General features: G+C 50.1%; 62 protein-coding genes (2 of these 62 running past the window's edge). 35 read left to right on the top strand and 27 right to left on the bottom strand.

Annotation, left to right across the window (positions count from 1 at the left end; genetic code table 11):
• Positions 1-214 carry the final stretch of a hemolysin family protein gene (locus tag NOM72_RS06835; RefSeq protein ID WP_255998354.1) on the top strand. The gene continues 1,088 nt to the left of window position 1, outside the view, so only the last 214 of its 1,302 coding nucleotides appear in the window; the start codon falls outside the window, past its left edge; the stop codon is at positions 212-214.
• A 53-nt stretch (positions 215-267) separates the two neighbouring features.
• Here the strand turns inward: NOM72_RS06835 and NOM72_RS06830 are convergent, their stop codons facing one another.
• Complete coding sequence (locus NOM72_RS06830; RefSeq protein WP_255998352.1) at positions 268-2,526, bottom strand: putative bifunctional diguanylate cyclase/phosphodiesterase; 2,259 nt, start codon at positions 2,524-2,526, stop codon at positions 268-270.
• Between the two features lie 250 nt (positions 2,527-2,776).
• On the opposite strand from NOM72_RS06830, the gene NOM72_RS06825 reads away from it, so the two are divergent.
• Positions 2,777-4,069, top strand: coding sequence for a globin-coupled sensor protein (locus NOM72_RS06825; RefSeq protein WP_255998350.1), 1,293 nt, complete (start codon positions 2,777-2,779; stop codon positions 4,067-4,069).
• 77 nt (positions 4,070-4,146) lie between these two features.
• Complete coding sequence (locus NOM72_RS06820) at positions 4,147-4,842, top strand: hypothetical protein (protein ID WP_255998348.1); 696 nt, start codon at positions 4,147-4,149, stop codon at positions 4,840-4,842.
• A 141-nt stretch (positions 4,843-4,983) separates the two neighbouring features.
• Here the strand turns inward: NOM72_RS06820 and NOM72_RS06815 are convergent, their stop codons facing one another.
• The gene (locus tag NOM72_RS06815; protein WP_023468282.1) at positions 4,984-5,613 is read right to left on the bottom strand and encodes a Lipopolysaccharide core heptose (II) kinase; all 630 of its coding nucleotides are present in this window, start codon (positions 5,611-5,613) and stop codon (positions 4,984-4,986) included.
• A 145-nt stretch (positions 5,614-5,758) separates the two neighbouring features.
• On the opposite strand from NOM72_RS06815, the gene NOM72_RS06810 reads away from it, so the two are divergent.
• The 5 genes from NOM72_RS06810 to NOM72_RS06790 are packed head-to-tail and all read left to right on the top strand — an operon-like array spanning position 5,759 to position 9,916.
• A complete protein-coding gene (locus NOM72_RS06810; RefSeq protein WP_023468283.1) occupies positions 5,759-7,237 on the top strand; it encodes a carboxypeptidase M32 in 1,479 nt (492 codons plus the stop codon).
• Positions 7,237-7,959 (top strand): glycerophosphodiester phosphodiesterase, encoded by a 723-nt coding sequence (locus tag NOM72_RS06805; RefSeq protein ID WP_023468284.1) that lies wholly within the window; start codon positions 7,237-7,239, stop codon positions 7,957-7,959. The genes NOM72_RS06810 and NOM72_RS06805 overlap by 1 nt, the downstream gene beginning before the upstream one ends.
• Positions 7,960-7,972: 13 nt before the next feature.
• Positions 7,973-8,443 (top strand): hypothetical protein, encoded by a 471-nt coding sequence (locus NOM72_RS06800; protein WP_023468285.1) that lies wholly within the window; start codon positions 7,973-7,975, stop codon positions 8,441-8,443.
• A complete protein-coding gene (locus NOM72_RS06795; protein ID WP_029341679.1) occupies positions 8,433-8,990 on the top strand; it encodes a guanylate kinase in 558 nt (185 codons plus the stop codon). Before NOM72_RS06800 ends, NOM72_RS06795 begins: the two co-directional genes overlap by 11 nt.
• Before the next feature lie 50 nt (positions 8,991-9,040).
• Positions 9,041-9,916 carry a phosphotransferase family protein gene (locus NOM72_RS06790; RefSeq protein WP_255998347.1) on the top strand — a complete coding sequence of 292 codons (876 nt, stop codon included), beginning with the start codon at positions 9,041-9,043 and terminating at the stop codon, positions 9,914-9,916.
• A 94-nt stretch (positions 9,917-10,010) separates the two neighbouring features.
• On the opposite strand, the gene NOM72_RS06785 is transcribed toward NOM72_RS06790, so the two are convergent.
• The 4 genes from NOM72_RS06785 to NOM72_RS06770 form a co-directional block, all read right to left on the bottom strand.
• Positions 10,011-10,256, bottom strand: coding sequence for a hypothetical protein (locus NOM72_RS06785; RefSeq protein WP_023468288.1), 246 nt, complete (start codon positions 10,254-10,256; stop codon positions 10,011-10,013).
• 85 nt (positions 10,257-10,341) lie between these two features.
• A complete protein-coding gene (locus tag NOM72_RS06780) occupies positions 10,342-10,827 on the bottom strand; it encodes a tetratricopeptide repeat protein (RefSeq protein WP_255998346.1) in 486 nt (161 codons plus the stop codon).
• Between the two features lie 72 nt (positions 10,828-10,899).
• Positions 10,900-11,343, bottom strand: a complete 444-nt coding sequence (locus tag NOM72_RS06775; protein WP_023468290.1) for a MarR family winged helix-turn-helix transcriptional regulator — start codon at positions 11,341-11,343, stop codon at positions 10,900-10,902.
• A 71-nt stretch (positions 11,344-11,414) separates the two neighbouring features.
• Complete coding sequence (locus tag NOM72_RS06770) at positions 11,415-12,491, bottom strand: GTP pyrophosphokinase (RefSeq protein ID WP_231681756.1); 1,077 nt, start codon at positions 12,489-12,491, stop codon at positions 11,415-11,417.
• Positions 12,492-12,631: 140 nt separating this feature from the next.
• On the opposite strand from NOM72_RS06770, the gene NOM72_RS06765 reads away from it, so the two are divergent.
• Positions 12,632-13,768, top strand: coding sequence for a Six-bladed beta-propeller, TolB-like protein (locus tag NOM72_RS06765; protein ID WP_255998345.1), 1,137 nt, complete (start codon positions 12,632-12,634; stop codon positions 13,766-13,768).
• Positions 13,769-13,899: 131 nt separating this feature from the next.
• Here the strand turns inward: NOM72_RS06765 and NOM72_RS06760 are convergent, their stop codons facing one another.
• Positions 13,900-14,322, bottom strand: a complete 423-nt coding sequence (locus tag NOM72_RS06760; RefSeq protein ID WP_023468292.1) for an organic hydroperoxide resistance protein — start codon at positions 14,320-14,322, stop codon at positions 13,900-13,902.
• Positions 14,323-14,430: 108 nt separating this feature from the next.
• Here NOM72_RS06760 and NOM72_RS06755 point away from each other — a divergent pair, with 108 nt between their 5' ends.
• Positions 14,431-14,862 carry a MarR family winged helix-turn-helix transcriptional regulator gene (locus tag NOM72_RS06755; RefSeq protein WP_023468293.1) on the top strand — a complete coding sequence of 144 codons (432 nt, stop codon included), beginning with the start codon at positions 14,431-14,433 and terminating at the stop codon, positions 14,860-14,862.
• 17 nt (positions 14,863-14,879) lie between these two features.
• Here the strand turns inward: NOM72_RS06755 and NOM72_RS06750 are convergent, their stop codons facing one another.
• Positions 14,880-15,335, bottom strand: a complete 456-nt coding sequence (locus tag NOM72_RS06750; protein WP_023468294.1) for a hypothetical protein — start codon at positions 15,333-15,335, stop codon at positions 14,880-14,882.
• Between the two features lie 127 nt (positions 15,336-15,462).
• Between NOM72_RS06750 and NOM72_RS06745 the strand changes: the two genes are divergently transcribed.
• The 4 genes from NOM72_RS06745 to NOM72_RS06730 are packed head-to-tail and all read left to right on the top strand — an operon-like array spanning position 15,463 to position 19,164.
• A complete protein-coding gene (locus NOM72_RS06745) occupies positions 15,463-15,954 on the top strand; it encodes a PH domain-containing protein (protein WP_023468295.1) in 492 nt (163 codons plus the stop codon).
• Positions 15,951-17,399, top strand: a complete 1,449-nt coding sequence (locus NOM72_RS06740; RefSeq protein ID WP_255998344.1) for a PH domain-containing protein — start codon at positions 15,951-15,953, stop codon at positions 17,397-17,399. Before NOM72_RS06745 ends, NOM72_RS06740 begins: the two co-directional genes overlap by 4 nt.
• A 34-nt stretch (positions 17,400-17,433) precedes the next feature.
• Positions 17,434-18,354 (top strand): alpha/beta hydrolase, encoded by a 921-nt coding sequence (locus NOM72_RS06735; protein ID WP_255998343.1) that lies wholly within the window; start codon positions 17,434-17,436, stop codon positions 18,352-18,354.
• An 18-nt stretch (positions 18,355-18,372) separates the two neighbouring features.
• Positions 18,373-19,164: a PP2C family serine/threonine-protein phosphatase gene (locus NOM72_RS06730; RefSeq protein WP_055968101.1), complete on the top strand. Its 792-nt coding sequence runs from the start codon at positions 18,373-18,375 to the stop codon at positions 19,162-19,164.
• A gap of 35 nt (positions 19,165-19,199) precedes the next feature.
• Here NOM72_RS06730 and NOM72_RS06725 read toward each other — a convergent pair whose 3' ends face one another.
• Positions 19,200-19,346 (bottom strand): hypothetical protein, encoded by a 147-nt coding sequence (locus NOM72_RS06725; protein ID WP_255998340.1) that lies wholly within the window; start codon positions 19,344-19,346, stop codon positions 19,200-19,202.
• A gap of 148 nt (positions 19,347-19,494) precedes the next feature.
• Here NOM72_RS06725 and NOM72_RS06720 point away from each other — a divergent pair, with 148 nt between their 5' ends.
• Positions 19,495-20,091 carry a hypothetical protein gene (locus tag NOM72_RS06720; protein WP_023468300.1) on the top strand — a complete coding sequence of 199 codons (597 nt, stop codon included), beginning with the start codon at positions 19,495-19,497 and terminating at the stop codon, positions 20,089-20,091.
• 21 nt (positions 20,092-20,112) lie between these two features.
• Positions 20,113-21,297, top strand: coding sequence for a hypothetical protein (locus NOM72_RS06715; RefSeq protein ID WP_174316314.1), 1,185 nt, complete (start codon positions 20,113-20,115; stop codon positions 21,295-21,297).
• A gap of 47 nt (positions 21,298-21,344) precedes the next feature.
• Here the strand turns inward: NOM72_RS06715 and NOM72_RS06710 are convergent, their stop codons facing one another.
• Together NOM72_RS06710 and NOM72_RS06705 are read right to left on the bottom strand one after the other, a co-directional pair.
• A complete protein-coding gene (locus NOM72_RS06710; RefSeq protein ID WP_023468302.1) occupies positions 21,345-21,755 on the bottom strand; it encodes a hypothetical protein in 411 nt (136 codons plus the stop codon).
• A gap of 84 nt (positions 21,756-21,839) precedes the next feature.
• Complete coding sequence (locus NOM72_RS06705) at positions 21,840-23,303, bottom strand: potassium/proton antiporter (protein WP_023468303.1); 1,464 nt, start codon at positions 23,301-23,303, stop codon at positions 21,840-21,842.
• Between the two features lie 160 nt (positions 23,304-23,463).
• Here NOM72_RS06705 and NOM72_RS06700 point away from each other — a divergent pair, with 160 nt between their 5' ends.
• From NOM72_RS06700 to NOM72_RS06650, 11 genes are all read left to right on the top strand, one after another.
• A complete protein-coding gene (locus NOM72_RS06700; protein ID WP_058713086.1) occupies positions 23,464-24,336 on the top strand; it encodes an SDR family NAD(P)-dependent oxidoreductase in 873 nt (290 codons plus the stop codon).
• Positions 24,337-24,559: 223 nt separating this feature from the next.
• The gene (locus tag NOM72_RS06695) at positions 24,560-25,045 is read left to right on the top strand and encodes a GNAT family N-acetyltransferase (protein WP_023468305.1); all 486 of its coding nucleotides are present in this window, start codon (positions 24,560-24,562) and stop codon (positions 25,043-25,045) included.
• A 73-nt stretch (positions 25,046-25,118) separates the two neighbouring features.
• Positions 25,119-26,168 (top strand): oxidoreductase, encoded by a 1,050-nt coding sequence (locus tag NOM72_RS06690; RefSeq protein ID WP_023468306.1) that lies wholly within the window; start codon positions 25,119-25,121, stop codon positions 26,166-26,168.
• Between the two features lie 183 nt (positions 26,169-26,351).
• Positions 26,352-27,428 carry a C39 family peptidase gene (locus NOM72_RS06685; RefSeq protein ID WP_035397379.1) on the top strand — a complete coding sequence of 359 codons (1,077 nt, stop codon included), beginning with the start codon at positions 26,352-26,354 and terminating at the stop codon, positions 27,426-27,428.
• A 121-nt stretch (positions 27,429-27,549) separates the two neighbouring features.
• Complete coding sequence (locus NOM72_RS06680) at positions 27,550-29,277, top strand: DUF2339 domain-containing protein (RefSeq protein WP_255998327.1); 1,728 nt, start codon at positions 27,550-27,552, stop codon at positions 29,275-29,277.
• A gap of 134 nt (positions 29,278-29,411) precedes the next feature.
• Positions 29,412-30,230, top strand: a complete 819-nt coding sequence (gene efeO, locus NOM72_RS06675) for an iron uptake system protein EfeO (RefSeq protein WP_023468309.1) — start codon at positions 29,412-29,414, stop codon at positions 30,228-30,230.
• Between the two features lie 2 nt (positions 30,231-30,232).
• Positions 30,233-31,465 carry an iron uptake transporter deferrochelatase/peroxidase subunit gene (gene efeB / locus NOM72_RS06670; protein ID WP_023468310.1) on the top strand — a complete coding sequence of 411 codons (1,233 nt, stop codon included), beginning with the start codon at positions 30,233-30,235 and terminating at the stop codon, positions 31,463-31,465.
• Positions 31,449-33,122, top strand: a complete 1,674-nt coding sequence (locus NOM72_RS06665) for an FTR1 family protein (protein WP_255999188.1) — start codon at positions 31,449-31,451, stop codon at positions 33,120-33,122. The genes efeB and NOM72_RS06665 overlap by 17 nt, the downstream gene beginning before the upstream one ends.
• An 86-nt stretch (positions 33,123-33,208) precedes the next feature.
• Complete coding sequence (locus tag NOM72_RS06660) at positions 33,209-33,670, top strand: YflT domain-containing protein (RefSeq protein WP_023468312.1); 462 nt, start codon at positions 33,209-33,211, stop codon at positions 33,668-33,670.
• Positions 33,671-33,763: 93 nt separating this feature from the next.
• Positions 33,764-34,129, top strand: coding sequence for a YciI family protein (locus NOM72_RS06655; RefSeq protein WP_023468313.1), 366 nt, complete (start codon positions 33,764-33,766; stop codon positions 34,127-34,129).
• On the top strand, positions 34,129-34,428 hold the full coding sequence (locus tag NOM72_RS06650; RefSeq protein ID WP_255998325.1) for a putative quinol monooxygenase: 300 nt from the start codon (positions 34,129-34,131) through the stop codon (positions 34,426-34,428). The genes NOM72_RS06655 and NOM72_RS06650 overlap by 1 nt, the downstream gene beginning before the upstream one ends.
• 41 nt (positions 34,429-34,469) lie before the next feature.
• Here the strand turns inward: NOM72_RS06650 and NOM72_RS06645 are convergent, their stop codons facing one another.
• Both NOM72_RS06645 and NOM72_RS06640 read right to left on the bottom strand, forming a co-directional pair.
• Complete coding sequence (locus NOM72_RS06645; protein WP_023468315.1) at positions 34,470-34,787, bottom strand: hypothetical protein; 318 nt, start codon at positions 34,785-34,787, stop codon at positions 34,470-34,472.
• Positions 34,788-34,866: 79 nt separating this feature from the next.
• Positions 34,867-35,403, bottom strand: coding sequence for a flavodoxin family protein (locus NOM72_RS06640; RefSeq protein ID WP_035397365.1), 537 nt, complete (start codon positions 35,401-35,403; stop codon positions 34,867-34,869).
• A gap of 145 nt (positions 35,404-35,548) precedes the next feature.
• On the opposite strand from NOM72_RS06640, the gene NOM72_RS06635 reads away from it, so the two are divergent.
• Positions 35,549-36,217 (top strand): hypothetical protein, encoded by a 669-nt coding sequence (locus NOM72_RS06635; RefSeq protein ID WP_023468317.1) that lies wholly within the window; start codon positions 35,549-35,551, stop codon positions 36,215-36,217.
• Here the strand turns inward: NOM72_RS06635 and NOM72_RS06630 are convergent.
• Positions 36,205-37,056, bottom strand: a complete 852-nt coding sequence (locus NOM72_RS06630) for an alpha/beta fold hydrolase (protein ID WP_055968118.1) — start codon at positions 37,054-37,056, stop codon at positions 36,205-36,207. The two genes, NOM72_RS06635 and NOM72_RS06630, sit on opposite strands and share 13 nt — an antisense overlap.
• Positions 37,057-37,169: 113 nt before the next feature.
• Between NOM72_RS06630 and NOM72_RS16175 the strand changes: the two genes are divergently transcribed.
• From NOM72_RS16175 to NOM72_RS06615, 3 genes are all read left to right on the top strand, one after another.
• A complete protein-coding gene (locus tag NOM72_RS16175) occupies positions 37,170-38,174 on the top strand; it encodes a helix-turn-helix transcriptional regulator (protein ID WP_035397361.1) in 1,005 nt (334 codons plus the stop codon).
• Between the two features lie 159 nt (positions 38,175-38,333).
• Positions 38,334-38,660 (top strand): hypothetical protein, encoded by a 327-nt coding sequence (locus NOM72_RS06620; RefSeq protein WP_055968121.1) that lies wholly within the window; start codon positions 38,334-38,336, stop codon positions 38,658-38,660.
• A 326-nt stretch (positions 38,661-38,986) separates the two neighbouring features.
• Positions 38,987-39,505: a hypothetical protein gene (locus NOM72_RS06615; protein WP_255998321.1), complete on the top strand. Its 519-nt coding sequence runs from the start codon at positions 38,987-38,989 to the stop codon at positions 39,503-39,505.
• Positions 39,506-39,574: 69 nt separating this feature from the next.
• Here NOM72_RS06615 and NOM72_RS06610 read toward each other — a convergent pair whose 3' ends face one another.
• Positions 39,575-40,297, bottom strand: coding sequence for an SDR family oxidoreductase (locus NOM72_RS06610; protein WP_255998319.1), 723 nt, complete (start codon positions 40,295-40,297; stop codon positions 39,575-39,577).
• A 111-nt stretch (positions 40,298-40,408) separates the two neighbouring features.
• Between NOM72_RS06610 and NOM72_RS06605 the strand changes: the two genes are divergently transcribed.
• Positions 40,409-40,762: a winged helix-turn-helix transcriptional regulator gene (locus NOM72_RS06605; RefSeq protein ID WP_023468323.1), complete on the top strand. Its 354-nt coding sequence runs from the start codon at positions 40,409-40,411 to the stop codon at positions 40,760-40,762.
• Positions 40,763-40,776: 14 nt separating this feature from the next.
• Here NOM72_RS06605 and NOM72_RS06600 read toward each other — a convergent pair whose 3' ends face one another.
• Genes NOM72_RS06600 through NOM72_RS06590 form a run of 3 tightly spaced genes read right to left on the bottom strand, consistent with a single transcriptional unit; the run spans position 40,777 to position 43,705 of the window.
• Complete coding sequence (locus NOM72_RS06600) at positions 40,777-41,751, bottom strand: hypothetical protein (protein ID WP_255998317.1); 975 nt, start codon at positions 41,749-41,751, stop codon at positions 40,777-40,779.
• The gene (locus NOM72_RS06595) at positions 41,748-42,794 is read right to left on the bottom strand and encodes a DUF58 domain-containing protein (RefSeq protein ID WP_055968130.1); all 1,047 of its coding nucleotides are present in this window, start codon (positions 42,792-42,794) and stop codon (positions 41,748-41,750) included. Before NOM72_RS06595 ends, NOM72_RS06600 begins: the two co-directional genes overlap by 4 nt.
• 2 nt (positions 42,795-42,796) lie before the next feature.
• A complete protein-coding gene (locus NOM72_RS06590; RefSeq protein ID WP_058265957.1) occupies positions 42,797-43,705 on the bottom strand; it encodes an AAA family ATPase in 909 nt (302 codons plus the stop codon).
• Positions 43,706-43,927: 222 nt separating this feature from the next.
• On the opposite strand from NOM72_RS06590, the gene NOM72_RS06585 reads away from it, so the two are divergent.
• Positions 43,928-44,155, top strand: a complete 228-nt coding sequence (locus NOM72_RS06585) for a hypothetical protein (protein WP_058703407.1) — start codon at positions 43,928-43,930, stop codon at positions 44,153-44,155.
• A gap of 33 nt (positions 44,156-44,188) precedes the next feature.
• Here NOM72_RS06585 and NOM72_RS06580 read toward each other — a convergent pair whose 3' ends face one another.
• The 9 genes from NOM72_RS06580 to NOM72_RS06540 form a co-directional block, all read right to left on the bottom strand.
• Positions 44,189-44,404 carry a DUF3006 domain-containing protein gene (locus NOM72_RS06580; RefSeq protein WP_023468328.1) on the bottom strand — a complete coding sequence of 72 codons (216 nt, stop codon included), beginning with the start codon at positions 44,402-44,404 and terminating at the stop codon, positions 44,189-44,191.
• 21 nt (positions 44,405-44,425) lie between these two features.
• Positions 44,426-45,289: a ComEC/Rec2 family competence protein gene (locus NOM72_RS06575; RefSeq protein WP_255998314.1), complete on the bottom strand. Its 864-nt coding sequence runs from the start codon at positions 45,287-45,289 to the stop codon at positions 44,426-44,428.
• Positions 45,283-45,834 carry a histidine phosphatase family protein gene (locus tag NOM72_RS06570; RefSeq protein ID WP_035398499.1) on the bottom strand — a complete coding sequence of 184 codons (552 nt, stop codon included), beginning with the start codon at positions 45,832-45,834 and terminating at the stop codon, positions 45,283-45,285. Before NOM72_RS06570 ends, NOM72_RS06575 begins: the two co-directional genes overlap by 7 nt.
• A 46-nt stretch (positions 45,835-45,880) precedes the next feature.
• Positions 45,881-46,675 carry a DUF3307 domain-containing protein gene (locus tag NOM72_RS06565; protein WP_255998312.1) on the bottom strand — a complete coding sequence of 265 codons (795 nt, stop codon included), beginning with the start codon at positions 46,673-46,675 and terminating at the stop codon, positions 45,881-45,883.
• Positions 46,672-47,319, bottom strand: coding sequence for a hypothetical protein (locus NOM72_RS06560; protein WP_255998311.1), 648 nt, complete (start codon positions 47,317-47,319; stop codon positions 46,672-46,674). Before NOM72_RS06560 ends, NOM72_RS06565 begins: the two co-directional genes overlap by 4 nt.
• A 286-nt stretch (positions 47,320-47,605) precedes the next feature.
• Positions 47,606-48,076, bottom strand: a complete 471-nt coding sequence (locus NOM72_RS06555; protein ID WP_231681758.1) for an NUDIX domain-containing protein — start codon at positions 48,074-48,076, stop codon at positions 47,606-47,608.
• Positions 48,077-48,374: 298 nt separating this feature from the next.
• Positions 48,375-50,780 carry a DNA topoisomerase IV subunit A gene (gene parC, locus NOM72_RS06550; RefSeq protein ID WP_058265960.1) on the bottom strand — a complete coding sequence of 802 codons (2,406 nt, stop codon included), beginning with the start codon at positions 50,778-50,780 and terminating at the stop codon, positions 48,375-48,377.
• On the bottom strand, positions 50,773-52,743 hold the full coding sequence (gene parE, locus NOM72_RS06545) for a DNA topoisomerase IV subunit B (protein ID WP_023468335.1): 1,971 nt from the start codon (positions 52,741-52,743) through the stop codon (positions 50,773-50,775). Before parE ends, parC begins: the two co-directional genes overlap by 8 nt.
• Before the next feature lie 178 nt (positions 52,744-52,921).
• Complete coding sequence (locus tag NOM72_RS06540) at positions 52,922-53,323, bottom strand: CoA-binding protein (protein WP_023468336.1); 402 nt, start codon at positions 53,321-53,323, stop codon at positions 52,922-52,924.
• A 429-nt stretch (positions 53,324-53,752) separates the two neighbouring features.
• Between NOM72_RS06540 and NOM72_RS06535 the strand changes: the two genes are divergently transcribed.
• Positions 53,753-54,793 carry a tyrosine-type recombinase/integrase gene (locus NOM72_RS06535; protein ID WP_195865040.1) on the top strand — a complete coding sequence of 347 codons (1,041 nt, stop codon included), beginning with the start codon at positions 53,753-53,755 and terminating at the stop codon, positions 54,791-54,793.
• 30 nt (positions 54,794-54,823) lie between these two features.
• Positions 54,824-56,472, top strand: the 5' portion of a protein-coding gene (locus NOM72_RS06530) for a DEAD/DEAH box helicase (protein ID WP_255998307.1). The gene runs 961 nt beyond the window's last position; 1,649 of the gene's 2,610 nt are visible here — the first part of the coding sequence; the start codon lies at positions 54,824-54,826; the stop codon falls past the right edge of the window.

Below are 56,472 nucleotides of genomic sequence, written 5' to 3'. Positions count from 1 at the left end.
AGCGGGTACTGTCCTATTAGTTGAAATTGAAGAACGATTTGGTCTTCGGTTCACTGAAGCAGAGGCGGTCGACACGATCGGTGGGTATATCCAATCACGTACGGCTGCTTTTGAAGAGGGAACGATCGTCGCAGATGAGGCGTTTACGCTTGAGATCTTGCGTTCTGCCCAATATCAGATTCAGGATGTCAAGTTGACCTTGCCGTCAAGCTAACAGAAAGACCCGTTTTGCTTAGTAGTTCAATCTACTAAACAGGCGGGTCTTGTTTATTGAGCGGAGGGGAGATTGGATTCGGTTGACGGTAACTGTTCCTTCAAATACAGAGAAAAAGCTTCTTCCGATAAAGGACGCGCATAGTAATACCCCTGACCGATGTGACATCCGACGGATTTAAGATACAAGTGCTGCGCCTCGTTTTCGACACCTTCTGCGATCATCGTCAGACCAATCGTTTGTCCCATTGCGATGATATGTGGGAGTAAAGCAGCTCCACCCGTTGTTTCCGGACAATCGTCGACGAATGATTTATCAATCTTCAGCGCATGAACTGGCAGTTGATGCAGGATGGATAAAGAAGAGAAACCGGTTCCGAAGTCATCGATGGCACAGTGAATTCCCTGATCGCGCAACGAATGTAACATCTTGCTGCTATCTGTGACGTCTTGTAAGACGCTCTCGGTAATTTCGAGTTCCAGATAAGCTGGAGATAAGTTCGTCTCAGACAAGGTCTCTTCAATCATGTTTAGGAAATGTTGATCCTTGAACTGGGGAACGGAGATGTTGACGGCGACGATTAGCGGATAGCCTTGCTCATGCCAGTCAAATGTTCTGCGGCATGCCGTCTTTAGAATCCAGCGTCCAAGAGCGATGATATGACCGCTCTCTTCAGCGATCGAGATGAATTCGACGGGAGAAATCAAACCAAAGACTGGATGATGCCAGCGAACGAGTGCTTCCATACCGATCGGACGGTTCGTCATCAAATCGACTTTTGGCTGATAGACCAGTTGGAATTGATCGTTCTCGATTGCTGCCGGCATATCCATTTCTAGCTGGATTTTCCGAATGAACCATTGATGGAGTCGTTCATCATACCGGACGCAGTGCATCGGTCCTTGTTGTTTCGCTTGAAGAAGTGCCGTATCAAGACAAGGAAGAATGTCCTGGTGCACGGAAGTGTCTTCGATGAGACAACTACCAGCATGGATGGTGACTTGAATCGAATATCCGCGAATTCGGAACGGGCGCTCGAATTGGTGTAATAAAGCCTGTTCAAGAGCGGTCAACGAATCATTTGTCGCGTATGGAAGGATGAGCGCGAACTCATCCCCACCGATTCGGTAGATTTCCAGGTCATCGTGACGCAACAGCCGAAGTCGATTCGCGGTCTCGACCAACACACGATCTCCCGTCGCATGCCCCATCGTATCATTGACGATCGTCAAACGATGTAAATCAAGCGAGACGGCCGCAAAAGAACGCGGTAAGTCGTTCGTAAGCCGTTCGATGAAGTGTTGCCGATTCGCGAGCTGTGTCAGCGAATCGTGGTAAGCGATGAATGAGACTTCGTTTAGCAATCGATTGTTGCTACGTAACGTAAAGATTTGCCGACCGAGAACAAGAAAGAATAAGAGCAGCCAACCGCTCGATAGAATATTGAGGTACCAGTCATAAGTCGATAAGACGAACCCTGTTAGTAAACCGATGCTGACATAAGGCAAGATGAAATCGCGTTCCGTTACCGTTCGCTGAGAACGAAAGAGTCGTTCTTGTTGCGGATGCTGTCTTCCTTCTAAATGACCACTCCATCCGATGGACAGAAGCGCGATGACCCAGAAAACATCGACGAGATGTTCAAGAAACGGACTGTTGTTAAACGTAAAGACGGTAAGCATGACATCACCGCACACTTGAAACAAAAAACCAACGACGAGAAAACGGTGATGCGGTTTTCCTTGGTTATAACGAACATGGTAATACAAAATCGCACTGAAAAAGAGGAGTAACACATCAGCAATGAGAAATCCGAAGGTGGAGATCGTTCGCTCGAGCGAGGGATTCAGGATCTCAAAATAGGGTTGCAATAAATAATAGTCGCTCATGACGAAAGCCGTCGTCATGAACACGACTAAATTGAAGATGTAGTTCTTATTCGTGAAGTTCAATCCGATGCTACGCATCTTCGTGATTAGCGCTAAGACATAGCTGAAATAAGACGAACACCAAAGAATGGTCGAGGCAATCGGTGCATCGACCCGTCCGTCTGTCAATTGAAGGAACAGCCATAGACCATTCCCGAGGACGTGTAATAGAAGACCCGCGAACAAGAAACTTAGAAAACGGAGGTGTGGATTGCGCTGTTCAATGCGTGCGCGAATCATCCAATAGGCGGCAATCAGACCCGCCATCATATGAAAGACGTTGATTCCAATCAAGTGTGCCCACTCTTCAGCAGGTCCAAAACGAATCCAACCATAGAAAACCAGGAATACAGGAAAGACGATGAAAGAGAAGTAACGCCACATGAGTTGAACGGACCTCCTTAAGTTAAAAAGCGAGAAGTGTTAAATAGATATCGGTCAAATTTTCCATTTTTTGAATGGTACTTACCTAGAATGCTTGAGGAAATGGGCGAGTGTCGCACATTAAAAGTACCAATCATGACGGGAAATTCCATATGAAAATTTTGGATTTTCGAATGATAGCCATTCAAATGTCAATTATAGGTGACGATAAAGAAAATGAAGTCCATCTATGAATGAGGGAGAGAAGCATATGAAATGGTTCGCGAAATCAGCATCACCGTCCTTCGATGTGCGCATCGAAGGCGAACGCGCTCATGTCGTGTTGAACGTTCCGACATCCTTACATGAACAATTACGTTTAATCGGTCTAGAAGCAGTCGATTTACAAATTGTCCGGGTCATCCGCGAAGATGTATCCCGTTGGATGCCGAGCATGGTCGACGCGTTCTACGAGGAGCTGGTTCGTGTTCCGTCTCTCCGGCATTTGATTGAACAGCATTCGACGCTCGAACGATTGAAAGGTACTCTCGCCCGGCACATCCTACAAATGTTCGATGGTCAGGTGACGATGGACTACATCGAAGCTCGGCGCCGAATCGCTGAGCGGCATGTTCAAATCGGTTTGCATAATAAATGGTATATCGCCGCCTTCCAAAAAGTCTGGAACGTCCTCAGTGAGAAGATTGACGGCAGTGATTGGCCAGAAGTCGAACGTGTCCGGATCATGCGGGCAGCGGGGAAACTCTTCAACCTCGAGCAACAGATCGTCATGACGATGTATGAGGATCAAATCGATGAGGAACGCCAAGCGATCGCGACAGCCAAACGGCACGTCGGAGATGGCGTTCAAAAATCGACCGAAGAGCTTGCCGCGATGAGTGAGGAGTCGTCAGCGAACTTCCAGGAGATTGAACGTCACGCCAAACACGTCTCGACGACGACAGACGCGATTTCGATTCAGTTGACGGAAGCGGTCAGTGAAGCAGAAGCAGGTGTCGTCCTCGTCGAAGAGGAGACACGTCGCTTTGAGCATGTCGTCGCGGATTTATCACGGACGACTGAACAAGTCGCTGAACTGTCTCGTCTGTCGCAGGAAATCGAGCGGATCGCCGGGATGGTGACGACGATTTCCGATCAGACGAACCTACTCAGCTTGAACGCCTCGATCGAAGCGGCGCGTGCCGGGGAGATGGGGCGCGGATTTACCGTCGTGGCGCAAGAAATTCGGAAACTCGCTGAAGAGAGTAAACAGTCGGCAGCCGAGACGTCGCGGATCGCCCAAGAAATCACGCAAAAGATGCTCGTCGTCTCAGAGCGGATGGGAACGACGGAGACAGCGGTTGTCCGAACGACGACGGAGATGCAACAAGTCGTCCGTGCCTTCTCACGGATTTCAGAACAGACGGATGCGGTCTCGCGGCAAATTCATGAACTATCGACCGATACGAAGGATGTCGCCGGAACGATCGAAGGTATGCGTAAGATTGCAGAAGCGATTGCTGAGACAGCGGATGACTTACAAGAAGTCGCAGCAACTCTATAAGTGATCCCTCCTTTCTACGTGAAAGGAGGATTTTTTGTCGCTTTATGGAAAAATGAAAGTGGAGGTGTGAATGGTTTATGGTTCAGAGTATACTACTGATTGTTTTATGCTTTTTCGCTTTGATTGGACATTATTTGATGACAGGGGAACTCGCTCCACGTGAGTTGTACGGATTACTCGGTTTAACGGGCGTCGCTTTCGTTATCGGTGGAGTCGAATGGTGGCAAATCCGTTGCGATTTACGTTATCGAGGAGTAGAAGAGGGAGTATCCGTTCGCTTAGCGGACCGGGCGAGCCGAAAGACGAATACGGTCTTTCTCGCGCATGAACGATGGCTGACGTTCTCACGTCGTTACGCCACGTGGTGGCAGGCAATCCTTGCGCGCTTCGAAAAGTTTGAATCATTTTTCCTCGACGTAACATTCGAAGGAGACGGGGAAAAATTACAAATTAAAGAGACAAGGACGGAGTGGCTACGCAATACGACACATTTTGTGATTCGCAAAGACGGACGCGATGTCGGAACAATCCGCACCGATGCGGCACTGCGACAACAATTACGACTGCAAGAAGTGTTACTTGTCTCGTATGCCGATCAGGCGTATCAGATTCGGTCCTCGACGCTTACGCGAAAAATCGGTGTCTATCAAAACGGGGACTGTATCGCGACGGGGTCACGGCACGGAGCGCGACTCGTCTTTGACTGTGACACGAATGAACGTCTCTTAGCCGTCGCCAGTATGATCGTCTTTCGACTTGTTTATTCGAAGTGAATTTATTTCACTGACCGTATAAATGATTTTAATGTTTACAGACCGAAAATCACTAAGACAGGTCATTTGCCTATTAGATTCTATGGCTACATACAAAAAGCGCGCTGATTCTCTTTTATAGAAATCCAGCGCGCTTTTTCGTTAACCGGTCTTTCGGATCGATTCGAATAATCGTCCCTTATAGACGTCGGCAATCGTATTGAGGAACGTCTCGCTCAACTTTTTCGGGAAGAACGGTTTTGCATACACATAATGATACGCCTTTTTCAAATCATCCCATTGTGTACACGGTTCCGTTTGACGGAACCGAGCGACGTCGATGATTCGTGTTCCGTTAGCGGTCAAAAGGATATTGCGTAAATGGATGTCTGATGGGTTCAAACCGACGGATCGTGCTTGTGCTAAAGCCGTATCGACTGTCGTTAAGACGGATTCTGGGATGAACGTCCCGCTGACGAGACATTCAAATAACGTTTGACCTTCAATGTATTCAAGCACGATATAATCGGCACCGTATTCGTAGACTTGCGCATACGTCGGAAAATCAGTCAACTGTGCGTAGATGCTCCCTTCGAGATCAGCGAGCGTTCGAAACGACGGGTAAAATTTCTTGATGACGCGATCCGTGCCGCGGATGCGAAAGACGAACGCACTTCGTCCTGTCCCGATTAAGTCAAGTTCACTCGGAAGATGCTCGATCGTACAAACGAAGCCTGTTTCTTTCAATTGGATCAATTGCGCTAACTCAGCGTCAGTTTTCAATGGTGTCACTTCCTTTCCTCCTTCATTTCTTATACCCATTATACGCTCATCTGACAGGAAAAGTTTCAAAAATCACTTGTGTGTGAAAGTTTTGAACATTATGTGATATGCTAAAAATGTTACACTGTTACATACTTCAAGGGGGTTTTTAATCATGTCAACGACACAACAATGGCGCGACCATTTCGATGGTCTTCGCGCATACGAAGAAGCCGTCGCATTACTTTACTGGGACATGCGGACATACATGCCGGATCAAGGCGCAGCAAACCGTTCCGCGTCGATCGGATTCCTCTCGACAGAGAGCTTCCGTCGCCGGACAGGCGAAACATACCAACAATTACTAGCAGCAATGGAGCAAGAGACGCTGACGGGCATCGAAGCGATCTCGTTCGCAAAAGCAAAAGAGGCATTCGATCGCGACTCGAAGATTCCAGAAGCCGAGTACCAAACGTTCATCACGTTGATCTCTGAGGCAGAGAGCGTCTGGGAAAAGGCGAAGGACGCAAACGATTGGTCGATGTTCGAACCATACCTCGAGAAAATCGTCGCGATGGAGCGCCAGTTCGTCGAGTACTGGGGCTATGACGCGCACCCATATGACGCATTGCTCCATGATTATGAGCCGGGGATGACGGTCGCGACACTTGATCCGTTGTTCGCAGAACTTCGTCAAGCAATCATTGGTTTGCTCGGTCAGCTCGAAGGAAAAGACTTCCCGACGCTTGATTGGTCAGCGGACCGCGAGACACAGATCGCCTTGAACCAAGAGTGGCTCCGCGATATCGGCTATGATTTCACGTCTGGTCGCTTGGATGAGACGGTCCATCCGTTCCAGACGACGATCAACCGGAAGGACGCACGCATCACGACGAAATACGATGAGAACGACTACCGGAACTCTGTCTTCGGCACGATGCATGAAGCCGGACACGCGACGTATGAGCAAGGGATCGAACCGGAACTCGATTCACTCGGTCTTGGTGACGGGGCTTCGATGGGGATTCACGAATCACAATCACTGTTCTTTGAGAACTTCATCGGACGCAACCAAGGTTTCCTCGACGCACGTTATCATGGCTTACAACAAGCGATTCCGTCACTGGCTGACGTTCCGTTCGAACGCTTCTATGCCGCGGTCAATGAAGTAAAACCGTCACTGATTCGGATCGAAGCCGATGAATTGACGTATGCGCTTCATATCATCATCCGCTATGAGCTGGAAAAACGCTTGATGACGAAAGAGCTCGAAGTCAAGGATCTTCCGCAAGAATGGAACCGCCTCTATAAAGAGTATCTCGGTGTGGATGTGCCGAGTGACGCAAAAGGCGTCTTACAGGACGTCCATTGGTCAGGTGGCTCGTTCGGTTACTTCCCAAGTTACGCGCTCGGTCTCGTCTATGCGGCACAGCTCAACGAAGCGCTTCGTCGTGACGTCGATAACGTCGATGGTCTGATCGCGGCGGGAACACTCGCTCCAATCAAAGGCTGGCTGAAAGAGAACATCCACCGTCACGGGAAATCGAAGACACCGGCTGAACTGATCGAAGCAGCAACGGGGCAATCGATCTCTGTCGCACCACTCGTCAACTACTTGACGAAGAAATACACGCGTGTCGTCGAGGCACTCTGATGTTGTGGTTTGCACACCGCGGCGTCAGTGACCGTTTTCCGGAGAACACGCTCGAAGCCATCGCTGCTGCGATTGAAGACGACGTCGATGGGGTCGAATTCGATGTCCATTTCTCAAAGGACGGTGTCGGTGTCATTATTCACGATGAGACCGTCAACCGGACGACGAACGGGACAGGACGTGTCATCGACATGACGGTTGCTGAACTGCAGGCTCTGGATGCTGGAGCACGATTCAAAGGGGAACCGATCAAGACGAAGATTCCAACGCTTGACGAAGTCCTCGCAATCCTTGCACCAGTGACCCTGCGGCTCAACATCGAGCTGAAAACGGATACGATCCGCTATGACGGGCTTGAAGCGTATGTCCTTGAACGCTGTGCCGCACACGGCATCGCGACCGACCGGCTGTTATTCAGTTCGTTCAACCATTATTCGGTTGCCTTGATCCAAAAGCTCGACCCACGCGTTGAGACAGCGATTCTCTATCCGTATCCGATCTATCATCCGGAAGAACAAGCCCTCCGAATTGGTGCGACCGGTATCCATCCCGATTATCGACGGGTGACGGAAGCGGACGTTGCGTTCGCTCACGCGCAAGACGTCACGGTCCGGGTTTACACTCCGAAGACGGTCGAGGATGTCCGGCAGATGCAACGAATCGGTGTCGACGCCGTCATCGTCAATGATCCAAAAGGGATGCGCGACACATTCGAAGGATGAGGAGGAGGAAGGGATGCGCAAGGAATACGTATTCGTCATCAGTTTGTCGCTCGTCGCTTTATTCGTCGGACTTCAGCTTGGCTTTGCCCGCTTGCCGGAACCAAAACCGAAGCAAGTGACGACGACACCGATGCGCCCTGCGGATTATCAGGCAGGACTTGCGTCAGCGAAACGGGAACTGAAGCAGATTCAGCGCTTCACCTTGAAAAGCACCCTTCCTGCGGATGGAACGACGGTGACCTGGATTTATGAGACCCCATCCGATGAACGAATTGCGGTCGATTGGTATTACGTCGAGAGTTATCCGGAAGAACAAGTCCAGATGACACGAAACGAGACATCCCGGATCATCTCGTATGAACGCTATTTAATCGTCATTCGACCGATTTACGGAACGGTCGTCGATAGTGAACTCGAACAGTTCGCTCTTCGCTTTACAGGTTACTTCACGACACAACAACAGGGGGAAAACGATGTCAGGTAAAATCATTCTCTTGATTGGTGGATCGGGCAGCGGAAAGTCCTCCCTGATCAAACGTCTGCGAACGGAATACGCGCACGTCCGGTTCATCCCGTCGGTGACGACCCGACCGAAACGACCGACAGAGATTGATGGAGCAAGCTATCATTTCGTCGACGTCAAGACGTTCCAACAATTGATCCAAGACGACGGCTTCATCGAATACGCCCACGTCCACCGGGCGTGGTACGGGACACCGCGTCAAGCGTATGTCGATGTCCTCGAACAGGATCAAATCGTCATCAAGGACATTGATCCGAAAGGGGCGGCGAACTTCAAGCGTTTGTTTGGCGACCAAGTGATCACGATTTTCGTCTCGGTCCCACCCGACTTGATGAAGGAACGACTGTTGATGCGCGGGGATACACCGGAGTTTGAAGCGCGACTCGTCGATTACGAGGAAGCGTGGAAAGACCGCGATCATTATGATTATATGATTGAAAACATCGATTTTGAGACAGCGTATGCCGATCTGCTTGAGATCATTGCTGGCTACATTCCACAGGCATGACGATGAGGACGCAAGATGCGTCCTCTTTTTAATGTCAGAAAGGAGTCTTCATGTTACCTTCGCATCCCTTACTCACGCACGTTGTAAGCAAAAGACAGTTATCTGGTCGATCGCGCCAAGCCGTCTGGTCCGTCAAGACGGCAACAGCGCACTACATCGTCAAGGTCGTGACGGATCCGTCTAGTCGTCAATTTGAACGAGAAGCCGCTGTCGCGATCCCAAAACAAGAGGGAATCTCTCATGCCTTACCGCTAGCGACCGGACGGACCGCAACGACCGCTTACGGTATCTATCCCTACCTCCCCGGACAAACCGTTCGAAGCGTACTCAAGGAGACACCGGAATTAGCACCCCGACTCGGTCAGGAGACAGGGCAAGCGTTGAGACGCATTCATGACGTCACTGCACCGAGCGAAATGACGTCTTGGAGCGAACGTTGCCAGACGAAACATGACCGCTACCGCGCAGCGATTGACGGGTTGCTTGAGCCAACGTGGATCGAGCGTCTTCATCGATTCATTAGCGAGCGGATTCCGTTACTTCAGACACGTCCGAACCAGTTGCAACATGATGACGTTCATCTCGATAATCTCCTTGTCGAGGATGGGCATCTTTCCGCATTCCTTGATTACGGGAATCATGATTATGGCGATCCGTGGCATGATTTCGTCAAATGTGGTCTGTTTCAGGTCGAGACGAGTCCGGTATTTGCCCGTCACTTGATCGAGGGGTATTTCGAGACCGAAGTACCATCCGACTTTTGGCGAATGTATAGTCTTTACATGGCGATGGTCGTCTTTTCAGCACTCGTCTGGACGAAGCGGTTCGATGCAGACGGGTTAGAGGCAATGCAACGACGTGTCCAGCGAATCATTCAGGATCATGCTGGTTTTCAGCGAGACATCCCACTTTGGTATGAGACTTGAACAGCAAGGACAATAAAAACATGATGCGTTCGTCTCTCTTGACTGAGAAACGAACGCATCATGTTTGGTCTGAATCATATATTCGAAGCGATACTTACCACTCGAAGCCTTCTTCACTATACTTGCCGTTCGAATTGAAGAATCGTTCTTCTGTTTTACCGTTTACCGTACTCGTATAAATGACGTAGACGTCGAGATGATCATTCTGATCCGCCATCTTTTTAGCAGCTTTCTTAGCATCGGCTTCATTCGTATATGTCTCTGACTTGCTTGCCTTGCCGTGTTTTTCTTGCCCTTGTTCTTCATAACCTTCTACTGTCCATACTTTTTTTGATGACATCCTTAACTTCCTTTCCTGCCAAAAGCGAGTCCGCTTGGCTGTTACATTATGCTGTGCAAAACGAGCACTCGTCAACCGTTGCCGTTCATTCTTTGACGATCTCGTCCAAATGATCGGCATAATAACGGATTGCTCGGTCAAATGTCTGGATCGAGGCGTCCGACGACGTCGTAGCAAGACTCTTCAGCAACCGACCGACTGCCTGATCGGCTTGACCGAGATTGTATTCCGTCATCGCGAGGAAGGCTTGCAGGGCATGGGCGTCCGGAAACTCACGGAGCGCACGATGGAACACGTCTGACGCAACTTCGAACTGACCGATGACACGATATGTACTGCCGAGTCCGATATATGCCTGTAAGCGTTCCTTACCTGTAAGACCGAGCGCTAGTGCTTGTTCATAATAGGGAATTGCAGCCTGCTCCTCACCGAGACTATCATGACACCACGCCATCTGATAGAGAACGGTCGGGTCGTTAGGTGCCGTCTCGACATACTGACGGACGACAGCCTTCGCTGCTTCATATTGCCCTGTCTGTCGCAACTGTTGCACCGATTCGAAATCAAACATCGCGTTTCCTCCTCCTGAATTTACTAAAAAACGGATCCGGTCGTCCTGACCGGATCCGTTCGATTGAACAGCTTAGATTGTTTTTTCAAGCTTCGTCAAGAGCGTCCGGAACAGTTCGAGTTCCTGATCCGAGAAGTCCTCGAAGACGTCTGCGAGGTAATCCATCTTCATCGATTCGAGTTTTTCATAGAGCTCGATGCCTTTTGGAGTGGCGCGGAGTTCGACGACACGACGATCGAGTTCGCTTCGCTCACGCGAGATCAACTCTTTTTTCGTCAATTCGTCTGCTAATGCCGTGATCATGCTCGCTGAGAATTGAAACTCTTGCGAGAGGGCAGAGGCGATTTGCGGACTGTTCGCACAAAGGGACTTCAAGATGAAGAACTCATTGCGTGTCAAGTACGTCGTGAACATGCTACGCACGTCCTTCTTGATCGCGCGGTAGTTCATCCGTAATCCTTTTTCTGTATCAACGATCAACTGATCGCGTTGTGCTACTTCTAGTGTAGTTGCCATGTATCGTTCACTCTTTCTATACCGTAGTTTCTTTCACTCGTGATTTAGTATAGTGAAAAATTTTAGTTTAATCAATATTTTTCTCTTGAATCATCTGTTTCGACGACGCGAGCGACTTGGGCGACGATCTCTTCGACGTTGCGCAGTTCTGGATAGAAGCGGCGGAAGAAGTAGTCGATCCGGTGTGTATCTTCGCCAGCAATTGTCAGCGCCATGCAGATATAGGCGATGCCGATTCCTTGACGAGGCAGGAACGGATTCGGCATGACCTTCGCACAGCGTAAGGCGAGCGGACTGTGCGTCGTCACGGCTTCAATCAACTCTCCGTACGTCCGGATATCGACATAATGGAACATCCGAATCAGTTCGTTGATCAGTTGTTGATCGGAATCGAGCATCATTTGCGATGTAACGAGTCGTTTATCGAGCTCGTTTATGACCGGGGAGTGATCGATGAAGTAGTTCAAGTTATCTGCCGTGATCCGGACTTGATGGGGGTCAGACAAGATTTGTTGAACGGTCTCGTCTTCAAATTGTTTCAACTGTTTCTTGATGTTGACGAACTCCTGATCGGCGATTTCGAGTAATCCTGCCACCCGACTGAAGCTGCGCCGGACTTCTGCTGGGACACTGTTCGGATTTTTATATCCGAGATCATGTTCGATCTCCGCCCACGCGTGTTGCAGGATCGAGCGGATTTGGATCTCAGCCGTGTAATCCTTGAAACGACCATACTCGCTCAGGGCAAGCCGCTGATCGCTCAGTGAAGCGACGAAGTGGACCGAGAGATAACCGAATTCTGTCGTATCGAGCAACGTTGACTTATCGACCGATTGATCGCGATCGATCGCGAACTCATTCTCGATGATGCGTGCCGCTTCCCGGACATCGTCATGGAAATAAGTGACGATCCGAATCCCGGTCAAGTCATGGACGTCCTTAAGTGAACGGTATTTATTCGGCTGCCGTAAGACTTTTTGATACAGACTCTCGGAGTCCTTCGTCCGGGCGACGATCGAGTGGTATTTGATGCCTGCCGCGTCGAGCAACTCGGACAAGAGCATCTTCAACTTGTCGGCGTAGGCATCGTATTCTTCCTTATCGTTGACATATTCGAGCATCATCGTATTTAAATCTTGTGATTGCACCGTTTCGCACCTTCCTCATCCTGTAGTCATCTAGCCATATTGTAGCACTCTGCTTCGTTAAACGCACAGCAAGACCCTGTTTGAAGCAGTACGATTCGTGGGAAAAAGACAAGTAGTACGTGTCCGGGAGGAGATTAATCATGGAAATAGTGGATGCCCGTGCTTTACCCGCCGATCATATGGATGTCTTGCATGTCACACCATCGTCGATCTATTTTCGACGTCGTCTTGATGACGCCCGTTACCACATCAGCCGATATGATCTTGAAGATCAGGAACAGGTCGATCTAACGCCAGAAGCCTTGACGGATCACGGACCAACCCGACCGTTCGTGCGGCACGGAAGAGTCTATTGTTTGAATGAACATACGCAAGAGCAGGGCGGGGAGACGGAAGTGCTCGTCATCGATCTCTTGTCCGGTAAACGGGAGCAGATTGCGTCGTTTTATGTCGAAGGAGATTTGACGCTCTACTGGGTGCTCAATGAGAACTATCTCGTATTCTTACAAACGACCGATACGACGTCTGCGTTTTTGTATGACGTCAAGGATGAATCGCGGCAGACGATTCGCGATCCACGGCTCTACGGGATGACGGAGAATTACCGGGAACTCTATTTCTTTCTCGTCACGCTCGAAGAGAAGGAGTACATCGTCTGTAATGCTCGGCTCGATGAGTTCTCGTTCTATGATGCCCTTGAAAGTGGTGTCATCTCACCAGAAGATCCGATCGACCACTCGGAAAGTCTGTTGATTGCCCCACTACCAACCTTGATCGAGGAGATCGAACGTGGTGTTGAGCACTTATCGTTCGCAACCTTGTTGAAGTTAGAAGGGGAAGGGGATACCGTTCAGTATCTCGGAGAACAGGAAGGGCATCTGATCTTCAGTGCCTATACCGATCGTTTGAACGAAGAAATCTTTTACCGGATTGATACGGAAGCGAGTGTCGAAGAGGTTGCCCGGATTCAGTGGAGTGACTATGAACCGCTCGACTTCACGTACGATGACGTCGAGTCGACGATCTTCATCGTCAATGACCGGTCCGAGCACCATCATGAAGTGATCAACTTACGCAACGGTGCCCGATTCCTCGATAAGGAGCCGTTCGAACGTGTCTTACGTGGACGCTTTTATCTACACGAAGCGATCGGAGACGACGCGGAACCAATGGTCACGGTCTATGACGCAGAACACAATGAACGCTACTGGTTCGAGGATGCCTATTATGTCACCGTATCCGGGGAACTCGTCATCTTATCGGTCCATCAACTATGAAAAAAGAGCGGTTGTTCTTTTTGTAAGAGCAACCGTTCATCATCAAGAATATAATTATTTCAACTACCAAAATTATTATAAAAACAAAAACCAGCTGAGAGTAAACCTCAGGCTGGCTAGAAATGCTACACTTATTCTGCGTCAGTCGTACGTGTGTAGACGTCGACTTGGATGTTTCCAGCAGTCGCACGTGAGTAAGGGCAGACCGTATGCGCGACTTTCGCAAGTTCAGCCGCCGCTTCTTCCGAGATCCCACGGACGAGAACATCGAGTTCGACGGAAAGCATGAATCCGTCAGCTGCTTCATTTAATGTCACGTGTGCTGTGACTTCACTGCCATCGTGTTTGATCCCTTGTTTGCGAGCGACCATGTTCAAGGCAGAGTCGAAGCAAGCAGAATATCCTGCAGCAAAGAGTTGTTCTGGGTTCGTTGCTTGTTTTTTCGATCCTGGTACCGGCATTGCGAGGGCGACGTCAAGAATACCGTCCTCCGATACGACGCGTCCGTCGCGACCTCCGACAGCTGTTGCAGATGATGTGAACATTGGTTTCATGTGTGTAACTCCCTTTCGTTGTTAGATTCAAATAAGTAGCTTACAATTAGATTGTATACAATTTAAATCGAAATGCAACTCGTTTGCTCACGATAGGAGGAATTTTTTATGAACCCGTTAGCTTTAGATGAACAACTCTGTTTTCCGTTTTATGCGATTTCGCGTGAGATCACGCGTCGTTATCGTCCGTTACTTGAACCACTTGGTCTGACGTATCCGCAATATCTCGTCATGCTCGTCGTCTGGGAAGAGGAGGGACAATCGCTGAAAGCCATCGGTGAACGGCTCCATCTTGATTCGGGAACGTTGACGCCGTTACTGAAGAAACTCGAAGCGGCAGATCTGTTGCGACGCGTCCGTAAGCCGGAAGACGAACGGCACATCCAGATCTTTTTAACGGATGCTGGTCGTGCGTTACGGAAACAAGCAGAGACTGTTCCGCTTGATCTCGTCCAGACACTCGACGTCGACGAAGAAGACTTACGCGTCGTCAAAGCGGCACTGAATCGTCTCGTCATGAAAATGAGCGACCCGGATTAACCGGATCGCTCATTGTCTTATTTACGGCGGAAACCTTCTTCTTCAAGATAGTTCGCTGCTTCCTTATACGAGTTGAATGCACCGTCTAAAAGATCACCAGCGTAGACGAGCCACGTGTCGATGTCTTCATTGAGCAACGTTAATTCGAACTGGTTATCGTTGACCCATGTTTCTTCGAGTGTTTCGACCGATTGGACCGTCGAGAGTGCTTTGATTGCATCTTCTAATAAGAGAATTAAAGCAGGCTCTGAAAATTCACGGATATTGACGAATCCTTTTTCGTCCGTTTCATAACCTGGTAGACCAGCGGCATAGACGAAGCCGTTTCCGTTCGGATGCAAATGATAGACGAGATTCTTCTTCTCATACTGACTGTCCGGGAATTGGAAATTGACGCGTTTTAGCGAGACATCTTTGCGGACGAGCTGTGGGAAAGTCTCGATAATTCGTAGTTTTTCTTCAAAAGTTAACATGGTTCCTCCTTGGTGTTACAGTTCTTCACTTCTATATATGCGATGAAATCAAACAAAATGTCAACCGCTGTCTGAAACCAAGCGACGTTTTTAACCGTAAATGGAAACGAAAGGAAGTGTTTTTTTGATGTCTACTGTACAATGGCATACGCTGCCAGAACGATCGATTCGAGCAGAACGGCTCGGATTGTTGCCGTTACACGGCTTGATCGCCGTCATTTTGATCGGAACGACGATTACCCAAGTCATGTGGCTCGACCTGACACCTTGGTGGATGGGTATCGCCGGTCTGCTTTGGCTGATCTATTTCATTCCCCGTATCGTCTACATACCCGTTCTTCGCTTGAAGTATATGCGTTATCGCATCGATGAGGAATTTCTCGTCGTCCGCAACGGCATCTTCTTCCGCCGCGAAGTCACCGTGCCGCTCGTCAAGGTGCAATTGATCGATAGCCAAACGGGACCGATCCTGCGTCGCTATGATTTGATCACACTTGATATTCGAACGGCATCCGGCTTCGTCACGTTGTCACGACTCGATCGTGCGCAAGGAGACGCGCTACGCACACAAGTCGAACGCTTTGCGAAACTCGAGGAACGGGAGGAGGAATCGTTATGACCCGGCGAGTCCACCCGCTGTTCATCGTGATGTCGAGTATCTCGATCATCCGCTCGCTCCTGATTCCGTTCGCCGCCTTGATTTTAAATGCGATCCGCAAAGGCGAGATCAACACCTATACGTGGATCGGGATCAGTGTTGGGATTGTGTTAGTCCTCTTATACGGGATCGCCTCCTGGTATTTCTATACGTTCACGATTGATGCCGAGACGATTCGGGTCCGCAAAGGAATTCTCCAAAAAAGTGAACGGACGACGCAACGTAAACGGATCGAGTCGATCGGCATTCAGCAAAACGTCATCGAACGACTGCTGCGTCTTGCGACGTTGACCGTCGAGACGTCGTCCGAGAGCGGAACACCAGAAGTCGAACTAAAGGGAATCCGTCTTGATTTTGCGAAAGAACTAAAGTCGTCGATCAAAAACGAGGGGCAACTCGTCGTCGAAGAACAACAGGAAGAAGTCGCCTATACGATCCCTGTCCGCGATTTGGCATTAGCCGGTGCCTTGTCAGGACGCGTCGGACTAGCGCTCGTCGGAATCGGAACCGCTTATCAATTCATCGATCAGTTCATTGAACGTTATGTCGATCGACTGTTCTCGGAACTCGCGCATTTATCGTTGTTCGTCTTGACGGGACTTGGCGTACTCGTCTTACTCGTCATCTATATCGGCTCGATCATCGTCTATATCTTGAAATACGGTTCGTACCGTGCCGTCTTGCAACACAACCGATTATTGATCGGGTACGGAATGTTGAACCGGACCGAGGTCGCGTTTCATGCTGATAAGATTCAAGCCCTCGTCATTCAGGAAAGCTGGATTCAGCGGTTGATCGGTCGAGCGAGTCTGTCCTTACACATCATCTCGGCGACTGGAGAAAAGGAGCGACTGTTGCTCCATCCATTCATCCGGACGAACGAAATCGATCCGTTCCTAGCGACATATCTGCCGCGCTTTCGTCAGTTCCACCCGCAGCACGAGGTCGCACCGATCGGCTTTCGCTACCGGGTTCGTTGGCCGTTACTCGGTTATGCGCTGTTATTTACAGCACTAAGCAGTGTCGCCATCATCGTCCTTGATTCTTCCTGGCGATTCTTAATCTTGCTTCTATTCATCTGGTTACCGTTCTATTACTTCGCTGTGCGCAGCGGTTACCGAAAGACCCGTTTCGGAACCGGCCACGATCTCTTGATGTTACGCAAACAATGGGTCCAAAAAGAGACCGTCTATACGCCACGACTGAAAATCGAGGAATTGACCTGGTCCGTTTCTCGCTGGCTCGAAGCAAAGGAGATTGCCCGGATTGAGATTCAACTACGGGGCAATACTGCTTTTAACGCGCTTTATTTTGAACGAACGGATATCGATACCTTACAGCGCTGGTATAAACAATCGTTCCTTTCGACCCCGTTAGCAGGGGAAGTGAAAACCGACGACGAATAAGGAAAGACTCACTGTCGGAAAGGAAGCGAAGCACATGCGCAAATGGGGAATCGGCATCGTGTTGCTCGTCACGTGTCTGCTACTGTTCATCGTCTATGATGGATACCGGATGCAAGAAACATTGATCGGTCAGTCGGACGCTTCTCCGATTCTGAAGACGACGAGAACGGACGGACAGGTGACGAAAGACGAGACATGGTTCAAACAAACGAGCGAGACACAGCAATGGTCGAAGGACGGGCTCGTCCGCTTCGGTCGTTATCTACCGGTTGACGGTAGCAAACAGACAGTCCTCCTCGTCCCGGATGAGATGATGTTTTCACAGACCGGTGTTTATGCACTTGCCCGCTATTACCATGAGGCTAATTTCAATGTCTTACTCATCGAACGGCGTGGGCAGGATCGAAGCGGTGGCGTCCGGAATTACGGTTGGCTCGATCGACTGGATGTCTTGGAATGGACGAAGCGCTTGCTTGCTGAAAACGGAGACGATACACGGATCGTCTATCATGGACTCGGTGTCGGCGCAGCGACCGTCTTACTCGCTTCTGGCGAGACCGTACCAACCCAAGTCCGGGCGATCGTCGCTGAAGGAGCTTACGCCCGACTCGACGACTGGCTCAGTCTACTTGCGGACGAACAGATCCGTTACCCGGCACTTCCGTCTCTGACGATCGCGAGCATGTGGAACAAGGGCGAGCAAGATTTCTTTTATGGTGACGTCTCGGTGACCCGTCAAGCAACGAAGAGTCGGGTTCCGACGATGTTCATTCATGGAATGAAGGACGAACTCGTCCCGGTCCGGATGATGTATGAACTGTATCAAGCAAAAACGGGATTAAAACAATTGTATCCGGTTCGCGATGCCGATCATGACGAGACCTACACGATGGACCCGGATAACTACGAAAAACGATTACGCTTATTCTTGCAACCGTACTTGCGGGAGATGTAAAGAAGGGAAGACTGATGCATGCAGACGACACATCCATCCTACTTCTGGGTCGGATCCGACGAACCATTCGTCGACACGAAGCAGATTGACCAGATTGGTCGGGTGACGCTCGGTCGATTCGGAGGCTGCTCAAGAAGCGGTCAATATAAAAACGAAGACGGGGCTGCCATCTTGATCGGCGACGATTGGGAGATGACCGTCGTCTTAGACGCTCATAAGACAGCGGATAGTGCAACACTTGTCTTACAGCAGTTAGCACAACACGAGTCGCGCATTCGGACTGATCTTGATGCCCCACTTACGGACGCATTCCAACGAATCGAGACGACCGTGCTGGATCTATTTCAAGATCCGGACTTTTTAGCGGCGTGTGCGACGTTGCAAGGAGAAACCGCTTGTTTGATTGCCGTCCGGAAAGGGCGCTTCATCTGGTGGTTCTCGGTCGGTGACGTCGTCTTGTATCTGTTTCACCCGGAGCTGATGAAGATGGGACAAGCCGCCTTGAACCAGCGTCAATTCTATGAATGGATTGGACGCGCGAACACGTTTGCGTTACCGGTCCCGAGTTACGCGCGAGGGATCCGCGAATTGCGCCAAGGCGAGAATCAGTTGTTCGTGACGACGGATGGTTTGCTTGAGTGCCCGGGAACCCCATATGCTGACGCGATGCAGATCGAGGAAACTTTACGATCAGGTGGTGTCAAAGAACTTCTCTCGACAATCGAGGCACAGGGTGTTCGTGACAGTACGACGGTCGTTACATGGACCGTCACGATTGACGAACGCGTCACCCAACCTAGTGATACATGAAATAACCCGCGCTCCTGCTTGAGCGCGGGTTATTGTTATTCTGTTTCAGGCGTTTGTTCCTGTTGCTGATCGAGTTCGATCGGTTCTTGGTCTACGGGTGGCTTCGCTTCAGCCAACGGGAAGGCGATGCCCGCACTTGTCAGCAAGGTGATCAAGGCGGCGCTCGTCAATGTTTGACGCATGATCCGACACGTCCTTTCTGTCTGATTCCGACACTATATTTTAATAATTCTGAACATTCTTCATCGTTTCGTCAAGCAATCTTTTACTTCCACTACGTATTTTTCCCAAAAACCCAGTATACTTAAACATGAAAAAGGGGGAAATCGATTGAAATTAACGAAAGCCAACACACGTCTATTAGAAACCGTTTTACCACGCTTGAACCTGAATGTCGCAGAACCGGACCGGACGGAGATTGAAGACCGTCTGCGGGCAGATATCTATGAAGCCCAGCGGAAACAGCGTCCATTCGAAGAGATTCACGGACTATCGGTCGAAGCACGCCTCGATCAGATGATTGCTGAATTACCACAACGACACCGGATGGAGACACAAAAACGCTGGACGCGAAACTATGTCTCGTCGATCCTGATGTTCATCTTCATCGAAGGGATCGATGGATTGTTCCAATTCGCTTTGATTGACTACTTATTCTTCTCGATCATCGCTCTATTCTTGATCGACGCGATGTCACAAGTCATCACGGCACCGAAGCTTAAACAAGTCAAACCGCGGGTGTGGATTCAATTCGTCATCAGCTTCATTTTATTTTCAACCTACAAGGCACTGCTCGTGACGGTCTTCCCGGCACCAGACGTCTTAATTCAAGTCAGCGGAACGCCGTCTTATCTCATCGGCATCGCGGGACTCGTTGGTCTCTACATCTACTGGTCAAAGAATCCGTTACGAAAGCGCGGCGCATAATTCGCGAGAGGAGAGGATTGCGTGGAGTTCACACATTGGAAACGACGGCTGCAAGATCATTTCGAACGAATGGGCTTTTCCCTACTGACGGAACGATTAGCATCGCAGGACATGGTCAAGCTCGAAGCGACACATGGTGCCTTCCTGTTCTTTCCGGTGACGATCCATCTGTATGAGCGGTCCGGCTGGAAGATGGTCGCCTTCGAGGCAAAGACGGAGGAGGAGCCACAACTCGTCGAGCAGCAGATTGCGTCGTTGTTCCAACTCTTGATGGTGACGTTCCAAGAAGAAGAGCGCGAGTTCCTACTCGGATTTCATGCGAATACCGGTCGTTACCTGACGGACCGTAATGCACCCGTCGGACGGCTCGTCCGTCTGATCGAAGAGTGTTGGTATGACGGTGACGTCCTGCGAGTCGACACATTCGATCCGTTTCCGGGACTGTTCGTCGCACCACCTTTTGCCCATCAAAGTTATGCCTTCATGCCGGAAGAACGAACGTGGCGCTTATCCGTCGGGCGCACTGGACGTCCGGCGAACGATTATCGATTCGACGGAACGATTTTATCCCCACACCGCTTACCGGAATCGGAATTATTCACCGTGACACCAAAGACGGTCCCGTTAGAAGACGATAACGCGATCCGGACTTTACTGGAAACAGAACGACAGACGATCGCTAAGTTCCATGATCGCGCCATGGCGACGATTCGGGCGTACGATCCATCATTTGGTTTTGCTTGGCGCGGGACGCAGACATTTTTCCACGGTGTTCCGGTCAATCCATTCGCACAGCGCTTGTGGCTCGAGAACGGCGTGACGCGATACCGGATTCTACAACAAGGATCGACGCGATTGCTTGCTTCCGGTGAGACGTGTGACGCTGTCATCGAAATGCTCGATGATGCCGTCAGCAGTGAAGAACCGGATGGTCAATCCGTCAGTCCGATTGGTCAACTGATCCTCGGGATTTGGCAACAGATCGAGTCGGACGAAGCAACGTATATCACGAACGTCGATTGCCGCGGCATCTCGCGTACACAAGCCGATAACCGGATCCGCCACGCGCTAGCACGACAAGAGACGATCGAGTGGGTGCACCGGGCACCGAACGAAGATGATATTTGTCGCTTTGCCGGTCTGACGTTGACCTTCCCGCATCGTCCACCGGGTGTCATCACGATTGAACGAACGGAAGCAGAATAACACGAACAGGCACGTCCGCGAGTAAGCAGACGTGCCTGTTCGTTTTTTTAGTGCGCGTGCTGTGACAATCGATTAAAGACGACGGACAGACTGTAATAGATCATTGCTGTCAGAGTAGCGATCGTAAAAGAAAGCGGCAGGTCAAATTCGTCCTTCGTCGTCAAGAGAATCAGGAGACTCGCAATCACGATGCCGTACATCCCATAACCAACGACTGTCGGCACATACGCTAGTGTCGTTGAAGAACGATTAATGATCATGCCGATGATAAAGTCGAGTAAAAAGCCGGACAGCAAGATGATTGGCAAGGCGAATAAGACGTATGACAAAAATGTTGAACCGAATGAATCATACATCGTATTCGCTTCCCTCTCTGTAATCGGTGTATAGGATATGTACGTCAGCACAGTGCAAACGAGACCGGTTGTCATAATAACGGCAAGCAATCGCTTCAACATGAATTTTCCTCCTTTATTTTCCTTATTGAGTATACCAATCTACACCAAAAAACACACCCTACTGGAGGATGTGTAAAGAACGACCTATAACCCGAGCGACACGATTAGCCGTCGAACATCCTGATCCGCTTGTTTAGGTGTCAAAATCAACAGTTGATCGTCTACGAGGACACGTGTCTGACCACGCGGCGTCAGAATTTCATCTTCACGAATGATTGCAACGACGAGCACATCCTGGGGCATCTCGATATCCTGTAGCGTTTTTCCGGCAATCACACTGTTTGTCGAGACCCTGACCTCGATGATCTCCGCTTGTGGATGGGTGACGGTCATGAATTTCAGGAACGGTTCGACCGTCGTGTCGTGCTGTGTCTCAAGCCCCATTCGCCGGACGATCCACGGCAAGGCCGTTCCTTGCAAGAGAGCAGACGTCATGACGGTGAAGAAAACGATATTGAAAAGAAGCGGCGCTTCCGCGAGACCACTGGAAAGTGGATAGGTCGCGAGAATGATCGGAACGGCGCCCCGTAATCCGGCTGCCGTGATGACACTCTGTTCTTTGACCGTGTATCGAAACGGCAGCAACGACAAGACGACGGCAAGTGGACGAGCAAGCAGGATCAAGGTCAGAACGATGACGGCCGAGACGAACAAGGTCCGAGGATCGAGTAATTGTTTTGGAAAGACGAGCAGTCCGAGCATGATGAACATGCCGATCTCTGCTAAATGCGACAAGCTGCCACTGAATCGTTTGAGCGTCTCGCGGTAGATCATGTCATGATTGTTGATCCAGATCCCGGTCAAATAGACGGCGAGAAACCCACTGGCGTGCAAAATCGTCGCGAGACCATACGAGAAGAGCGCCCCACTGAACAGAAGCGTCGGATAAAGGGCGGACGATGGCAACTCGATCCGGTTCAGCAGTTGTGTGACGAGATACCCGATCGCAAGACCAACTAGCGTCCCGAGTCCCATCTCGTAGATGAAGGAAAGAATACCCGCACCGATCGAGAACGATTCCGGCGCTAACGCAAACGATGTGAACAAGATTGTCAGGAAGACGGCCATCGGATCATTCGTTCCGGACTCCGCTTCGAGCGTATGTTTGACTTTGGCATCGACCGGTCGTCCACTGAGCAGGGAAAAAACAGCAGCCGCATCAGTCGAGCCGACGAGCGCGCCGATCAATAGCGCGACCGGCCAAGAAAAATCAAGTAATAGATACGCAACGATGGCAATGATCCCGGTCGTTGCCAGGACCCCGACGGTCGCAAGCGACAGGGCAGCGGGGAGAATTTTCCGGAAGTGTGTCCACTTCGTATGCAAGCCACCGTCAAACAGAATCAGCACGAGCGCCATCGTCCCAAAGAGACGAGCTTGCTCGAAATCACCAAAGTTGATGATTCCTGTGACATCTGACCCTGCCACAATCCCGACGACGACGAACAGGATCAACGTCGGTACATTTAACCGGACGGCAAACTTCGTCGTGATGATCGCAATCAATAGTAACGTTCCTGCGACGAATAAGATCGTCCCTTCTTCCATCCGACCACCTCTTTCGTGATAACATGTTCTCCTTTTAGTATACGTTACTTTTTGAAAATTTCGAAAAATAACGTCAAAACAAGGTGTACAAACGAAAAGAAAAAGGAAAACTAGAAACAGAACTATTTGCGTTCAATACGGAACACAAGGAGGAAAAGGGATGAACATCTGTATCGTCACGGGTGCCAACTCCGGCATGGGGATGGTCACGATTCAAGAATTATTGGAACGAGGAGATCGGGTCATCGCTACCGTCCGTTCGCAGAAAAAAGCGACGGCACTCGTGCAACTACTGCGGGAACATGGTGTATCGCATACGCACCTGGAAATCGAGATCGTCCAACTCGATCAACTGGACTCCGTCCGTCGCTTCGCGGATCGTCTGTTTGATTTAGTGGGTCGCATCGACCGCTTGATTTTAAACGCCGGTGTCATGGTACCGCCGTATCATGTCACGAAGGACGGCTTCGAATCACAATTCCAGGTCAACTACTTGAGTCATTTCTATTTGATTGAGCGCTTATTGCCGTTACTTGAGAAAGGGAACGACCCGCGCGTCATCTCGATTTCGTCGCTCGCAGGTGAAGGTGGCTTGATTCGGACCGACGTCGAACTCGAGGCGATCGCTCACGTCAAAAAAGAACACTATAGTCCGATGCGTTCTTACCGCGAATCAAAGCTCCTGCAAATGATTCATATGCGTGAACTGGCTGAAACACACGGCGACCGGATCACGTTCGTCAGCGTCCACCCGGGGATCGTCAATACGGATTTGTTCTATCGCGGCAAGTACGGCAAAGTGATGAAGACGTTACTCAAACCGGTCGCGCAAGTCGGGTACTGGACCGGAAAACTCTATACGCCGGAATACGGCGCAAAGACGGCACTCTATCTCGCAACGACCGACGATCCGCTTGACAACGGCGGCTACTATGCGGATTCCGCTCCACGACTCAGCAATCCGATCGTCGAAGACGACGAGTACCGGGCACAAGCACGGAATCTGTCGCGCCGCTGGGTCGAACTCGCCTGAATGACAAAAAAAACGACCGGCTCGTGGGAAGCCGGTCGTTTACCGTTGTGACGACTGGGGGTCAGATCACTCCTAAAGGATACGTTACATTGAAATAAAATTGTGGAATATGAAAAAAATCACAAAATAATGGGGAACGATGAAATCTTGAAGCAAAAAGGTTTTCTTCTCGCTGTACATTCGTTAGGATAGAGAAGAATTTTTTTGTAACAGGAGGAATAACATGATACGACAAGCTACATCAAAAGACGTTCGAAACATCGCAACCCTACTTGAGCAAAAAGCGCTCTCCCTCAAAGCCAGTGGCAGTAGCCAGTGGTCTGCTTATCTGGAGCAAGACATCGAACAACTCGTCGCGCGAGATTTAGAAGCCGGCCGCCTGTATGTCTTTGAGGATCAGAACGAGCTGCTTGGTTCCGTTGCCCTGCTTCCTTCGCTCGAATGGGATCAATCCTTGTGGGATGATGTAGAAGGTCTGTATATCCATCGAATCGTCGTCAGCGACCGCGCAAAAGGACGTGGTGTCGGTCGAAAACTACTGGAACACGCGATTGCAGTGACAGAGGATGAAGGAGAAATCCTACGACTCGACTGTGTCGCTTCAAACGAGTTTCTCAACGCGTATTACACGTCTTTCGGATTCGTCCATCAAGGAACACGGGACGGCTTCTCGATTTATGAGTATGAACGCATCGAAGCGACGGCTTGAAGCGGTTCAATCAAGACAACGGTCGTTTCGTTTGGTATGGTAATAGAAAAAGAACGGTTCAAGGAGTGATCGGATGCGATTGAATATCGGCTTCATCGGCTTTGGCAAAAGTACGACCCGTTACCATTTACCGTACGTGATGATCGAGGACAACTATCACGTCACCTGGATTTACAATCGGAAGGAAAAACCGGAGCTGTTCGCCTCCTATCAGGATCGACTGCCGGATGCCCGTTTTACGACGGATCTATCCGAAATGCTCGCTGACCCGGCACTTGATGTCGTCGTCATCAATACACCACCGGCGACCCATTTCGAATACGCGTTGCTCGCGTTGCAACATCAAAAGCACGTGCTCGTCGAAAAGCCATTTACGGTGACGGAAGAGGAGACGAAGCGTCTATTTGCAGAAGCACATGCGCAAGGCGTCAAGATTCTCGCCTATCAAAACCGACGTTACGACAGCGACTTCCAAGTCGTTGCGCAAATCATCCGTTCCGGGAAACTTGGTCGTCTCGTCGAGGTCGTCTCGCAATTTGATCTATTCCGCCCGGAAGCGGCTTCAGCTGATGCGCGTCACGAAAACGGTGCGCTTTACGGACTCGGCGTCCATACGCTCGATCAAATCATCGCTTTGTTCGGAAAACCGGACAAGGTCGCCTTTGACGTGCGCAGTGTTCGACTGCCGCATAATCCAGACGACGCGTTTGCGATTGATCTCTATTATCCGGAGCTTAAGGTCAGCGTTCGGACGAGTCATGTCGCACTTGCCCCGGCACCCCGGTGGATGTTACACGGTACGAACGGCACGTTCATCAAACAACACGTCGATCGGCAAGAGCTCGACCTGAAAGCGAACTACTTCCCGGGAGAAGAGGGGTTCGGTGAGGATTCAGAAGACGATTATGGGCGTTTGATCTATCACGACGAACACGGTCATCTGCAAGACGTCCGGATTCCAAGTCCTGTTGGCGATTACGGTAAAATGTATCGCGCCTTTTACCGTAGTATCGTCGAGGACGCGCCGCTACCAGTCAAGGAAGAGGATACCTTGTTCGTCGCTCATCTGCTCGAACAAGCATTTGCGCAACCATCACCATATATTTTAACGATTAAAAATTAAATTTTATTTTGATTTCAGAAAGATGACAACTCGACTGTGCCCGTAGGCATGATCGAGTTTTTTTGATATAACGAACAAGGACGTTCCTCATTTTTCAGATTTTTCTAAAGAAATGTTGATTATTTTTTCAAAAAGTTGGGAAAAGGGGAACGAGTCACCAAATTACACCATAGGGGGTCTATCATGAAACGTTTTTTCTCCGTACTGCTGATTGCAGTCATTTTCGTTGGCGTACTCAGTCCTTCGCTCATTGCTGAAGCAGCAACGAAATTAACCGTGACGACGGATGTTTTGCGCGTTCGCGAAAAACCGTCGACATCGAGTAAGATTCTCGGAAAGATTTACAAAGGAAACGTCTACAGTTCAAAAGGCACGTCTGGCAGCTGGTACAAAATCAGCTTTAAATCCCGTACCGGCTACATACACAAGGATTTCGTCAAATCGTCTTCGTCGAAGTACACATCGACCGGGACGAAGTATACGACGGTCGGCACACTTAACGTCCGGACGGGTGCTGGAACGAAGTATAAGGTCGTAGGGCAGCTGAATAAAGGGGTTGCCGTCGCGACATACGGCACGTCAGGGAGCTGGACACGGATTCTCTACAAGGGAAGCTACCGCTATATCTCGACGCAATACGTCTCGAAGTCGAAACCATCGACGACGACGAAGAAGCTAAACGTCCCGTACTACAACCAATATTCACTCGGGTATCCATCTGGCTGTGAGTTCGTCTCGTTGAAGATGGCACTCGAATACAAGAAAAAAGCCGTCTCTGCTGCGTCACTCTATAAGCAAATGCCAAAAAGTATGAAGAACGCGACGTATAAGAACGGAAAGTATTACTGGGCAGATCCAGAAAAAATGTTCACGGGGAATCCAGCCGGTACGCTCGACTACTACAAGAACTGGGGCATCTACCCGAAAGGGATCCTACCACTTGCGAAAAAATACCGCAGTGGTGCCGTTGATATCTCGAAACAAGGCGTCTCGAAAATTGAGAGTGAAATCCGTAGCGGTAACCCAGTCATCGTCTGGGCAACGGTCGATTTCAAGAATCCATATGGCTACTTTTCTTGGATCAAACCGGACGGTAAAACATTCACAGGCTACCGGAACTATCACGTCATGCTCGTGACAGGTGTCTCAAGTGGTTCGTTCTACGTCTCGGACCCATACCGCGGCAAGTACAGTGTCAGTCGCTCGCAGTTCACATCCGTTTTCAATCAAACGGGACAATATGCGTTATCTGTTCGTTAAACCCTCATCCGGTCGCTCCGACGCGACCGGATTTTTGTCATTTTCAGGCATATCGATACGAAATCTACTGTAAAATGAAGGAGTTCACCTGCTAGGTGTGTAAAAGAATGACAATGTATTCATGAAAGGAAGTGAAGAGATGGAAGATCCACGGATCACGCGTCTCGAGCAGGAGGTCGCGGCGTTACGACAACGAGTAGCTGCCCTTGAAGGACAGCACACTTCGCCTGTCGCACCTGAACCGAGCGAACCAGAAGTAAGTACAGTCGCTCGCCCAGCTCCGCGCCCTGCTTATACGAAACGAAAACCGGTTGTTCCTCCACCAACATTTAAGGAAAAACGCTCCCGCGAAGAATGGGAACAGGTCATCGCGACCGTCTGGTTACCCCGGATTGGAGCGATATTCGCTGCACTCGGTGCCTTGTTCCTTTTCTCCTATGCCTCCGTTGCCGGTCTGATCAGTCCACCTGTCCGCATCGGAAGTGGGGTCTTAATTGGTTTACTCGTCATCGCTCTCGGAGAATACCAGTATGAGAAGAAACGACGTGAGCTCGGGGTCGGACTCGTCGCGACCGGTACGATCGTCGCGTTGGCGGCACTGTTCGCCGGGATGGCCTTATATCAATTCTATCCACCGTCTTTAGCTTTCTTACTTGAGCTCGTCGTCGTCTTCATCGCGTACGGTTTGATGCTCTGGATGCGATCGCAAGCCTTGCTCGTCCTCGTATCCATCACCGGTTTCTTATTACCGTATCTACAATTATCGGACGAGCCGAACCTACCGCTCTTCTTATTGTACGAAGTCGTCTTGTTCGCAGCGATCTTCTTTGCGGTTGACCGACTAAAGGCAAAAAAGGCGTTCGTCTTCGCTTGGATGATCTTGACGATCGCACTCGCGTTCGGATTGTTGTCATTGACGCTTTCCTGGTACGACTATGACAATGATGCGCGACGACTTGATGAATGGTCGGTCTTACTTGCGGCACTCTTCGGTTACGGCGCGACATCGTTCGTCGGACGACGGATTCAGTTCCAGCAGAATGTTCCAAGCTGGCTTGCTGGAGGTGTCGTGTTACTGACGTTACTGATTCTCGATTGGTCGTTCGGAGTACTTGCCGCAATTCTATTCGCAGGCATTGCTTATGTGCTTGCTGATCGATTAAAGGATCCCGCTCAAAACGGCGTCGGTCACGTTGCCTTACTCGTCGCCGTCCTCTTGATTCCGGCAGATGCCCTCAGCTGGACGTATCAACTACGCTACTTCTTGATTGCCGGATTGATCGCCGCATTTTGGTTCGTTCCGCGGGCGCGCATGCCACATCAACGGTTGTTTAACGTCGGCTTGTATGTCGTCTTTATCTTTTCAGCCGTCATTGATTATGAATCCTATCAAAACATAGGTTTGTCCTACGCTTTGACTGTTCTCGCGATGGTCGTCGCTTCAACGGCATTCGTCTTGCTCCTCGTTCAGACACATCGTGATCCGCTCTGGAAAGGGTCATGGCAACTTGTCCTCGTTTTAGCCGCAATCGGGGTTTTTACGACCTACACGTTGATCATCATGGAGTTACCATTCTACCGCGGTCTTGAAGAGACGGCGCGTAGTACGACGTTGTCCGCTGCCTATATTGTCCTCGCACTCGTCCTTGTCGCGATTGGTCGGATGCGGACGTCGTCGACGTGGCGATTGTCCGGATTGTTGCTACTGACCATCAGTGCCGTCAAGCTCTTACTGTTCGATTTGTCGTTCCTGAGCTTATTCCAAAAAGCGTTCGTCTTCATTGGCTTCGGGATCGTCACGTTCATCATTTCACGGACGTACTTCAAAAAACGCAAAGAACAAGCCTGATAGAGCGCTTGAATCGGTTGAAATAAACCGGTTCAAGCTTTTTTTTATTGCAAAAAATTTTTATTGATAACGATTATCATTGTCGTCTATACTATTTAAGGAACTGACTTAATTAGTAACAGGGGGAACCATATATGAAACAAGCATTATTGATGACAGGGGCGCTCGCCGTCGTTTTAGCAGGTTGCAGTGAAGCGAAACAGGCGGAGACACCAGCACCGAAAAAAGAGAATTTTGACCAGGTCGTTGAGGATTACCGGACGTATGCGATTAACGAAATCGATACGTTCGTCCGCGAGACGGAAAAATTCACCGATGCCGTACAGGCTGGCAAGCTTGAAGAAGCGAAAGCATTGTACGCACCAACACGGATGTATTACGAACGCGCAGAACCAATCGCGGAAGTGTTCGGTGACCTTGATCCGAAGATCGATGCGCGAGCAGGCGACGTGAAAGCGTCGGAATGGGGTGGTTACCACCGGATCGAGCAAGGGTTATTTGAAAAGGGAACGACAAAAGGTTATGAAGCGTACGCGAAACAATTGATGAAGGACGTCCACTTACTTCGGGCAAAGGTCGAGACGGTCGAGGTGACACCAGAATTACTCGTCACGGGGGCGACCGATCTGTTAAACGAGGTCTCGACGTCAAAAGTGACAGGGGAAGAAGACCGTTATTCGCATACTGATTTATATGACTTCGCGGCAAACGTCGAAGGGGCTGAAAAAATTTACGAACTATTGAACCCGGCGCTGAAAAAACAAGATGCGGCGTTATCAAAAGAGATCGCTGCTCGCTTCAAGGATGTCCACGCGTTACTCGACGCGAAGAAAAAGGGCGATGGCTATGTCCTTTATACGAGTCTCTCGAAACAAGATGTCAAACAGATGAGTGTCGCCATCAATGAACTCGCGGAACCGCTCTCGAAGATGGGCATCGTACTGGAGGGATAAGCATGAAACCAATCCAAGAAGGTGTCACGCGGCGTGACGTTCTTAAGGTCGCGGGCTTGACGAGTCTCGGTGCTGCCCTGTATGCCAGTGGTCTTGAAAAGTTTCTTCCGCGGACATTGACTGTTGAAGCCAGTGATCAAGAGCCGTTCTACGGAACGTATCAAGCGGGAATTCTGACTCCACCACAAAATCACGTCCAAGTCGTAGCGTTTGATATCAAGACGGACCGACGCGACGAACTCGTTGATTTACTAAAGCGTTGGACGCGATTATGCGCCAGACTTGCTGCCGGGTTACCATATGGCGACTCTGAGTCCCGTTATGTTCCACCGGAAGATACGGGGGAAGCGGATGGATTATCTGCCGGACACTTGACGTTTACGTTCGGGTGCGGTCCAAGTCTGTTTGACGGTCGCTTCGGCATCCGTCATAAACGACCGGATGCCCTTAAACCGTTGCCGACGTTCGATCTCGATCGTCTGGACGAAAAATGGAGCGGTGGCGACCTCGTCGTCCAAGTGTGTGGTGATGATGCCCAAGTCGTCTTCCATGCGATCCGTAACCTCGTCCGTGTCGGGCGTGGGACGGTCGCGATGCGTTGGTCGCAAGCTGGTTTCCAGCGCAGTAAAGCAGCAGATGCCTCTGGTGGGACGCCGCGTAATCTGTTCGGCTTCAAGGACGGCACGGGGAATCCTGACGTCTCGAAGAAGCAGGTCCGGAAAGACTCTCTCTTTTGTCAGTGGCAAGACGGGACACCATGGTTGACGAACGGCTCTTTCCTTGTCGTCCGTCGCATCCAGATGCATCTTGAAGTCTGGGACCGGACGATTCTAAAAGAGCAAGAACGGACCTTCGGACGCGAACGTGCTTCCGGGGCTCCGCTTGGCTCAACAGACGAGTTCGCTTCCGTCACACCAGCGAAACGACAAGCTCGTGGCGAAGCCGCCTTACCGGTTGACTCGCATACCGCTGTCGCACACGGGGACGGGAAGACAGCGATCTTACGCCGTTCCTACTCGTATCAAGACGGCATCGATGAAAAGACGGGTGCCCTTGATGCCGGACTGCTGTTTTTATCGTATCAGCGTTCACCGAAACAATTCATCGAGATTCAGCGTCGTCTTGCCGCACAGGACCGATTGAATGAATACATCACGCACCGTGGAAGTGCCATCTTCGCTTGCTTCGGTGGAATCTCGAAAGGAGGCTACATCGGTGATGCGTTATTTGCGTAATCTCGTCCTTGTATTTGTACTCCTTATAGCCGGTCAACACGCGGTGCCCGTCCATGCTGCATCGACGGATGATCTCTATGTCGCAATCGGACAAGCCCTGTCTGCCGTCGCAAGTGAAGATCGCGCGGCACTGAATCAAGCGATTGATGAACTGAATCAAGCATCCAAAGACTTACCTGATCAACAAGCGGCAATCACGAAAGCCGTCAAACAGGTCGATGCGAAACGATCGGCAGCGTTTCCGGAAGTCCGCGAGCAACTGACAGCTCTCTCTGCTGCCGTCCGGAAGCAGGAAGAAGCAACGAAACCGAAGACAGACCCAGTTGCGAAGTCAAAAGTAAAACAATTACTTTTGTTGACGAAAGAGATGCGGCAGGTCAAGGCGAGCGACCGTCCGGCAGCGGAGCAACGATTGTTGACCGCATGGGCGACGCACGAGAGTCTTGTTCGCAATGACAGTGTCGGTCACTATGGCAACATCGAGATGGCGCTCGCGTCGATCCGGATCGCGGCGGCGCGTGATTCCGCGGATACGAAGGAATGGCAAGCCGCACTTGATCAGTTCGATACGGCCGTTCAGTCTTTCCTCGACGGAGAGAAAGTCCAGGCGAAGAAAACGGGACTGCAGTCGCTGCTGACGCCACTTGAAGCGGCGCAAACCGCACTTGCGGCAAATGATTTACCACAAGCGAAACAAGCACTCGAAGCGTTTCTCAAGACATGGCCGCGAGCGGAAGGCGAAGTCCGGACACGTAATGAAGGTCTCTATTCCCAGCTTGAATCCGATGTACCACTGTTACTTGCCCGATTGACGCCTGAAACACAGGAAAAGACGGCACAAGAACTCCAGTCGTTTGAGAATGCTATCGCACAATTACAAACGAAGACGCATTATACGTTCGTTGATGCAATGCTCGTCATGCTGCGGGAAGGTCTCGAAGCGTTACTGATCGTCAGTGCGCTCGTTGCTTTCGCACGGAAAAGTCGTTCAAAACAAGAAGGGAAGGTCTGGGCAGGCGCTGGGCTTGGTCTGATCGCAAGCGGTCTGTTAGCGCTCATCCTCCAGACGGTCTTTCAGGCCTCGTTCGCGGCGACGGGTCGGGAACAAATCGAAGGCTATACAGGAATCGTCGCGGTCGTTGTCATGTTGTTCGTCGGCTATTGGTTGCACTCGAAAAGCGCCGTTGCGAAACGAAAACACTTTTTATCAACGCTTTCGACGACGTCCTTGTTCTTCGTCAGCTTCTTGACGATCTTCCGAGAAGGCGCCGAGACGTTGTTATTTTATATCGGAATGGCACCAGCGATGACGAAAACTGCCTTATTATCCGGAATCGGTCTCGCGATCATCATCATCGGTCTCGTCTCGTATGCGGTCATCCAGATTGGTGTCCGTTTACCGATCCATCGTCTGTTCCAAGTCGCGTCGTGGTTAATCTATCTAATGGCGTTCAAGATTCTTGGTACGAGTCTGCACGCGTTGCAGCTGACGAACGTCTTACCGATTCATCCGATCAATGGACTCGGAACTGCCGGGTGGATTGGTTTCTACCCAACGCTCGAGACGCTTATCCCACAAGTCGTCCTGATGATTCTGATTGCCTTGTTTACGATCTGGCAAAAGCGGCGTGCGTCTTCAATCCAGACTGCTGCCTGATCCATTTTTCAATTTCAGGTTTCAACTATTATGTTCCGGGTATAACTTCTTATCAGCAGCTTGCTGCATGAAAGAGAGGGATTTTTATGCTTGAAACACGCATCGTACGAAACATGACCGCTGTCGACGCAGAAGTGACGAGCCTCAAATCAAGTGGCTATTCGAATAAACAAATTTACATCTTTGCCAAAGACGAAGAACTCGCGGAACGGATCGCGAATGACACGCAGACGTTACCATACCGCGTGACGAAGAAGTCGTTCTTTGAGACGTTATTATCAGCCGTCCGGAGTAACCGAAATGACCGGATTGCTCAGTTGTCCGAGCTTGGCATGACGAAGGATGTCGCTGAGGATCTAGAAGATGAAGTCCGACACGGGCGGATCGTCATCGTCGGTTCGAAGTCCGATTTACTGAATCCAGCGTTCGCGGCGTCTTACGTGACGGATGAAGCAACCGATTATGGTGCTGGAGTTCCGAAACTTGAAGACGAGGAAACGACGACGACGTTACCAGCCGATCAAAACGTCAAGTTAAAAGATGAATGATACATAAGCCTCCTGTTTCTCAGCGTAGAGACAGGAGGCTTTTGTTTAGCCTTCTGATGGAAGGGAATGGGAAAATTGAGAGGAGGAAAGACAATGCAATTCTTATACGTTGGTTATTATGATGCAGACCGAATGGATGTTTTATCGAAGGAAGAGATCGATGCTTTGATGTCGCGTTGTGATGCGTTGATGAACACCTTCAATGAACAAGTCGATGTCCTATCAGACTGGCACCCGGGTCTTACGACACAAGCATTTTACTGGCAAGATGGGGTCGTACAGAAGAAAGTAGAGCCGGATCGAGCGCATGGAGAGCAGATTGGCAGTTTGATTGTCTTTGAAGCACGTGATTTGGATCATGCGATGGAACTGGCTTCCCTTCATCCGACGACTCAAGTCGCAGAAGGGGAATCTTACGGTTGGCGCGCAGAAGTCCGTCCATTATCAGGTACCTCTTGATGTATGGATTATGGACGACATTTACGACTCAAACCGGACAACGCGACCACGTCATCGCCCTGTTACTTGAAGCTGCGGCTTCTTTAGAGACTCATCCGAGTTGTCTGCACTACATCATCAGTATTTCTGACGAACCGGATGTGCTACATGTCCGTGAAATCTGGACGGATGCCGCTGCACACCTCGCGTCTTTAGAGTTACCGGTGACGCGGCGTTTGATTATGCAAGCGCGTCCATTGCTCGAGCATGTTGAACGCGTGCTCGAAGACCACCCGCTCGGTGGCAAAGGACTCATGTAAACCAAAAACCCCTCCTCTAGTCGAGAAGGGGTTACATGCTGTTAGGTTGTCGTCCACTGGATATCGATGACGTCCGACGATCGCACCATCCGGCGCATACCTGTCGATGTGACGAGTTCAATCGTTCCGCGGTCATGAAAAATCGCTTGGATCGAACCGGATACCGTATCGAGTTGTTTTAATCGGACGTGGACCGTCTGTCCGGTCCGGACTGCACGTTCCATGATGTGTTGTAAGGAGAGGCGATCACGAACGATCGTCTCTTCGCGTGATTGATACAGATGTTCAAGATGAAGGATATGCTGGCGTGAAGTCAGTTGTTTCCACTTGCGATTCGATCGTTTTTTAGATGCGAACATGGCTGACCACCTCCTGAATTGAGTCGTACGCTAGATAGTCGTGCGCTCTGCTTCAGTTATTTCCCTTCACGAACAGTGCTTAAACACGTGCTCCTGACATTTTTTCACGAAACGCCTCGATTGCGGCAATCGCCTCTTGATCGTGCTCGACCTCACCTGGTGCATTCCCTTCGGCAAGAATCGCTGTCTCAAGCGTTGCGCCAAGGAACGATGCGATATGCTCGAACTGCGTGACGAGTGCTTGTCCTTTGACGCGTGGATTATCTCCTCCGACCGCAATCAAGTGGAATCGTTTCCCTGCCATCCGACGTTTGAATTCAAGTTCTTCATCGCGCAGTGACTCGCTGAATCGGTCAATGAATAATTTCATCTTCGTCGACATCGAGTACCAGTAAATCGGAGTGATGAACAGGATGTCATCGTGTTCAAGCATCTCTTCGACGATCCGGCGATAGTCATCGCCAATCGGCAAAAAGCCTCCGTGATGACGGCGGTCTTCAATCGGCTGAATCGAGACGTTCGCCAAATCGACAGCAACATGAGGGATTCCTTTCAATGCTTGTTCCCCGAGCCATTCACTGTTTCCTTTACGTGAGCTACCAAAAATCGTATACATATCGTGCATCTCCTTTTGAATTCGATTGTTCTATTCTATTCCAAACTGCACTGTCAATACACCGATATGCTCACAATTGGTTTTGAATAAGGGTTTTGCGGAAAAAGACAAGAAGACGAAAAACAAATAGGGGAGGAACAGTCGAATGGAGAGAAGCACGCTCATTGCGCTAGAAAAACACTTATATGCCATCCACCTCGAGATGGATGGACTGGCGCGCCTCATTACTAAACAATTAATTCATTTGAGCCAAGTGGCTGCATCCGTCGAACATTTTCGACGGATGAGCTTTGATATCTATAAAAATCGGACGTCACTCGAGCAGATTCCGTCACAAGTCTTGTATGAGACGGCACTCGACTACGAAGACTGGCTCGAGGAAGAGTTTGATGAGATTCCTGCTAGCTGGCAACTGGCAACGAAAGAAGAAGAGGCACTCGAGCAGCTTTGGTGGTTCGAATTCTCACGAATTCAAGCGGAGCTTGAAGAATGGCTCAGTCTCTATCTGATTCGCCGGATTCGAGAAGACGTTCGTTACATGCCACCGGTGATCGAGAAAAATGCCTATGCTTTATCAGAGGATGCCCGCCATGTCTTTTGGCGCCTCTTACAACGCTCCGTCGCGAAGCCTTCATCAAAGATTAAGGCGAACCAACTGTCATGTCGGATGGGCATCGCTGAGATTGCCCGCTGTGCCCGACTTAATCAAGACCGGACGCGTCGTGCGATTGGTGAACTGACGCGTCGTGGTCTGATTGCGATCGAGGAAGATGATGAGAAGCTAAAAATGCGGCTCCGCCTTCAAGTCATCTGATTGAAGGCGATGAATCGTTCGATCATCCGTTCATCTCGACGTGCGGATGGACCAATCCAAATCAGGTGACCAGGACTTTTCGATTCAATGAACTGCGCGTGAGGAATGCTCCGTCGTGCGTGTTCCGAATGCTCGAACGGAACAGCACGGTCTGACTTCGAATGGACGATCAAGACGGGACACGTGACGGCTTCAAGCCGTTCTCGTTCGATGTCTTGTGTGATATCAAACAAGACACCTCGCCCAGGACCATTTTGAAGACCAACTTCATATAATAACGACGCATCCGTCTCACTAATGTGGGTACGGATCGTTTCGCGTGGTAACAGACTCGTCATCTCGACCATCCGAACTGCTGCTTCTTCAGGAAACTTGCGTATCTTATCCTTCACATACGTCCAAAGCCCCCACTGGATGAACTGTAAAGGACGTTGTAAGACCGGTTGGATCAGAAGACGATGGTACGGCAGGGAAATCCGATGCGTCATCGCACACGCTAAGACAAGGGCATGGACGCCTGGATCCATTCCAGCAAGCGCGATTGCCGTCGGTCCGCCGGCAGAGATGCCATAAACGGTGTACTGTTTAATCTGACGGGAAGCAAGCCACTTAGAATAGAATGTTGCGAGCGCCTCTGGACTATCAGCGAGCTGAAGTGGGGTTTGTCCGTACCCGGGGCGTGACGGTACGATGACGCGATATCCTGCCGCGATTAACTTCTCGACATGGTAGACTTCTCGGTAATCCGATTGTGTACCATGAATTAATAAAATGACGGGACCACTCCCGCTATCCCGGTATTCAAAACGCTGACCGTTCCATTCTGCGATATAATGCATCCCAATTCTCCTATCTCTTAATTTTTACCATTTTATTGTTAATCTCGTGTTTATTTTCATGTATACTGTAAAGTATAACCAAACCATTGTGACTTAGGAAATGAGGATGCGTAGTGTCTAACGAAAAATTAACGAACCGTGACCGCTTACTTGCTGTACGAGAAATCTTCGAACGTCAGTCGGATGAAGACCATACGTTGACGCTTGAGCAATTGAGCACGGAACTCTCGAAACGAGGACTGATCGAGAAGCTATCCCGAAAATCGTTGAAGGATGATATTGCGGCACTTGCCAAATCAGGTTTTGACGTCGTGGCGGAAGAGACGAAGAATGGACTTGCCATTCCGTATCATCTCGTCAGTCGTCCCTTTGAGCATCATCAACTCCGATTGCTGGTCGATGCCATCGCCAGTGCGAAGTTTATCTCGGAAAGTGAGACGACGTCGCTCGTTCAGACGATTCAGTCGTTGACGAGTGATAAGATGGCGGAGTCTCTCCAGCCGGTACTACATACTGTCAAAAAACCAAAAGGAATGACGTCGCGCTCGATCGATACGATCCAGAAAGCTATCAGTGATGAGTTCGTCATCAGTTTCCAGTACCAAGGAAAGTTTAACGAACGGACGCGAAAGTTCGAGTTACGGAAAGATGGCGAGCATTACCTCGTTTCTCCGGCTCACCTGTTGATGGATAACGGAAATTACTATTTGATTGGACGTGATGAGCGGATCAAAGAGATTCGGACGTACCGGGTCGACCGAATCGTCAATTGTAAAGCGTTTGAACCGATGGAAGAACCGGTCCATGTCGAGCCGAGTTACTTAAGTAACATGTTCAACATGTATGGGGGAGAGAACGAGCAATTGACGCTTAAATTTCAGGAAAGTCTAATGCCGACCGTCGTCGACCGGTTCGGAACGGATATCCGCTGCCGTCGTCTCGATGACCTCTGGTTCGAAGTCAAGGTCGATGCGCTCTTTTCCGACGGGTTCATGATGTGGCTGATTCAATTCGGCAATCAGGCGGAAATCATTGCGCCTGTCGAACGCCGGGAGACATTCAAGAACAAGGTGGCAGGTCTTGCGACGATGTATCAAGTCGAAACACCTGCTCTTTAAGAGTTGAAGCAAGGTTCACTTGACCGTGGATCTTGCTTTTTTTAATTGTCGAGAAAAAAACTTTTTGTCGTTTTTTGTCGGATATTCATATTTGAATATTTTAAGCGAATAGTTCCAGTTACTATTAAGGATATCTGATACTTATGTAGGAGGAACGACATGCAACAGATGGAAAAAAGCCAATCAAACGGGATGCGGAAACTAGCTACTTTCCTCTTCTTCGTTTGTCTATCCTATACATCGTGGTACTTATTCTCACTTTTTGTCTTTCATCTCGTGTTTCCAGAAGATGTCGTGACATCCTTAGATATCGTCGTATTCGGATTCAGTCCGCTCGTCGCTCTTGTTGTCACCATCGGCTCGTTACGCTTGATCGAACGACGCATGAAACCTAAATTCACACCGCTTTTATTGATCGGATACATCCTTTCGACAAGTGTGCTGATTTATTACTCACTTGCTAACGAACTTCTGCCACGACTGTGACTTGCAACTCCCTAACAATTGGCATATGCTACGCTTATAGCTTGCTAGGTAAGGGGGGATACGATGAACGCACAGTATATCCTCGACTGGATGCCGCTCGTGATTCCTGTCGGTGCCATCGTCTTTATTGTCGTCATTGCGCGTAAGGCTTCAAAAATCGATGCTGAAAAGTAAGGAGACTCCATTCAGGGAGTCTTTTTTTATTGGATCCTGTTGTTACTTTATTCGCACGATTTCCCTATTGTGAAAAAACATAATGTCATCCATTTCTATGGTATAAAGGAACTAGGCGAAAGACCTAATATTAGGAAATCATGGAGGGACAGATGAGACAAAGAACCGTCATGACTTTACTTGCACTCAGTTTACTGCTTACCGTATGTATGATGAAAAAAACAACGTTGACGCCAAAGGCCAGTACCATCAATCTCACCATCGCTGTCGTCGGAAAGGCTCCAGTACTTACGCAATCCCCGGACTTCCACTCGATTGATCTGCAGGATATCAAAAGGGATTTACGACGTTACGATGCCGTCATGATCATGCCGGAGTACTTACATCAGGCATCGGGACGTGACTATGCCACCGTCTACCGGAAAGCACAGATTCCGTTTTTCTTCATCGGCTCTCAAAAATCCGTCGAACCGTTTCTTGATCCGAGTCTCTCCTATGAGGAAAGCATCTCGGTGCCGAATCCGACGTTTGCGGCTGGTATGCTCTATGACGATACACAAGAGACGACCTGGTTGTTCGGTGAGGGGATCGAACGACCGAATCGTTCAGAGCAACTGAAGATCTATCAATCAATCTTTCAAACGATTGAACAGAGTCACCTAATAAAGTAACGCTTACATGAAAACAGACCGAAGCGCTCGGAAGTACATCCATTTCCGAGCGCTTCGGTCTATTATTCGTCAATCGACTTGTTTCGTCGGGGCTAAGACGATTTCTCGAATATTGACGTGTTGTGGTTGCTCGAAGGCGAATAAGACGGTGTCCGCGACGACTTGCGGATCGAGACCACCGTCAATCGACTGTTTCCATTCGTTGTAGCCGTCCTTGATCGCGTCACTTGTCGTATGACCGAGTAATTCCGTCTCGACGACTCCTGGTGCGATCGTCATGACGCGGACACCGTGAGAGGCGACTTCACCCCGGACGTTCTCACTCATCGCGTGGACGGCGAATTTCGTGCCGACGTATGCGGCGTGGTCGGCGAACGTCTTTTTACCGGCAATCGAACTGATATTGATGATCGTACCGGTCTTCCGCTCTACCATCGAGGGAAGGACGGCTTGCATCCCGTGTAAGACACCGAGCGCATTGACGTCAAACATCTCTTCCCATTCTTCCGCTCCTTGCGTCTCGATTTGACCGAGTAACATCCGTCCTGCATTGTTGATGATCGCTTCGACCGGTCCGAACGCTTCCGTCGCGTTTGCTAAAGCAGCATCGAGGGCAACTCGGTCGGTGGCTGCGACTTGGCGAATCAAGACATCATCTGAAGCAAGGCTCGCCAGACGGTCAATCCGTCGTCCGAGCAATAAGACGCGGTACCCTTTCTGAATGAACGTTCGCGCAATCGCATGCCCGATTCCTGACGTGGCACCTGTGATGGCAATGAATCCTGTTTTCATGATATCGTCTCCTTATTTGATATGATAGATTGAAGATAACAGAGGGAAACCAATCCGAGAAGTACGCACTTTTAGGTCAGTCGGTTACCTTTTGGTAAGGGAGGGGACGGTATGCCGTATCTAAATGAGTTCGATGCGACGATGCGTCAGATTCAAGGCAAGTGGAAAGTTATGATCTTGTACGAGCTGCACGAAGAAGGGACAGTACGTTTTAATACACTGGAGCGTTATATCCAGGACGTCTCACCAAAGACGCTGACGCAACAGTTGAAACAACTCGAACAAGATGGCTTGATTACACGGACCGTTTACCCGGAGATTCCACCCCGCGTCGAATATGCCTTGAGCGAAAAAGGAATCTCTTTGATTCCCTTACTTGATGCGATTTGCGACTGGGGTCTTGCGACGACACCACGCAACCAATTGATGCGCACGTTATGCGACGAGGAAGCCCCCGCTCCATGAGCAGGGGCTTTTTGTTAACGTTCGATTTGTTCCCGTACTTGACGGCGGAACGTCTGGATGTCGTAAGCTGGTTCACTTGGACTGAACTCGATTCCGTCAATCAGACGCGCGTTTGGTGACGCATCCGGGAACTCGATCCGTGTCAGCCATTCAAGCGTCGTCTCTTCATGGCGTCTTGGGAAGGCTTGCTCGAGTTGAGAGGCAATCTTCAGAAGCGGATGATGACTATGCCGCTTTGGCGCATGCGCCCGTACCTGCTTGGAGTGCTTGACGGTTTGTTCTCTTTCGATTGCTATGACTTTTCGCTTCCGGATGACATAAAGCGTAACCGCAACTAAGATCACGGTCAGAAGCGTCGTTGCGATCCAAATCCAATCCGGTGTTCCTGCCTGGACGGCAGCTTGATCCACGTCTTGAACACCTTTGATATTCTTTAGCCCCATTGCCCGGTTCGTCATCGTGTCCGCTTCTCGACCAAGTGGTTCCGTCCAAAGGAATAATGAACCGAATGCTTCAAATAGCGGACGAATCACACTCGTGACGGATCCGACGAGCGCTTCTTTCGTGAGCCGGAAGACGACAGCGATGATCAGCCCCGCGCTGAGGACTAACGCGATCGTCGGTAAGATACGCCGCCATTCTGTCATGTACGTGACGACGAATGGATACGCAATGACGAAGACCAAAATTAAAAATGCGCCAATCGGTGGTGTCACTCCTGGGAACAATACCATCACGACGCCGATGACCATCGCACTCGTAGCGTATCGCCACGGCGAATCGACCGTATCAAGAAACGCGGTCCAGGCGACGAAGACGAGCGCTAAGACGCTAGCTACGGGAGAGAGGAAATATAAGGACCCCGCTACGAGTAGCTGTAATCCGATGCGAAGCGAACGATGCGGCACGAAGGCAAGTGCCGGAAGAGCGAGCGCGAGATAGAACGGAACCGGTAACAGACTCGCAAGGAATATCCACCAGAGAATCATGCGCTCACTCCTTTCTGCCGGTGACCGAGATGGATCTCCGCCGTCGTCGACGGTACACTACGTTGCAATCGTTTCGTGAAGTACCGGCGTTCGAGCGGTAGATCGTATTCGGAAATCCGAGCAAGGCATTCCATCGTCCGTAGGAATTGATGTTTTCCCATACCAGACGGAACATGGTACCACTGCCCGGATCGGTTGACCATCGAAATCCAGAGGCTGTAGGAAGCCCCTTGTTTCTCGAGTTCACGGATGATCGTCGCGGCACGCGATAATAGTTTCTCGAAGTCCGAGCGGAGAGCGAGTCCGTCTGCGGACAAGCCATCGACGATGACGGCATAATCATGGTTACGTTTCCGGTCATATTGATACGAGTACAGTTCATTCGTCTTCGCATAAGCGGACCAGTAGATCGACTTCGCATCTCCGGAGTAGGGAACGACGGAGTGGAAACTCGAGCGATCGGTGAACGGACTCGAGCGATCAATCGTCTCACCGGGAATCATCCGTTCATTCCACTCGACCGACGCTGGTGCAAAGTCAGGGAAGACGTGACCCAGCTCTTGGATATTAAGCGTCACATAGATTGTGATCAAATGAAACGGATCCGAGATCATGACGTCAAACGACTGAATTCGAATCGTTCCCCGGTGAGCGGCAATGACATCGATTGAAAACGGCACGATCGTCTGTTTGCTGACATATAAGTGTTGACGCCAAAATTGACTACTCGCATCAGGAAGCTTGATCTGATCCCCGAGCAACCCAGAGATCGTGATGCGACCGAGTGGTAACTTCGTTGGGTTCGACAATTCGAACGGTATCTGGATCGTTTCCTCTCGAAAAGCGCGAACCGTCTCAAGGAGGCGGACGCGAATTCGCTTCGCAACGTATTCGAGATAATACGGCATCACCCAGCCATATAATGTATAGGCGAGTAATAAAGCCGCAATCCAGACAGGACCATATAGTCCGACGATGACGCCGCTTGCACCTGTCATCGTAAGAATGATGAGGTTAAAGCCTTTTGGTATGATCAATTGCATGATTACACCTCAGTCGGAACAGTGAGTGAATCGAGGACCTGCTCGACGAGACGTTCGTTCGATAGCTTCAGCGTCGCTTCGAGCGTTAAGACGAGACGGTGGGCAAGCAATGGCGTCGCCAAGTGCTTGACGTCCTCTGGTGTGACGTACGTCCGCTCCTGCATCCAGGCCCGTGCTTTTGCTGCTTTTAAGAGTGCGAGCGTCGCTCGTGGACTCGGTCCGATCTCAACGTCACGATGGGCGCGGAGTGCGTCACAGACATCAAGTAAGTAGTTTTCGACGCTATCCTCGATTGAGACGGCAACGACTTCCTCTTTCCAGTCATTGAGTTGTTCGAGCGGAATCTGTAGTTCGGCTGCTGTTAAGTGCGCCCCGCGTAATAATGCTTTTTCCGCTTGACGTGTCAGGGGAGCGAACGATAATTTGAACAAGAAACGGTCGAGTTGGGCATGCGGTAATGGGAATGTACCGTGTCCATCGAACGGATTTTGTGTCGCGATGACAAGAAAGTGTTGCGGTAACGTATAAGATGTATCCCCGATCGTCACTTGCCCTTCCGCCATTGCCTCGAGCAATGCTGACTGTGTCCGTGGAGTCGTCCGGTTGATTTCATCGACGAGGACGATGTTCGCGAACAGCGGACCAAACCGTTGTTCAAACGATCCTGTCAGCGGGTTGAACAGCTCCATCCCAAGTAGGTCGGTCGGTAACGTATCCGCTGTACATTGAACACGTGAGAACTTCGCTTCGAGTGTCTGCGCCAGTGCTTTTGCTAATGTCGTCTTACCGGTCCCCGGACGGTCTTCGAGCAACACATGACCTTCTGCGAGCAAGCCCATCAATAAATGATCAATCACATCGTCCTGACCAAGGACAGATTGTTTGAGTGATGTACGTAACGTTTGAAACATGGATGATTCCCCCTTTAAGATGCATCGTATTTCTAAAGTGTACGAAAATTCAGAAAAAACTGCTAGTGATTTTCCAGGAATCACGCATAAAGAAATACGTCTATCTTTTATACTACCAGTTTCATCCAAAAGTTTCGTAAAATATCAAAAAAATTGAAACAGGATTATGAAGTTACTTAGCGAATAGAAGGATATAGTCATTGGAATAGGGAGGATGGACAGATGAAACCACATACTACCGAATCGAACTCTACTCTAAACCAGCAACAGGATGTTGCTCACAGTCCTATTGACGAGTATCAACGTATTGTTGCCGGAGGACCTCCGAATCGCCGAGCCTTTGCCGCGATTCGTCGGCTCCCATTCGGATTACGTTTGCTGACGTATACGCTCGGTTCCTTATTCACAGCAGGCATCCTCGCTGGACTCGTCATCAGTCTACTCGGTTAAAAAAGACTCCCTCAGCATTCCGAGGGAGTCTCATCATTCTTCAAAGAGATCATCCATCAACTCGGAGATCTCTTTTTTACGTGCGTTCGTCTCATCGCGTAAGATCCGAATCGAACGTCCGGTCCAGTCAAGTCGGTCGCCGATCGTTGCCTGGCGCGGTAAACGACTTTTCGGTAACGTGATTGTCTCGCGTTCGTCGGTTTCGCAAATCGCTAGATCGTCTTCAAAATCTGCTAGGGTCAATCGCATCTGATGCACCTCCACGTCTCGTTATTCCGGTCGTAAATCGGTCCGGTTCGATTCCTTGATGCCGTCACCGGTCGAAATATACTGAATCGTTCCACTTTGATCGGTCCGGTCAATCGTAATCCGTTCTGCTTTCAGTTCCTGTAAAACGGAGGGACGTGGGTGACGATAAGCATTATCCTGCCCGGCTGAGATCAAGGCTCGCTTCGGATCAACGGCTTGTAGGAAGGGCAGGGAGGACGATGTGTCTGCTCCGTGATGCCCAAGCTTCAAGACATCGGCGCTAAGATCGGCATCCGACTCGAGCAATTGTCGTTCCGTCCGGATCGGAGCGTCACCCATGAAGAGGAACCGGTCCTGTCCATGTTCGACCCGCAGAACGGCACTCCAACTGTTGAGATCCTGCGTTCCGTCCGTTAGGGGCGCAAGGAACGTAAAGCGTGCGGCTTCACTCGGTATCTCAAGACCCGCTTTGACGGTTTTAATTGTCACCCCTTCGCGTTTGACGGCTAGAAGGAAATCGCGGTATGTCTCTGTCGTATGCGTGACACGCGGGGCATAGACGCTATCGACTGGAAAGGCATCGAGGACGGTATCGAGTCCACCGATATGATCGGCGTCCGGATGTGTCGCGATGACTGCTGTTAAGCGTTTGACACCCAATTCTTGCAGGTAGCGGACGACATCCTCACCTTTGCCGTTATTCCCACCGTCAATCAAGATTGCGTCTTCCTTCGTCCGGATGAACGTGCTATCTCCTTGACCGACGTCAAAACCGTAGACCTCCATTTGTCCCTCTGTTGGGGCAAGGGGCTCTTCGTCCCGTGTCGTATAGAAGATGACGATCAGGCAGAGTGCTAACAGAATCGTTGATCCCCATTTCAACATGTCGGTTCCTCTTTCTCGAACAGATACAGCATGCCGTTACGCGGATGACCGAACCGTGGCCCCCGGTAACCGCGCCGTTTCAAGGCAGCACGCATCAAAATCATCATACCGCCATGCCCGACGAGTAAGACCCGTTCATCATCCTCGAACATCAGTTGATTCAACAGGACCTCAATCCGTTCATTCGCTTCCTTGATCTCCGCTTGAATCCGTTTGCTGAACGGGGCTGCGAGTCGACCGAGGACCGCCCAGCCAAGAAACGGTAACCGTAGATTCGACTGAATCGTCGGAAACGGTACTTCCCGTAGTAGATCCGTCACGATGATCTCTTTATCGTAGACACTCTTCGCCGTCTGGACGGCGCGTGGCATGCTACTGGCATAACAGACTGTCCAGTCGATCTGACCGAGCTCGACCGGTTGAATATCGATGTCTGACGTATCATAGCGTTCAATCCATTTTTCAATATCGCTGGCGCTGATCCAGCCTTTCGTCGGGTATCCTTCCGTCACCCGGTGATGTCTCACTAATCCAATTTGTTTCATACTTCGTGCGACGGTCCAAACCGTCTCCCTCACTTTCATTCATCGTTTAGAATGCGACGCGAATCGCCAGTCCACATAAAATCGCACCTAAGATACTGAGCAAGCTCCCGATGATGTAATATTCCGCAAAGCGGCGATCTTCAAACTGTTTAAAACGGGCCAGTGCCTTCAAGGCAATGATGAAGCCGATGGCTCCGGTTGCGTTCGTGACGACGAGCAGGGTAATGATTGCCCGTTCGACGAGACCGATATAACGTCCGATCCCGTTTAATTCCGTCGTATAACTGCGGGCAGAATCTTCGACTTCATGTGTGACGGTCCGTGAGACGCCGTCGAGTTGCTCTTTACGTGTCACTTTTCGCTCGAAATGTGCTTCGATCAAGCGCGGAGCAAATGGTGCGAGCATCAAAGCAATCCCGTGACCGAGTAACTCTGTCGTCACTAAACTAAAGCACAGAATCCAGAGGACCTGCTCAGGTCGCGCGAACGACAATGACCAATCAATCGGAACGAACACCCATGTCAAGGCAATGATGGCAGCGATATGTAACGCTTGATCGATCCAGTACGCCGCTGCTTGCTTGACGCGACGTTTGAGCGGGGAAGCATCGAGTAGGGCGTGAAACACGAGAATGCTCCCTCCTAGCCATCCGGCGATGTCGAGGGTCAACTGCCCTCGGATGACGAAGAACGCGAGGACAAGTAGCATCAGAGACGCATGGACGGCAAGATGTTGGAACAAGATGCGTCGGTGTCGATGTTTCAGTTGCGCCATCCGTCTCGTCTGTAATGGAAAATCAGCAAGTAAGTGGACAAGGATAAGGCTAAGTAAGACAGTCACCGAATCGCCTCCCAGACTTGGAATTGCTCCAGTGCCTGTGCCAAGGCAGCTTCAAGTCGCTTGCGTTGCTTACGCTGCGAGCGAGAGACGAGTTTTGCGACATTCGCGCGAGCATCTTGTTCCTTAAAGCCCATCTTTAAACCGATCTCTTCATACGTATCATCCGGATATTGATCCATCAACCGGTGCAACTCAATTTGACGGTCCGTCTTCCCGAAATACGCCGGATAGAGCATCTCAAGATAACCATTCAGCAGGGCGGTCGGTAAGTAGGGCGGTCCAGCAAAGGCGATCTGTGACGGAAGCGTCTTCGCCAATTCCTGTGCTTCAAAGGCATGAATGATCGCACTGCCATTGGCTTCTTCAGCTTGGGTCGTTGAAATCGTCTCATATTGACCAAATCCGATCCCGATGTAACCTGGTAATTCTTGATTCAATAAGTGCAGCATGACCGGATAACTGACCGGATAATCCGCAAATACCGCCAGTAAGCTATCACCGGATTTGATTTGGAACGGAACGATACTCGTAGGAAATTCAGTATTCAGATCGTTCGCGAGTTCTCGGAGCGCTTGAAGTAATGCTTCTTTGCTCGGATAATCGCGGGAGCCTTTGACATCAAACGACAAGGCAACAGCTTGCATGACGATTCCTCCTGTTCATTTGTTGCCACAATCATGGAAACATTTGATTTGTTACCGTTAAAAAGGTAACATTCGCGGTGTTACTGTTATTAGAGTAACAAAGAATGAAGAAGAAGACCAACAGGACGATAGACCGATTTTTAGATGACAGGGGGGATGAATGAATCTGACCAGAAAATCATTTTTTTATTCAAGTTAACATAACATATATTATCAATAGTTATAAAATTTTGTCTCATAATCAGGGTAAACTTAAGATAGTGAGACAAAACAAAAAAACACGGAATTAACCGTGTTTTCGACAATCATACGGACGTGTCCGTTCCAATCGATGAATCAAACGATCCAGGAATATATGATGGCGGCGTTCAAGTTGCGTGATCCGATCAAGTGGCAACCACGCGAAATCAAAGAAATCACCGCAATCCTGACCGTCACCAGCCACACAATGCGTCCAGCGGTTCTCTTGGCATTCGATGTGCGCATGGTAGAAATACGTGTAATGCACGCGCATTCGCTCCGGATAGCGCATCTCTTCTTCGCCGATGTACTGGACGGATGCTAACGAGAGACCACTTTCCTCAAGCGTCTCACGGACAGCCGCTTCCTTAGCGATTTCAGCATCTTCGATCGTACCTGCCGGGATCTGCCAATCACTCTCAGGAGCCGATTGTGGATGAAAAACAAGTAGTTCCCATCCGTTAGGTTTTTCCCGAGTGATATAGATTGCTACTTTTTCGCGACGTCTGAATTTCATCTTCATCACCTCTCCAAGGTCGGCAGATTGCACAACAAGCAGCTAAAGGGACGGTCCCGTAGCTGCTTGATCAATTGACGCTATAAGCAAAGCTGCGGAGACGCGTGACCCGACGCTTGTTCGTGACGAATCGTGACCTGACTATTTCTTCTATTGTAGCCGTTATTGGTCAGTGTTTCAATTTGTAAACGATATTTATAGCGATAAATCTCAAAATTCCGAGCATTCGTCTCAAAATTCCCCTCTCCTGCCCCGCTAAGTCTAAAAAAGCTCCCCCGTTATCCGGAGGAGCCTCATCTTATCGTGTATACCAGTCGAGTAAGGGACCGAATTTCTCTTCATCGTAGGCAAATGAACCGTTCGATAAGCGGTCGAGGAACGATAACGAACCGATTTGGATCGTTTTCTCTTGCTCTTTTCCGCTGAGGACCAATTCTTTCGCTTGTGTGACGTCGATCAATGCTGCGACTTGGTGTGGTTTCGATTTCAAATCACGGAGCAACTGTAAGCCACGGAGCGCACGGCTCGAGACTTGGAACTGATCCGCGAGGCGCATTTTCTTCAAGGCACCCCGTTGCGTCAAGAGAACGATCTGTGGTGCTTCCTTGAAGCCAATTGCACCCGCGACAACATCTTGATCCTTCAGGTTGATCGCTTTAACACCGGCAGCCCGGACACCAACGACAGGAACGTCGTCTTCCGTGAACCAGAGACCGAAACCGTTCTGTGTTGCAAGGAACAGCTCCGTTTGACCCGTTGAGACCTGAGCATACAAAACTTCGTCGTCTGCCTTCAAACGGACACCTTGAAGTGGTTTTGACTTCCGCTGGGCGTTGTAGTCACTCAGTTTCGAGCGTTTGACCATCCCTTGACGAGTCACGAACAAGCAATGCTGTGCTTCGTCGAACGAGCGGACGAGATCCGCTGAGAGAACCCGGTCACCCGGTTCGAGTGGAACGAGGTTCGCGACGTGTTGACCGCCATCTTTCCACTTCGTATCCGGCAATTGATGGACCGGAATCAGCAAGTAATTCCCGCGAACGGTCCAGACGATCAAGTGATCCGTCGTCATCGCTTGGCCTTGGAGCAACGGACGATCCTGTTCCTTCAAGTCCGGTAAGTCGTTCGAAGCACCGAATGAACGGAGCGACGAGCGTTTGACGTACCCGTTTTTCGACAGGAAGACCATCGTTTCTTCGACAGCGATCATGACTTCCGTCTTCAGCTTCAGTTCTTCAACTTCCGCTTCGATCGTCGAGCGACGTTTGTCCGCGACTTGTTCCTTCAAGACTGTCAATTCCTTGATGATGAGACGATTCCGTGTCTTTTCATCGTTAAGGATCTTCTCAAGACGAGCGATTTCCTTCTCGAGTTTCGCTGCTTCTTCCTGCAACTCGACGATATCGGTATTCGTTAACCGGTACAGCTGGAGCATGACGACAGCTTCCGCTTGGCGATCCGTGAAGTTGAAGCGCGCGATCAGCTTCTCCTTTGCGTCCGCTTTGTTCGACGCAGAACGGATCAAGGCAAGCGTCTCATCGAGGACAGAGATTGCTGTCATCAAGGCAGAAACGACTTCCTGACGGCGTTTCGCTTGTTCGAGATCAAACGCTGTCCGGCGGATGACGACTTCCTTGACGTGTGCAAGATACGCATCAAGTAGTGTCAAGACGCCCATTTGCCGCGGTGTCCGTTCATGGATCGCGACCATGTTGTAGTTATAGGCAATTTGTAAGTCAGTCTGTTTGAGGTAGAAGTGTAAGACACCTTCTGCGTCCGCTTCCTTCTTCAACTCGATGACGACCCGTAAGCCGTCGCGGTCGGTCTCATCACGGACTTCAGCGACACCTTCGACCTTTTTATCAAGACGGAGTTCTTCCATCCGTTTAACGAGATTGGCTTTATTGACCTCATACGGGAGCTCCGTGATGACGATTTGCTGACGACCACCCCGCAGTGTCTCAATCGTTGAGCGCGAGCGGATGATGACTTTCCCGCGTCCTGTCTCGAACGCCTTCTTGATGCCGTCAAGCCCTTGGACAACACCACCAGTCGGGAAATCAGGACCTTGCATGTGCGTCAACAAGTCATCGACGTTCTGGACCGTACCGGAAATCCGACCAATCGCAGCATCGAGGACTTCTCCCGCGTGGTGCGGTGGAATCTCGGTTGCATAACCAGCGGAAATCCCCGTCGAACCGTTCATCAGCAAGTTCGGCAGGAGTGACGGTAAGACGAGCGGTTCTTCCGTCGTATCATCGAAGTTGAGCGTGTAATCGACGGTTTGTTTGTTGATCCCGTCGAGAATCAGACTCGAAACTTTTGATAAACGGGCTTCCGTATACCGCATCGCTGCCGCGCTATCGCCGTCGATTGATCCATTATTCCCTTGCATATCGATCAACGGGTAACGCAGTTTCCACTCTTGGCTCAAGCGGACCATTGCTTCATAGACCGATGAATCACCGTGCGGGTGGTAGTTACCGATGACGACACCGACCGTCTTCGCCGATTTCCGGTAAGCACGGTCAAACAGGTTGCCTTCCGTATGCATCGCATACAAGATACGGCGTTGAACCGGTTTCAGACCATCCCGGGCATCCGGTAAGGCACGATCTTGGATGATATATTTCGAATAACGACCAAACCGGTCGCCGACGACTTGCTCGAGCGACAGGTTCAGGATGTTTTGTAGATTAGACATGTTCGTTCACACTCTCTTTCGTCACGTGCTCATTCTCGATGATCGAGAGGTCTTCCGCGAGACCGAAGGCGACATTGTCCTCGATCCACGTCCGGCGGTGACCAACGTTATCGCCCATTAAGACCGAGACACGTTTTTCCGCAACAGCAGCATCGTCGATCGTGACCCGAATCAATGTCCGTGTCTCGGGATCCATCGTTGTTTCCCAGAGCTGTGGTGCATTCATCTCCCCAAGTCCTTTGTAACGCTGGATCATATAACCTTTACCGAATTTCTTCGTCGTTTTCTTGAGTGTCTCTTCGTCCCAGACGTATTCAAATTTCTCCGATTTGCCTTTTCCTTTTGAGACACGATAGAGCGGTGGTAAGGCAACGAAAACCTTCCCAGCGTCGATCAACGGACGCATGTAGCGGAAGAAGAACGTCAATAGCAAGACTTGGATATGCGCGCCATCGGTATCGGCATCGGTCATGATGATGACTTTGTCGAAATTACAATCCGACAAGTCAAAATCGGCTCCGACACCACCACCAATCGCGTGAATGATCGTGTTGATTTCTTCATTCTTCATGATGTCAGCGAGTTTCGCTTTTTCCGTATTCAAGACCTTACCACGGAGAGGAAGGATCGCTTGGAACGTCCGGTTCCGTCCTTGTTTCGCAGAACCACCGGCAGAATCACCCTCGACGAGGAACAATTCATTCTTGTCTGCGTTTTTCGAAGCAGCAGGTGTCAGTTTTCCGTTCAAGATGCTCGAGCGTTTCTTCTTTTTCCCGTTTCGTGCTTCTTCGCGGGCTTTGCGTGCTGCTTCACGAGCTTGCGCTGCGCGGATCGCTTTTTTGATCAACAGCGTCGCCGTTTGCGGGTTCTCTTCCAAGTACGTCGAGAGACGACGACTGATGACAGCGTCACAGCTCGTCCGTGCTTCCGGTGAACCGAGTTTCGACTTCGTTTGTCCTTCGAACTGAAGGAATTCTTCCGGAATTCGGATCGAGACGATCATCGTCAACCCTTCGCGAATATCATTTCCGTCAAGGTTCTTATCCTTTTCCTTCAAGAGCGTGTTCTTTCGGGCATATTCATTCATGACCCGCGTCATCGCCGTCTTCGCACCGACTTCGTGTGTTCCACCGTCGCGTGTCCGGACGTTGTTGACGAACGACAGGACGTTTTCCGAGTACGCATCCGTGAACTGGAAGGCGATATCGACTTCGATCTCGTTTTCCGTACCTTCGAACGCGACCGTCGGATGAAGCGTATCTTTATCATCATTCAAGTACTGGACGAATTCGCTGACACCGTCTTGGTACTGGAAGATGTCCTGTTTATCGGACCGTTCGTCCGTCAGCGTAATCTTCAGACCTTTCAGCAAGAAAGCGGATTCGCGTAAGCGTTCCGCGAGCGTATCGTAGTTGTATGTCAACGTACTGAAGATCGAGCCATCTGGTTTAAAGTAAACGCTCGTTCCTTTTTGACGCGTCGTACCCGTTTCAAGCAACGTCGTCTTCGGCATCCCACCGTTTTCAAACGTTTGCTCATATTGTTTCCCGTCACGGAAGATCGTCACTTTCAGATCCGTTGACAAGGCGTTAACGACCGACGCCCCGACGCCGTGTAAGCCACCAGACGTCTTATATCCACCTTGACCGAACTTACCACCAGCGTGAAGGACCGTGAAGATGACTTCAGCAGTCGGTTTTCCAGACGCATGCATCCCCGTTGGCATCCCACGTCCATGGTCACGGACCGTGATTGCATTATCTTTATGGATCGTAACGTCAATTTGTTCCCCGAACCCTGCGAGTGCCTCATCGATCGCATTATCGACGATTTCGTAGACGAGATGGTGAAGTCCACGGTGATCGGTTGAACCGATATACATACCTGGGCGCTTCCGGACTGCTTCGAGTCCTTCGAGCACCTGTATGGCATCATCATTGTAGTTATTTAAGTCTGTCGCCATTCATTTCACCTCAAAATTCGAAAGTACGACGTCGTTTTTACAAACGTTCGTTCGTTATTTCGAGTAGTCTGTCTCTAATTGTAGGCATCTTCTTGCTTCCTGACAAGCATAACCTGTAAAGCGCATGAAAAAAGACACCTTCACGAACGGGTGAAGATGCCTGAAATCGTGCGATGACTCACAGATATTGATGCTCGATTTTGATGCAACGATTCTCAATATATGGAATACCAGCACCAAGTGCGAGACTTTCTGCTTCGACACTCGAGAGACCAAGCTGATTCCAAATCATCCCGACGTCACCGTGAGCAACAGCATCTTTGGCGACATCCGCTAAAAACTCAGACCGACGGAAGACATCGACGATATCGATGTGTCCTGGAATACTTGCGACGCTCGGATAGACTTTCTGACCGTTCCACTCGTTTAATGTCGGATTGACTGGAATGACTTCGTATCCGTGTTGGACTAAGTAGTCAGCAATCCAGTTCGCGGTCTTTCCGGAATCACTCGAGACGCCGACGACGGCAATGCGTTTCGCATCCTTCAAATATTGACGTGCTTGTTGATCGGTAATCATCTAGAACTCCCCCTTATGAAAATAACTCTTACCTAACACTCTATACCCGAACCGAGATGAAGTATGCGAAATCGAGCACGTTTTCGACGTTTTTCAGAAATCGTCTTGAAATCAAATGAGTCGACCGATGACCCGTCGAACGACTTCTCGATGCAACTGAGAGCGAAATTGAATATTCATTCTTTTTTGATGATTGAGGTGACATAATACTATTATTGTCATTAAAGAGAATGTCGTAGCTCAAAAACGATAAAAATAGGTTAAATTCTCACGTGCATCGAGTTGACCAACGACCCGTCTGGTGCGTTGTCGATGCAACTGAGCGCTCCCTGTCTGACAATTTAACGTTGCGTGAAATAACTATTTCACGCAAACAAGTGTCTGACGCACCAACGTTTGGTATACTACCACTAGAGGGGTGATTGTCGGATGAGTTTATTTAAAAACCTAGGAAAAACGATACATAAAACGACCGTTTCGGCTACAGCACCAGCGATTCCCGGTTATGAGCGGATGCCACGCTTCATTCAGTCCTATTTGGATCAGTTAGCAGCAAAACATTTCTCGTTAGCGACGATGCGTCGCTACGTTTACGACTACGAAGCGTTCTTTCAATTTGTCGCTGCAGCGTCTGGTGAAGAAGTAACGGCGCGGGATATTCCGCTCGAAGCATTTGTCGAGATCGATGCAGCAGGGATCGAAGCTTACGCTGAATATCTTGCCTTAACGAAACAAAATGCATCAAGTGTCATCAATCGGAAGTTATCAGCATTACAGTCGTTGTTCCGTTATTTGGTCGATACAGGGCAGTTGTCGGAAAATCCGGTCGCCAAAGTCAATCGTCCGAAACAAGCAAAACGGGAACCGGTTTATCTGACGAAACGCGAATGGGATGAATTGATTCAGTTGTTACCGTCAAACGTCGAGATGAATGCCCGGGAAGCATCACATTATGAACGCGATCGCGTCCGCGACGTGACGTTGTTCCAACTGCTCGGTTATAGCGGGATGCGCCTCAGTGAGATGACCCAACTCGTCTGGAACGATGTTGATTTTCACGAAAACACGCTTCGCGTCATCGGGAAAGGTAACAAAGAACGACTGATTCCACTCGCGAAACCAGCTCGGATTGCCTTGCGCAAATACGCGATTCATTATCAGATGCCAACGAGCGGCGCCGTGCCTGTCTTTCAAAAACACGGAAAACCACTCAGTCCACGGGCAGTCCAGCATATTTTGCAGCGGCACACGGAACGCTTAAAACCGGTCCTGCCCTTTTTAGAGCGCAAAAAAATTACACCACATAAACTGCGGCATACGTTTGCAACACGACTTGCGACCGGTGGGGTCGACGTTCTGACGATCCAGCAGCTACTCGGTCACGAATCCGTCGCAACGACACAAGTCTATGCCCATATCGGTGATTCCGAGAAAAAACGCGCCGTCGATTTATTCGATGGTGAACGATAATTATATTATGTAAACTAAAGGGGGAATAACATGAATTACGGGCTCAGTGAACGGAAAATCAAACAGATGTCTGATGCTTATGCCTTTCGACGGGGAAAGAAGTATGTCGCCGCCCGCAAGGTCACGTTGCACAATTACCGAATGGGTGACGAGCTGATCGAAGCGAGTGTCGACGGTGAAGAACGATTCACGGTCATCGTTCGCGTTAAAGCGCACGGTGTCGACGCTGGATGCAACTGTCCGTCACTTGCGATGGATACATCGTTTTGTGGACATATCGTCGCCGTTTTACTAGCGATGCATCATGTTCAGGCGCATGGTACACCGACACCGCTATCGCCGCAGATCCGTCCGTTCACGGCGATCCAAGTCGATGACGCTGGCGCGCGCCATTATTTACGCAGTCTCACACCGGATCGTCGGGTAGCGATTCATTTCGAACTGACCGGACCCGTCGTGACGCTCAAACGACTGACGGACAAGCAACAGCATCAACTGTCCCTGCCCTACTTCGATCGTCTGCTTGGACAGACAGAGTATTTGCAGCAAGTCGCCGATGTTTCGTTCAGTCCTGATTTGCAAGAACGAATCGTTTCCGGGACACCAATCGTCAAACTCCATCTCGACCGAACGGCTCAAGAAGTCGAAGTCCGCGTGTCGTTTGATTATCAAGGGATTCAGCTGAATCCGCTCGACGAGACGATTTACGCTGGTCGCGATCAAGTAACGGAGCAAAGTGTCTTACGCTTCTTACGTGAATTCCAAGCAACGCCACGTGACACGCGCTACATCATTACGCGTGACGCCGCGCAATATGCCTTTCTGCGGAGCCTGCTTGACGAACGGATTGCGCTCGGTCAACTGGAGTTATTTGCAACACAAGCGATCCGGACGACGTTACCAAAAGGACCGTTTCATCCGCGGATCGAAGTCGACGTGACGGACCGCCTCGACTGGCTCATCTTCAACTTTTCAATGGACGGGATTCCAGAAGATGAGCTGAAACGTGTCCTGAAGTCGCTCGTCTTACAAAAACGGTACCACCGCTTGAAATCTGGACAGTTCGTTTCTTTAGAAACAAGGGCTTTTCAGCAGTTACAACGGGTCCTCGCTCAGATGGAAGCAAGTGAACGCGACTTACGCGATGGACGAATCGTCTTACCTGCCGTCCGGAACATGAAGCATCTGATCGGCGCCTCCGTCCTCCATCTTCACGCTGATTTGCTCGAGAAATGGCTTGAATTAAAATCCGGACAAGGATTCCGGCTCGACTTGCCGAATTCGTTAGAGTCACGACTCTATCCGTATCAACGGACGGGCATCCAGTTTCTGAAGAATTTGGACGCACAAGGATGTCACGGGATCCTAGCCGATGAGATGGGGCTCGGGAAGACGATTCAAGCGATTGGTTATATCGCGACGATTCCTGACCGTCGTGCGCTCATCGTCGCGCCGGCGTCACTGCTCCGCAACTGGGAAGCAGAACTGAAACGCTTTTTACCCAATCGACCGGTTCATGTCGTCACGGGTTCTCAAACTAGCCGACTCCGCGAACTGGAGCACTTACCTGACGATACGGTGACGATCGTCTCCTATACGACGCTTCGGACCGACGTCCGTCGCCACCCTGTATATGACGTCGTCTTCTTTGATGAAGCACAGCACTTGAAGAATCCGCA

The sequence above is a fragment of the Exiguobacterium sp. LL15 genome (assembly GCF_024436095.1).
In the GTDB taxonomy this organism is placed as follows: Bacteria; Bacillota; Bacilli; order Exiguobacteriales; family Exiguobacteriaceae; genus Exiguobacterium_A; species Exiguobacterium_A indicum.
The sequence above is the reverse complement of the archived record's forward strand: the minus strand, read 5'-3'. Positions and strand labels throughout refer to the sequence as shown.

Bases quoted from the DNA above. Each gene is read 5' to 3' on its own strand.
- NOM72_RS06830 (WP_255998352.1), bottom strand. From the start codon at position 2,526: ATGTGGCGTTACTTCTCTTTCATCGTCTTTCCTGTATTCCTGGTTTTC.
- NOM72_RS06825 (WP_255998350.1), top strand. From the start codon at position 2,777: ATGAAATGGTTCGCGAAATCAGCATCACCGTCCTTCGATGTGCGCATC.
- NOM72_RS06820 (WP_255998348.1), top strand. From the start codon at position 4,147: ATGGTTCAGAGTATACTACTGATTGTTTTATGCTTTTTCGCTTTGATT.
- NOM72_RS06810 (WP_023468283.1), top strand. From the start codon at position 5,759: ATGTCAACGACACAACAATGGCGCGACCATTTCGATGGTCTTCGCGCA.
- NOM72_RS06805 (WP_023468284.1), top strand. From the start codon at position 7,237: ATGTTGTGGTTTGCACACCGCGGCGTCAGTGACCGTTTTCCGGAGAAC.
- NOM72_RS06800 (WP_023468285.1), top strand. From the start codon at position 7,973: ATGCGCAAGGAATACGTATTCGTCATCAGTTTGTCGCTCGTCGCTTTA.
- NOM72_RS06795 (WP_029341679.1), top strand. From the start codon at position 8,433: ATGTCAGGTAAAATCATTCTCTTGATTGGTGGATCGGGCAGCGGAAAG.
- NOM72_RS06790 (WP_255998347.1), top strand. From the start codon at position 9,041: ATGTTACCTTCGCATCCCTTACTCACGCACGTTGTAAGCAAAAGACAG.
- NOM72_RS06785 (WP_023468288.1), bottom strand. From the start codon at position 10,256: ATGTCATCAAAAAAAGTATGGACAGTAGAAGGTTATGAAGAACAAGGG.
- NOM72_RS06780 (WP_255998346.1), bottom strand. From the start codon at position 10,827: ATGTTTGATTTCGAATCGGTGCAACAGTTGCGACAGACAGGGCAATAT.
- NOM72_RS06775 (WP_023468290.1), bottom strand. From the start codon at position 11,343: ATGGCAACTACACTAGAAGTAGCACAACGCGATCAGTTGATCGTTGAT.
- NOM72_RS06765 (WP_255998345.1), top strand. From the start codon at position 12,632: ATGGAAATAGTGGATGCCCGTGCTTTACCCGCCGATCATATGGATGTC.
- NOM72_RS06760 (WP_023468292.1), bottom strand. From the start codon at position 14,322: ATGAAACCAATGTTCACATCATCTGCAACAGCTGTCGGAGGTCGCGAC.
- NOM72_RS06755 (WP_023468293.1), top strand. From the start codon at position 14,431: ATGAACCCGTTAGCTTTAGATGAACAACTCTGTTTTCCGTTTTATGCG.
- NOM72_RS06750 (WP_023468294.1), bottom strand. From the start codon at position 15,335: ATGTTAACTTTTGAAGAAAAACTACGAATTATCGAGACTTTCCCACAG.
- NOM72_RS06745 (WP_023468295.1), top strand. From the start codon at position 15,463: ATGTCTACTGTACAATGGCATACGCTGCCAGAACGATCGATTCGAGCA.
- NOM72_RS06740 (WP_255998344.1), top strand. From the start codon at position 15,951: ATGACCCGGCGAGTCCACCCGCTGTTCATCGTGATGTCGAGTATCTCG.
- NOM72_RS06735 (WP_255998343.1), top strand. From the start codon at position 17,434: ATGCGCAAATGGGGAATCGGCATCGTGTTGCTCGTCACGTGTCTGCTA.
- NOM72_RS06730 (WP_055968101.1), top strand. From the start codon at position 18,373: ATGCAGACGACACATCCATCCTACTTCTGGGTCGGATCCGACGAACCA.
- NOM72_RS06725 (WP_255998340.1), bottom strand. From the start codon at position 19,346: ATGCGTCAAACATTGACGAGCGCCGCCTTGATCACCTTGCTGACAAGT.
- NOM72_RS06710 (WP_023468302.1), bottom strand. From the start codon at position 21,755: ATGTTGAAGCGATTGCTTGCCGTTATTATGACAACCGGTCTCGTTTGC.
- NOM72_RS06705 (WP_023468303.1), bottom strand. From the start codon at position 23,303: ATGGAAGAAGGGACGATCTTATTCGTCGCAGGAACGTTACTATTGATT.
- NOM72_RS06700 (WP_058713086.1), top strand. From the start codon at position 23,464: ATGAACATCTGTATCGTCACGGGTGCCAACTCCGGCATGGGGATGGTC.
- NOM72_RS06695 (WP_023468305.1), top strand. From the start codon at position 24,560: ATGATACGACAAGCTACATCAAAAGACGTTCGAAACATCGCAACCCTA.
- NOM72_RS06690 (WP_023468306.1), top strand. From the start codon at position 25,119: ATGCGATTGAATATCGGCTTCATCGGCTTTGGCAAAAGTACGACCCGT.
- NOM72_RS06685 (WP_035397379.1), top strand. From the start codon at position 26,352: ATGAAACGTTTTTTCTCCGTACTGCTGATTGCAGTCATTTTCGTTGGC.
- NOM72_RS06680 (WP_255998327.1), top strand. From the start codon at position 27,550: ATGAAAGGAAGTGAAGAGATGGAAGATCCACGGATCACGCGTCTCGAG.
- efeO (WP_023468309.1), top strand. From the start codon at position 29,412: ATGAAACAAGCATTATTGATGACAGGGGCGCTCGCCGTCGTTTTAGCA.
- efeB (WP_023468310.1), top strand. From the start codon at position 30,233: ATGAAACCAATCCAAGAAGGTGTCACGCGGCGTGACGTTCTTAAGGTC.
- NOM72_RS06665 (WP_255999188.1), top strand. From the start codon at position 31,449: ATGCGTTATTTGCGTAATCTCGTCCTTGTATTTGTACTCCTTATAGCC.
- NOM72_RS06660 (WP_023468312.1), top strand. From the start codon at position 33,209: ATGCTTGAAACACGCATCGTACGAAACATGACCGCTGTCGACGCAGAA.
- NOM72_RS06655 (WP_023468313.1), top strand. From the start codon at position 33,764: ATGCAATTCTTATACGTTGGTTATTATGATGCAGACCGAATGGATGTT.
- NOM72_RS06650 (WP_255998325.1), top strand. From the start codon at position 34,129: ATGTATGGATTATGGACGACATTTACGACTCAAACCGGACAACGCGAC.
- NOM72_RS06645 (WP_023468315.1), bottom strand. From the start codon at position 34,787: ATGTTCGCATCTAAAAAACGATCGAATCGCAAGTGGAAACAACTGACT.
- NOM72_RS06640 (WP_035397365.1), bottom strand. From the start codon at position 35,403: ATGTATACGATTTTTGGTAGCTCACGTAAAGGAAACAGTGAATGGCTC.
- NOM72_RS06635 (WP_023468317.1), top strand. From the start codon at position 35,549: ATGGAGAGAAGCACGCTCATTGCGCTAGAAAAACACTTATATGCCATC.
- NOM72_RS06630 (WP_055968118.1), bottom strand. From the start codon at position 37,056: ATGCATTATATCGCAGAATGGAACGGTCAGCGTTTTGAATACCGGGAT.
- NOM72_RS06620 (WP_055968121.1), top strand. From the start codon at position 38,334: ATGCAACAGATGGAAAAAAGCCAATCAAACGGGATGCGGAAACTAGCT.
- NOM72_RS06615 (WP_255998321.1), top strand. From the start codon at position 38,987: ATGAGACAAAGAACCGTCATGACTTTACTTGCACTCAGTTTACTGCTT.
- NOM72_RS06610 (WP_255998319.1), bottom strand. From the start codon at position 40,297: ATGAAAACAGGATTCATTGCCATCACAGGTGCCACGTCAGGAATCGGG.
- NOM72_RS06605 (WP_023468323.1), top strand. From the start codon at position 40,409: ATGCCGTATCTAAATGAGTTCGATGCGACGATGCGTCAGATTCAAGGC.
- NOM72_RS06600 (WP_255998317.1), bottom strand. From the start codon at position 41,751: ATGATTCTCTGGTGGATATTCCTTGCGAGTCTGTTACCGGTTCCGTTC.
- NOM72_RS06595 (WP_055968130.1), bottom strand. From the start codon at position 42,794: ATGCAATTGATCATACCAAAAGGCTTTAACCTCATCATTCTTACGATG.
- NOM72_RS06590 (WP_058265957.1), bottom strand. From the start codon at position 43,705: ATGTTTCAAACGTTACGTACATCACTCAAACAATCTGTCCTTGGTCAG.
- NOM72_RS06585 (WP_058703407.1), top strand. From the start codon at position 43,928: ATGAAACCACATACTACCGAATCGAACTCTACTCTAAACCAGCAACAG.
- NOM72_RS06580 (WP_023468328.1), bottom strand. From the start codon at position 44,404: ATGCGATTGACCCTAGCAGATTTTGAAGACGATCTAGCGATTTGCGAA.
- NOM72_RS06575 (WP_255998314.1), bottom strand. From the start codon at position 45,289: ATGTTGAAATGGGGATCAACGATTCTGTTAGCACTCTGCCTGATCGTC.
- NOM72_RS06570 (WP_035398499.1), bottom strand. From the start codon at position 45,834: ATGAAACAAATTGGATTAGTGAGACATCACCGGGTGACGGAAGGATAC.
- NOM72_RS06560 (WP_255998311.1), bottom strand. From the start codon at position 47,319: ATGCAAGCTGTTGCCTTGTCGTTTGATGTCAAAGGCTCCCGCGATTAT.
- NOM72_RS06555 (WP_231681758.1), bottom strand. From the start codon at position 48,076: ATGAAATTCAGACGTCGCGAAAAAGTAGCAATCTATATCACTCGGGAA.
- parC (WP_058265960.1), bottom strand. From the start codon at position 50,780: ATGTCTAATCTACAAAACATCCTGAACCTGTCGCTCGAGCAAGTCGTC.
- parE (WP_023468335.1), bottom strand. From the start codon at position 52,743: ATGGCGACAGACTTAAATAACTACAATGATGATGCCATACAGGTGCTC.
- NOM72_RS06540 (WP_023468336.1), bottom strand. From the start codon at position 53,323: ATGATTACCGATCAACAAGCACGTCAATATTTGAAGGATGCGAAACGC.
- NOM72_RS06535 (WP_195865040.1), top strand. From the start codon at position 53,753: ATGAGTTTATTTAAAAACCTAGGAAAAACGATACATAAAACGACCGTT.